Annotated in this window: 48 protein-coding genes and 5 pseudogenes (2 of these 53 running past the window's edge); 30 read left to right on the forward strand and 23 right to left on the reverse strand. The window is 68.5% G+C overall.

Annotated features, from left to right (window positions below):
* The 3 genes from J7I98_RS41045 to J7I98_RS17630 all read left to right on the forward strand — a co-directional run.
* On the forward strand, positions 1-373 hold the 3' end of the coding sequence (locus J7I98_RS41045; RefSeq protein WP_251020815.1) for a discoidin domain-containing protein. The gene continues 875 nt to the left of window position 1, outside the view; the window shows 373 of its 1,248 coding nt (coding positions 876-1,248); its start codon lies beyond the left edge, outside the window; the stop codon is at positions 371-373.
* Positions 374-458: 85 nt separating this feature from the next.
* On the forward strand, positions 459-1,721 hold the full coding sequence (locus J7I98_RS17625; RefSeq protein WP_214921676.1) for an MFS transporter: 1,263 nt from the start codon (positions 459-461) through the stop codon (positions 1,719-1,721).
* Positions 1,718-2,710 (forward strand): PD40 domain-containing protein, encoded by a 993-nt coding sequence (locus J7I98_RS17630; RefSeq protein WP_214921677.1) that lies wholly within the window; start codon positions 1,718-1,720, stop codon positions 2,708-2,710. Before J7I98_RS17625 ends, J7I98_RS17630 begins: the two co-directional genes overlap by 4 nt.
* Before the next feature lie 160 nt (positions 2,711-2,870).
* Here the strand turns inward: J7I98_RS17630 and J7I98_RS17635 are convergent, their stop codons facing one another.
* Positions 2,871-3,335 (reverse strand): SRPBCC family protein, encoded by a 465-nt coding sequence (locus J7I98_RS17635; RefSeq protein WP_214921678.1) that lies wholly within the window; start codon positions 3,333-3,335, stop codon positions 2,871-2,873.
* Between the two features lie 302 nt (positions 3,336-3,637).
* Here J7I98_RS17635 and J7I98_RS17640 point away from each other — a divergent pair, with 302 nt between their 5' ends.
* Together J7I98_RS17640 and J7I98_RS17645 are read left to right on the forward strand one after the other, a co-directional pair.
* Positions 3,638-3,985, forward strand: a complete 348-nt coding sequence (locus tag J7I98_RS17640) for a hypothetical protein (RefSeq protein WP_214921679.1) — start codon at positions 3,638-3,640, stop codon at positions 3,983-3,985.
* A 161-nt stretch (positions 3,986-4,146) separates the two neighbouring features.
* Positions 4,147-4,290: pseudogene (locus tag J7I98_RS17645) on the forward strand (IS5/IS1182 family transposase); the annotation flags it as partial.
* Positions 4,291-4,562: 272 nt separating this feature from the next.
* On the opposite strand, the gene nadE reads toward J7I98_RS17645, so the two are convergent.
* On the reverse strand, positions 4,563-5,393 hold the full coding sequence (gene nadE / locus J7I98_RS17650) for an ammonia-dependent NAD(+) synthetase (protein WP_214921680.1): 831 nt from the start codon (positions 5,391-5,393) through the stop codon (positions 4,563-4,565).
* Positions 5,394-6,056: 663 nt separating this feature from the next.
* On the opposite strand from nadE, the gene J7I98_RS17655 reads away from it, so the two are divergent.
* The 5 genes from J7I98_RS17655 to J7I98_RS17675 all read left to right on the forward strand — a co-directional run bounded on the left by J7I98_RS17655 (position 6,057) and on the right by J7I98_RS17675 (position 10,393).
* The gene (locus tag J7I98_RS17655; RefSeq protein WP_214921681.1) at positions 6,057-6,506 is read left to right on the forward strand and encodes a DUF2867 domain-containing protein; all 450 of its coding nucleotides are present in this window, start codon (positions 6,057-6,059) and stop codon (positions 6,504-6,506) included.
* A 12-nt stretch (positions 6,507-6,518) separates the two neighbouring features.
* Complete coding sequence (locus J7I98_RS17660) at positions 6,519-7,145, forward strand: TetR/AcrR family transcriptional regulator (protein ID WP_214921682.1); 627 nt, start codon at positions 6,519-6,521, stop codon at positions 7,143-7,145.
* A 17-nt stretch (positions 7,146-7,162) separates the two neighbouring features.
* Positions 7,163-7,759 (forward strand): DUF2867 domain-containing protein, encoded by a 597-nt coding sequence (locus J7I98_RS17665; protein WP_214921683.1) that lies wholly within the window; start codon positions 7,163-7,165, stop codon positions 7,757-7,759.
* Positions 7,760-7,930: 171 nt separating this feature from the next.
* Entirely contained in the window at positions 7,931-8,932 is a 1,002-nt protein-coding gene (locus tag J7I98_RS17670) for an alpha/beta fold hydrolase (RefSeq protein WP_251020802.1), read from the forward strand.
* A gap of 567 nt (positions 8,933-9,499) precedes the next feature.
* Positions 9,500-10,393 carry an NAD(P)-dependent oxidoreductase gene (locus tag J7I98_RS17675; protein WP_214921684.1) on the forward strand — a complete coding sequence of 298 codons (894 nt, stop codon included), beginning with the start codon at positions 9,500-9,502 and terminating at the stop codon, positions 10,391-10,393.
* A 91-nt stretch (positions 10,394-10,484) separates the two neighbouring features.
* On the opposite strand, the gene J7I98_RS17680 is transcribed toward J7I98_RS17675, so the two are convergent.
* The gene (locus J7I98_RS17680; RefSeq protein WP_214921685.1) at positions 10,485-11,306 is read right to left on the reverse strand and encodes a YhjD/YihY/BrkB family envelope integrity protein; all 822 of its coding nucleotides are present in this window, start codon (positions 11,304-11,306) and stop codon (positions 10,485-10,487) included.
* 330 nt (positions 11,307-11,636) lie between these two features.
* Positions 11,637-11,921, reverse strand: a pseudogene (locus J7I98_RS42910) (transposase); the annotation flags it as partial.
* A gap of 141 nt (positions 11,922-12,062) precedes the next feature.
* On the opposite strand from J7I98_RS42910, the gene J7I98_RS17685 reads away from it, so the two are divergent.
* Positions 12,063-13,445: a hypothetical protein gene (locus J7I98_RS17685; protein WP_214921686.1), complete on the forward strand. Its 1,383-nt coding sequence runs from the start codon at positions 12,063-12,065 to the stop codon at positions 13,443-13,445.
* 194 nt (positions 13,446-13,639) lie between these two features.
* Here the strand turns inward: J7I98_RS17685 and J7I98_RS17690 are convergent, their stop codons facing one another.
* The 3 genes from J7I98_RS17690 to J7I98_RS17700 all read right to left on the reverse strand — a co-directional run bounded on the left by J7I98_RS17690 (position 13,640) and on the right by J7I98_RS17700 (position 18,437).
* Entirely contained in the window at positions 13,640-15,472 is a 1,833-nt protein-coding gene (locus J7I98_RS17690; protein WP_251020803.1) for a Dyp-type peroxidase, read from the reverse strand.
* A 54-nt stretch (positions 15,473-15,526) separates the two neighbouring features.
* Positions 15,527-17,413, reverse strand: a complete 1,887-nt coding sequence (locus J7I98_RS17695; RefSeq protein WP_214921687.1) for a glyoxal oxidase — start codon at positions 17,411-17,413, stop codon at positions 15,527-15,529.
* Positions 17,414-17,852: 439 nt separating this feature from the next.
* On the reverse strand, positions 17,853-18,437 hold the full coding sequence (locus J7I98_RS17700) for a GNAT family N-acetyltransferase (RefSeq protein ID WP_214921688.1): 585 nt from the start codon (positions 18,435-18,437) through the stop codon (positions 17,853-17,855).
* A gap of 718 nt (positions 18,438-19,155) precedes the next feature.
* On the opposite strand from J7I98_RS17700, the gene J7I98_RS17705 reads away from it, so the two are divergent.
* Together J7I98_RS17705 and J7I98_RS17710 are read left to right on the forward strand one after the other, a co-directional pair.
* Positions 19,156-19,749 (forward strand): carbonic anhydrase, encoded by a 594-nt coding sequence (locus J7I98_RS17705; RefSeq protein ID WP_214921689.1) that lies wholly within the window; start codon positions 19,156-19,158, stop codon positions 19,747-19,749.
* Between the two features lie 116 nt (positions 19,750-19,865).
* Positions 19,866-21,320, forward strand: a complete 1,455-nt coding sequence (locus J7I98_RS17710) for a SulP family inorganic anion transporter (RefSeq protein ID WP_214921831.1) — start codon at positions 19,866-19,868, stop codon at positions 21,318-21,320.
* 87 nt (positions 21,321-21,407) lie between these two features.
* Here the strand turns inward: J7I98_RS17710 and J7I98_RS17715 are convergent, their stop codons facing one another.
* Entirely contained in the window at positions 21,408-23,858 is a 2,451-nt protein-coding gene (locus tag J7I98_RS17715; protein ID WP_214921690.1) for a SpoIIE family protein phosphatase, read from the reverse strand.
* Between the two features lie 111 nt (positions 23,859-23,969).
* Between J7I98_RS17715 and J7I98_RS17720 the strand changes: the two genes are divergently transcribed.
* Both J7I98_RS17720 and J7I98_RS17725 read left to right on the forward strand, forming a co-directional pair.
* The gene (locus tag J7I98_RS17720) at positions 23,970-24,125 is read left to right on the forward strand and encodes a hypothetical protein (RefSeq protein WP_214921691.1); all 156 of its coding nucleotides are present in this window, start codon (positions 23,970-23,972) and stop codon (positions 24,123-24,125) included.
* A gap of 141 nt (positions 24,126-24,266) precedes the next feature.
* Complete coding sequence (locus J7I98_RS17725; RefSeq protein WP_214921692.1) at positions 24,267-24,716, forward strand: nitroreductase family deazaflavin-dependent oxidoreductase; 450 nt, start codon at positions 24,267-24,269, stop codon at positions 24,714-24,716.
* A gap of 4 nt (positions 24,717-24,720) precedes the next feature.
* Here J7I98_RS17725 and J7I98_RS17730 read toward each other — a convergent pair whose 3' ends face one another.
* Positions 24,721-26,454, reverse strand: a complete 1,734-nt coding sequence (locus J7I98_RS17730; RefSeq protein WP_308377839.1) for a PKD domain-containing protein — start codon at positions 26,452-26,454, stop codon at positions 24,721-24,723.
* A gap of 457 nt (positions 26,455-26,911) precedes the next feature.
* Between J7I98_RS17730 and J7I98_RS17735 the strand changes: the two genes are divergently transcribed.
* The 6 genes and pseudogenes from J7I98_RS17735 to J7I98_RS17760 form a co-directional block, all read left to right on the forward strand.
* A complete protein-coding gene (locus tag J7I98_RS17735) occupies positions 26,912-27,859 on the forward strand; it encodes an alpha/beta hydrolase (protein ID WP_214921693.1) in 948 nt (315 codons plus the stop codon).
* Between the two features lie 89 nt (positions 27,860-27,948).
* Positions 27,949-30,684 carry an AfsR/SARP family transcriptional regulator gene (locus tag J7I98_RS17740; RefSeq protein WP_214921694.1) on the forward strand — a complete coding sequence of 912 codons (2,736 nt, stop codon included), beginning with the start codon at positions 27,949-27,951 and terminating at the stop codon, positions 30,682-30,684.
* 243 nt (positions 30,685-30,927) lie between these two features.
* The gene (locus J7I98_RS17745) at positions 30,928-31,665 is read left to right on the forward strand and encodes a DUF4232 domain-containing protein (protein WP_214921695.1); all 738 of its coding nucleotides are present in this window, start codon (positions 30,928-30,930) and stop codon (positions 31,663-31,665) included.
* A 269-nt stretch (positions 31,666-31,934) separates the two neighbouring features.
* On the forward strand, positions 31,935-33,026 hold the full coding sequence (locus J7I98_RS17750; protein ID WP_308377840.1) for a PP2C family protein-serine/threonine phosphatase: 1,092 nt from the start codon (positions 31,935-31,937) through the stop codon (positions 33,024-33,026).
* Positions 33,027-33,170: 144 nt separating this feature from the next.
* Positions 33,171-33,932, forward strand: coding sequence for a MerR family transcriptional regulator (locus J7I98_RS17755; protein ID WP_214921833.1), 762 nt, complete (start codon positions 33,171-33,173; stop codon positions 33,930-33,932).
* A gap of 81 nt (positions 33,933-34,013) precedes the next feature.
* Positions 34,014-34,427: pseudogene (locus J7I98_RS17760) on the forward strand (transposase); the annotation flags it as partial.
* A gap of 8 nt (positions 34,428-34,435) precedes the next feature.
* On the opposite strand, the gene J7I98_RS17765 reads toward J7I98_RS17760, so the two are convergent.
* The 4 genes and pseudogenes from J7I98_RS17765 to J7I98_RS17785 form a co-directional block, all read right to left on the reverse strand.
* On the reverse strand, positions 34,436-34,939 hold the full coding sequence (locus tag J7I98_RS17765; RefSeq protein WP_214921697.1) for a nucleoside deaminase: 504 nt from the start codon (positions 34,937-34,939) through the stop codon (positions 34,436-34,438).
* A 141-nt stretch (positions 34,940-35,080) separates the two neighbouring features.
* Positions 35,081-35,317 (reverse strand): annotated as a pseudogene (locus tag J7I98_RS17770) (hypothetical protein); the annotation flags it as partial.
* A gap of 289 nt (positions 35,318-35,606) precedes the next feature.
* A pseudogene (locus J7I98_RS17780) lies at positions 35,607-35,745 on the reverse strand (FAD binding domain-containing protein); the annotation flags it as partial.
* A gap of 1,096 nt (positions 35,746-36,841) precedes the next feature.
* Positions 36,842-37,327 carry a hypothetical protein gene (locus J7I98_RS17785; RefSeq protein WP_214921698.1) on the reverse strand — a complete coding sequence of 162 codons (486 nt, stop codon included), beginning with the start codon at positions 37,325-37,327 and terminating at the stop codon, positions 36,842-36,844.
* Between the two features lie 379 nt (positions 37,328-37,706).
* Between J7I98_RS17785 and J7I98_RS17790 the strand changes: the two genes are divergently transcribed.
* From J7I98_RS17790 to J7I98_RS17805, 4 genes are all read left to right on the forward strand, one after another.
* Positions 37,707-38,453, forward strand: a complete 747-nt coding sequence (locus J7I98_RS17790) for an alpha/beta hydrolase (RefSeq protein ID WP_308377841.1) — start codon at positions 37,707-37,709, stop codon at positions 38,451-38,453.
* Positions 38,454-38,655: 202 nt separating this feature from the next.
* Positions 38,656-40,329, forward strand: coding sequence for a LuxR C-terminal-related transcriptional regulator (locus tag J7I98_RS42245; protein ID WP_308377842.1), 1,674 nt, complete (start codon positions 38,656-38,658; stop codon positions 40,327-40,329).
* 164 nt (positions 40,330-40,493) lie between these two features.
* Positions 40,494-41,879: an FAD-binding oxidoreductase gene (locus J7I98_RS17800; protein WP_214921699.1), complete on the forward strand. Its 1,386-nt coding sequence runs from the start codon at positions 40,494-40,496 to the stop codon at positions 41,877-41,879.
* Between the two features lie 163 nt (positions 41,880-42,042).
* Positions 42,043-42,453 (forward strand): DUF6281 family protein, encoded by a 411-nt coding sequence (locus tag J7I98_RS17805; protein WP_214921700.1) that lies wholly within the window; start codon positions 42,043-42,045, stop codon positions 42,451-42,453.
* Between the two features lie 249 nt (positions 42,454-42,702).
* On the opposite strand, the gene J7I98_RS17810 is transcribed toward J7I98_RS17805, so the two are convergent.
* The gene (locus tag J7I98_RS17810; RefSeq protein WP_214921701.1) at positions 42,703-43,398 is read right to left on the reverse strand and encodes a response regulator transcription factor; all 696 of its coding nucleotides are present in this window, start codon (positions 43,396-43,398) and stop codon (positions 42,703-42,705) included.
* Positions 43,395-44,627, reverse strand: a complete 1,233-nt coding sequence (locus J7I98_RS17815) for a sensor histidine kinase (protein WP_214921835.1) — start codon at positions 44,625-44,627, stop codon at positions 43,395-43,397. The genes J7I98_RS17810 and J7I98_RS17815 overlap by 4 nt, the downstream gene beginning before the upstream one ends.
* 177 nt (positions 44,628-44,804) lie before the next feature.
* Here J7I98_RS17815 and J7I98_RS17820 point away from each other — a divergent pair, with 177 nt between their 5' ends.
* Complete coding sequence (locus tag J7I98_RS17820) at positions 44,805-45,527, forward strand: DUF998 domain-containing protein (RefSeq protein ID WP_214921702.1); 723 nt, start codon at positions 44,805-44,807, stop codon at positions 45,525-45,527.
* Here J7I98_RS17820 and J7I98_RS17825 read toward each other — a convergent pair.
* From J7I98_RS17825 to J7I98_RS17835, 3 genes are all read right to left on the reverse strand, one after another.
* A complete protein-coding gene (locus J7I98_RS17825; RefSeq protein ID WP_214921703.1) occupies positions 45,487-47,130 on the reverse strand; it encodes an acyl-CoA dehydrogenase family protein in 1,644 nt (547 codons plus the stop codon). The genes J7I98_RS17820 and J7I98_RS17825 overlap by 41 nt on opposite strands.
* On the reverse strand, positions 47,114-47,725 hold the full coding sequence (locus J7I98_RS17830) for a TetR/AcrR family transcriptional regulator (protein WP_214921704.1): 612 nt from the start codon (positions 47,723-47,725) through the stop codon (positions 47,114-47,116). The genes J7I98_RS17825 and J7I98_RS17830 overlap by 17 nt, the downstream gene beginning before the upstream one ends.
* Positions 47,726-47,812: 87 nt before the next feature.
* Positions 47,813-49,447 (reverse strand): DHA2 family efflux MFS transporter permease subunit, encoded by a 1,635-nt coding sequence (locus tag J7I98_RS17835; protein ID WP_214921705.1) that lies wholly within the window; start codon positions 49,445-49,447, stop codon positions 47,813-47,815.
* Positions 49,448-49,571: 124 nt separating this feature from the next.
* Here J7I98_RS17835 and J7I98_RS17840 point away from each other — a divergent pair, with 124 nt between their 5' ends.
* Positions 49,572-50,102 carry a MarR family winged helix-turn-helix transcriptional regulator gene (locus J7I98_RS17840; RefSeq protein ID WP_214921706.1) on the forward strand — a complete coding sequence of 177 codons (531 nt, stop codon included), beginning with the start codon at positions 49,572-49,574 and terminating at the stop codon, positions 50,100-50,102.
* 20 nt (positions 50,103-50,122) lie between these two features.
* On the opposite strand, the gene J7I98_RS17845 is transcribed toward J7I98_RS17840, so the two are convergent.
* Entirely contained in the window at positions 50,123-51,613 is a 1,491-nt protein-coding gene (locus J7I98_RS17845) for an FG-GAP-like repeat-containing protein (RefSeq protein WP_214921707.1), read from the reverse strand.
* A 217-nt stretch (positions 51,614-51,830) separates the two neighbouring features.
* Here J7I98_RS17845 and J7I98_RS17850 point away from each other — a divergent pair, with 217 nt between their 5' ends.
* Positions 51,831-52,754 (forward strand): SMI1/KNR4 family protein, encoded by a 924-nt coding sequence (locus J7I98_RS17850; RefSeq protein ID WP_214921708.1) that lies wholly within the window; start codon positions 51,831-51,833, stop codon positions 52,752-52,754.
* Here the strand turns inward: J7I98_RS17850 and map are convergent.
* Complete coding sequence (map, locus tag J7I98_RS17855) at positions 52,738-53,505, reverse strand: type I methionyl aminopeptidase (protein WP_214921709.1); 768 nt, start codon at positions 53,503-53,505, stop codon at positions 52,738-52,740. The genes J7I98_RS17850 and map overlap by 17 nt on opposite strands.
* A gap of 60 nt (positions 53,506-53,565) precedes the next feature.
* On the opposite strand from map, the gene J7I98_RS17860 reads away from it, so the two are divergent.
* Positions 53,566-53,841, forward strand: coding sequence for a helix-turn-helix domain-containing protein (locus J7I98_RS17860; protein ID WP_214921710.1), 276 nt, complete (start codon positions 53,566-53,568; stop codon positions 53,839-53,841).
* 79 nt (positions 53,842-53,920) lie between these two features.
* On the opposite strand, the gene rsgA is transcribed toward J7I98_RS17860, so the two are convergent.
* Positions 53,921-54,955, reverse strand: a complete 1,035-nt coding sequence (gene rsgA / locus J7I98_RS17865) for a ribosome small subunit-dependent GTPase A (RefSeq protein ID WP_214921711.1) — start codon at positions 54,953-54,955, stop codon at positions 53,921-53,923.
* Positions 54,956-55,186: 231 nt separating this feature from the next.
* On the opposite strand from rsgA, the gene J7I98_RS17870 reads away from it, so the two are divergent.
* Positions 55,187-55,396: a hypothetical protein gene (locus J7I98_RS17870; protein WP_214921712.1), complete on the forward strand. Its 210-nt coding sequence runs from the start codon at positions 55,187-55,189 to the stop codon at positions 55,394-55,396.
* Between the two features lie 250 nt (positions 55,397-55,646).
* Here J7I98_RS17870 and J7I98_RS17875 read toward each other — a convergent pair whose 3' ends face one another.
* A complete protein-coding gene (locus tag J7I98_RS17875; RefSeq protein WP_214921713.1) occupies positions 55,647-56,471 on the reverse strand; it encodes a MerR family transcriptional regulator in 825 nt (274 codons plus the stop codon).
* 21 nt (positions 56,472-56,492) lie between these two features.
* Positions 56,493-56,880, reverse strand: the 3' portion of a protein-coding gene (locus J7I98_RS17880; protein WP_214921714.1) for a germacradienol/geosmin synthase. Its footprint extends 1,865 nt past the window's final position; only the last 388 of its 2,253 coding nucleotides appear in the window; its start codon lies off the right edge, out of view; it ends in the stop codon at positions 56,493-56,495.

Here is a 56,880-nt window from a genome sequence, read left to right on the forward strand (position 1 = left end):
CGCTTACTGGCACGAGCCACTGTTCAGCTCGGGCAGCCACGGCAACGTCCCGGTCAGCAAACCCGTCTGGAAGCTCCTCGAAGGCGCCGACGCAGAGCTGGTGCTCAGCGGACACGACCACCACTACGAGCGGTTCGCACCGCAGACAAGTGACGGTGCGGCCGATCCGAACGGCATCGTCCAGATCCTCGGCGGGGCGGGCGGCAAGGACCTCTACGGCGAGGGCGACACGATCCAGGAGAACAGCGCGAAGCGGATCTGGGACAAGTTCGGTGTGGTGAAGCTCGACTTCACCGACACCGGATTCAGGTCGCAGTTCGTCGAGACCGACGGAACCGTCCTCGACACCAGCCCCACCTACTCCTGCCACTGATCCGCAGCCACCAGCATCCGCCGGTGTGTCCGCGTCCTGCCACGGGCGCAGTGGGCACACCGGTGGACGCGCACCAGGAGCACCCATGTACCTCTCCGCCGGCAGGGGCAGCCCACCTCGGACGCCTGCGTCCCGCGCCTCCGAACGATCCTCCCGCCGTGCGCGCGTGTCCTCCACGGTCATCGCGCTCGGTGCGGTCAGCCTGGTCACCGACGTCTCCTCCGAGATGGTCACCGCCGTCCTTCCGCTCTACCTCGTTCTCGGCCTGGGGCTCAGCCCACTCCAGTTCGGCTTCCTCGACGGGCTCTACAACGGCGTCACCGCGTTCGTGCGGCTCGCGGGCGGGCACGCCGCGGACCGCTGGCGGCGCCACAAGCTGGTCGCCGGATCGGGCTACGCGCTGTCCGCCGTCTGCAAGTTGGGCCTGCTGCTCGCGGGCAGTTCCACCCCGGCCCTGTCCGCCGCGCTGGCCGCCGACCGCATGGGCAAGGGCGTGAGGACGGCCCCTCGTGATGCGCTGATCTCCACCAGCTGCGACGAGCGCGATCTCGGCCGCGCCTTCGGCGTGCACCGCGCGATGGACACAACAGGCGCCTTGCTCGGTCCGCTCGTGGCGTTCGCCCTGCTGTGGGTGACGGCGGACGCGTACGACGCCGTCTTCGTCGTCAGCTTCTGCTTCGGCGTGCTCGGCGTCCTGCTTCTGTTCGCGTTCGTGCCGGGCCGTGAGTCCCGACCGGCCCCGGCGGGCAGGACGGCCACCCTGAGGTCGACCCTTCGCCTGCTGGCCGCCCCAGCCTTTCGCCGCATCCTGACCGCGGCCACCCTTCTCGGCCTGGTGTCCGTCGGTGACGGCTTCCTCTACCTCGTCCTGCAGAAACGACTCGACCTGGACACCGGCTACTTCCCCCTCCTCCCGCTGGGCAGTGCGGCCGTCTATCTACTGCTCGCCGTACCGCTCGGCCGGGCCGCCGACCGAATCGGCCGGCGCGTCCCGTACCTGCTGGGGCATCTGGCATTGCTGGGCACGTATCTCATGCTGTTCTCCTCAGCCGCCGGCTGGACGCTGGTCCTTTCCGTACTGATCCTGCACGGCACGTTCTATGCGGCAACGGACGGCGTACTCATGGCACTTGGCGGTCCGGTGATTCCCGAGGAGCAGCGTGCGGGCGGGCTGGCGCTACTGCAGTCCGGTCAGGCCATCGGCCGCCTGCTCGCCTCCGTCCTGTTCGGCGCCGCATGGACGGTGTGGAGCATGCACGCCGCCCTTGCGCTGGCCTGCGCCGCCCTGGCCGCCGCCCTGTTGATCACCTTCCTGCTGCTGACCGCCACCCTCCCGGAGCCCCGATGAGTCCCGCCCTGTCCCTGCATGCCCGTGTCACAGCCGTGGCCGTCACCGCCGCCCTGCTGGCTACGATCGCCGTGGTGTACACCGTCCGCGCCGCCGACCGGAACGAGTCCGCAGCACCCAAATCCTCGACCATCACCCTCGACAACACTCCCGGCCTGTACCTGCGTACGACCAAGGGCACGATCGGCGCGCAGAGTGAGGAGGGACGCAAGGTAACCGGCCTGTCGTGCCGACGCTTCTACGCCAGTGGCAGCAGCGCCGTCTGCCTCGCCACCAAACCAGGCATCCCGCCCAGGACGCAGGCAGTGATCCTCGACCGCTCACTGCAGCCGAAGCGGACGGTCACCTTCGGCGGAACCCCCAACCGGGCCCGGGTCTCCCCCTCCGGACGGATGATCTCCTGGACGGTCTTCGTCAGCGGCGACTCGTACGCCGGCTCTTCGTTCTCCACGCGCAGCGGCATCCTCGACACCAGGACCGGCTACCTGATCAAGAACATGGAGACCATCCAGCTCTCGATGGACAAGAAGCGCTACAGCGCACCCGATGTCAACTACTGGGGCATCACCTTCGGCCGAGACGACAACCGCTTCTACGCGACCGTGTCGACCCGCGGCAAGACCTACCTGGTCGAGGGCGACATGAAGAAGTGGACGGCCCGCACCTTGCGCGAGAACGTCGAGTGCCCCTCCCTCTCACCCGACGGCACCCGCATCGCCTACAAGAAACGCGTCCGTGCGGGCGCCCAGAATCCCTGGCAGCTGCATGTCCTCGACTTGAAGACGATGCGCGACACCCCGCTGACCGAGACGCGCAGCGTCGACGACCAGGCCGCGTGGCTGGACGACACGACGGTCGCCTACGCTCTTCCGGCCGCTGCGAAGGGTTCCTCGGACGTCTGGTCCGTTCCGGCTGACGGCACGGGCGAGCCGGATCTCGCCGCCCGCGGCGCGTCCTCGCCCAGCCTGGTCCCGACCGGCACTCGATGAGGCGGCGCAGCCGTCTCTGCGACCTGCTTCACGGAACGGCCTGGCGAAACACCGCCAAGCCGTTGCCCGCCACTGCCACTACCAACGGGTGTCATCCCGGCGGCCCGCTCGACGTTCAAGGCCGTGGTCCGCCTCACGGTGGCGCGAGATCGTGACCGGTTCAGTGTGCGGAGTACTCCACGGCGGCAGCGACATCGCTGAGGTCCTTCGCCACGGCCTTGGCCACCGCCTTGGCTCCGAGGGGGCCAAGGAGCTTGGCGAGCAGACCGGCGAAGCCTCCGGGTGGTACTGCGGCAAAGGTCATCCGCACGCTGGTGGCATCCGGCCCGCCGGGGGACAGAGCGAACTCCGAGACGTAGTGAGTACCCTGCGAATCGGCCTCGACCACGTATCGGGAGGGCGGTTCGCACGCCGTGACGCGCATCTCCTCGGTCGCTTCCTTGCCGAACATCCGTCGGGTCTCGCGCCAGCGGGTGCCCACGGCGAACGGGCCCTCGGTGAGGACCTCGACCCGGTCCACACCACTGAGCACCGACGGCATGCCGTCGAGATCGGTGAGTGCCTCCCACACCCGCTCGGCAGACGCGGCGATCCGCCGCTCGACGACGATTTTCGTATCACCCATGGCGACCTCCTGCTCTCTATAAGAGCAGGAACCTCCGACATCCGAGTTGCAACCGCCACGACGCGCCCAGATATCGATGCCCGGCAGCATCAGGTGAGGCCACCGCCCGGCATCGTCTCGACGCAAATTCCCTCCGCGCAGAATGAGAACCACCTCTATTGGGTGACGTATGGCCGTGCCGAGATGGGGTGGAATTGTCTGCGGTAACGATGCGTGCGCGACCGATAATTTTGGTGGCCCCAGGTCCTCTTGGTCCGTGCCCCTGACAGGCGCGGTTCAGAACGGCCCGGCTTCGTTATGCGATGGCTCTGGCCGGCGGCAACAGAAAGACGCTGGGTTTCTCTTACTCAACTACCTGGGAGGTACATGTGCCGGTCCTCATCCTCTTTCGGTGGAAGGGCGATCCTGACCAGCTGATCGCTGCGTATGACAAGGAGCTCCGGCATCCCAGCCCCAGAGAGCAGCCGCGCCGGATCTCGCACACATGCGCAAAGACCCGCGATGGCATGGTGGTCGTCGACGTGTGGGAATCCGAGGAAGACTTCCGCGCGATGATGGAAAATCCCGCGTTCCAACAGAACCTCCGCGAGGCTGGGACACCGAAGCCCGACAGTGTTGAAGTTCTGCCCGTTCATGCGTCGATTCCGTGAGGAACGCTCCCAGGCGTCGGCGACCAGGTCCCGCTGCCGCGTCGAACCGGTAGGAGTCGTTACCGCTCTCGACGAGTGTGCAGCGGTAGGCGATCCGGTCGGTGATGGCCGTGCAGAGCCGGGGGGGGCGGCGAAGGTCTTGTCCCACTCGGCGAACGGTAAGTGCAGCCGACCGGATCACCGGCGACCTCGACCCGCACCTGGCGCTGCAGCCGCGGCGACGGGACCGGCGGGACACCGTGCTGATCGTGGACGGCACCATGATTCCCACCCGGGACCACATCCTCGCCGAGCAGTCCAAGAACTGCTGCGAGTCCGGCGCGAAAGCAGCGGTCGGAAACTACCGACTGCGGGCCCGGCACCGGCTGCAGGAGCCGCAGGGCGACGTCACCGGGTCTCGGATGAAAGCTGCCCTCGGCACACGATCGCGCGAAGGCCGCCTACACCGCCGGTGAACAGCTAAGACCCGCCCCAAGTCCGACCCTCGTTCGAAGCTCGAAGACAAGCAACAAGCTCATCATCGGTGCCACCGGACTCACCTGCGCCAAGCCCCGCGAAGAACTCCTGAAGCTCAAGCTCAGGGTGCGACGGGCAGCTGGCGCTTGTGCTCGGTGAGGCGATAGCGGCGGACGATCGACTGAAAGGCCGGCTCGCCCACGGGCTTGCCCTCCAGGAAGTCGTCGATCTCGTCGTACGTCACCCCGAGGGCGTCCTCGTCGGGCTTGCCGGGATCGAGCGTCTCCAGGTCCGCCGTCGGGGTCTTCCACACCAGCTTGGCCGGGGCACCCAGCGTCTGCGCCACGGCCCGCACCCGGCGCTTGGTCAGCCCCGTCAGCGGTACGACATCGGCCGCGCCGTCTCCGTACTTCGTGAAGAACCCCGAGACCGCCTCGGCCGCGTGGTCGGTGCCCACGACCAGACCGTCGTGCGCGCCCGCGACCGCGTACTGCGCGATCATCCGCTGCCGGGCCTTGATGTTGCCCTGCACGAAGTCCTGATGGTGCGCGTCCCGGAAGGTCACCCCACCGGCCAGCGAAGCAGCCAGCGAGGCATCGCTCGCGGACTTCACGTCCACGGTCAGGACCCGATCGGCGTTGATGAAGCCCAAGGCGAGCTGAGCGTCCTTCTCGTCCGCCTGGACCCCGTACGGCAGACGCATGGCATAGAAGGTCGCGTCGTGCCCGGCGGTACGGGCCCGCTCCACCGCGAGCTGGCACAGCCGCCCCGCGGTCGTGGAATCCACACCACCGCTGATACCGAGAACCAGCGACCGCAGCCCCGTCGAGGTCAGCCGCTCGGCGAGGAAGGCCACCCGGCGCTCGATCTCCAGTTCCGGGTCGAAACTCTCGGACACCTGGAGATCGCGGGCGATCTCCTGCTGCAGGGTGCTGGACGCCGGGTCGGTCACGGCTGCTCCTTGTGGTCGGTCGTGGTGACAAGAGCGGAGGGCAGAGGGACTCCGCGCTCCCGACTCTATGCCGCGCGACGACCAGGCCCGCGGACAGGGGTGGGCCGGACGATGCACCTTCCCGAATGATCAACAGACCGGAAGGCGTCGGGCAGTCCCGAGCTGCAGCTGGGACCAGGAGGCACGCCCGTACAGCCGCCAGCCGGCTCCGACGGTTCCCTCACCACGGGACGGCTGGACCTGCTCCCGCCACGTCGAGCACGCCGAGGAGATCGCGACAGTAATCTCCGACCCTGAGCTGCACACCTTCCCCGCGGCACTCCGGACACGCCGCAAGCCCTGGGCTCGCAATACCAGCGGATGACCGCGGGCACAGCTCGTTGAGAATGCGGGCCCAGGTGCCGTCAATCTGCCAGTGCCGGAAGACCGAGTACGCGGTCCCCACGGCCCGTACCGCTCGGGCGCGTCGCGCCACAGTGACCCCGGGTCCGGGGCCGCCCCCCAGATCCCGTCGAAGACCTGCCGACGGACCCAGGGCCGTCCGCCCATCCTCGGCACCGCGATCCGCTCGCCTGAGGCAGGAGGGCCCCGTCCCCCAATCACATACGTACATGCATGCACGTATGTATGATGCGAAGAAGTGGACCCAGAGGGAGGAACGCCATGGCGCAACAGGTACGTCAAGTCGAAGTGACCGACCCGATCGCCACCGCTCAGCGGTACGACTACGCCGATGCCTTCGAACTTCGCCTGTCCGAACCGGACCCGCACTCGCCCGAAACCTGGGTCCGGGCCGGGTTGGACTCCACCCCGAAGTGGGTGGACCGGGTCGCGGAGCTGCTGGGAATGCGCAGCGCGCCGGCGGAGTCGGCGGACCGGGTGGGCGATTTCCGGGTCATCGACTCCGGCCCCGATGTGGTCCATCTCCAGACGTCCCTGCCACTGATGCGCGTAGTCCTCGTGGGGCGTCGGGTCGAGCCGACTCGCAGAATGTTCACCAGCGTTCTCCACTACCGGCGGCCGGTGCTTGCTCGACTCATCTGGGCGGTCGTCGGCATCGGTCATCGGCGGGCGGCACGGCAGTTGATCACCAGCAAGATCTCGGCCAAGTGATCGGAGCAAGGCATGGGTGACGAGACACGGGAGAGGTTGACCCAGGCCAATCGCAGCCTGCGCACCCGCACCGCGCTGCTCGAGTCGGCCGCGCGGGGCTTGTCCCGCTACGGCTACGGCAACCTCGTGCTCGAGCAGGTGGCCAAGGACGCCGGGTACACGCGCGGCGCGCTTTATCACCAGTTCAAGGACAAACAGGACTTGACCCTGGCCGTGACCGAGTGGGTCTACGAGACCTGGGACCAGGAGGTGGGCCGGTTCGTCGAGCAGGAGCAAGATCCCGTCGCGGCGCTGCTCACCCTTGCCCGCGGTCACGCCGTCTTCTGCCGGCGCGACATCGCGCGGGTGGCGATCGCGCTGAGGCTTGAGTTCTCCGGTCAGGACCATCCGGTGGGGCGCTCGGTGGAGGAGGGCTACGCAACGCTCATCACGCTCTGCGAGCATCTGGTCAAAGCCGGGCGCAAGGCTGCAACGATCCCGTCCGGCCCGCCGGCCAGAACTGTCGCACTCGCCTTCGTCGGCGCACTCGAGGGGACCGTGATCGCGCTGGCAGGGCAGGTACGGCATGACGAGCTGCTCGCGGCCCGTACCGTCGCCGGCGTACTCGGACTCGATCCCCTTGCTGTCACACGTCATTGACCACGGAGGACCACGACATGAAACTCCCGGCCACCGCACACACCTGCCAGCCCTGGCGCATCCACGAGATCACGCACGACTTCCGACTCGAGGATGTGTGGGCGTTGTCGACGCCCGGCGGCCCGGACGACTTCCCGCGGCTGGTGCAACAGTTCGTGTCGGGCGACACGTCGGACAATCCCTCCCTCGTCGCGCGCACACTCTTCGCAATCCGTTGGAAACTCGGGAAACTCCTCGGCTGGGACGCTCCTGACTCCGGCCTCGGCTCCCGGGTACCGACGCTGCGCGACCGGTTGCCGGCGGACCTCCGTGACGCGCCACCGGGAACCGAATTCCGCGGGGGCCCGTTCACCTCGCTCTACCTCACCTACGACGAGTGGGCGGCGGAGGCGGCCAACCGGACCGTGCACGCGTTGATCCACATGGGCTGGGTCCAGGACGAGACCGGCGGCTGCCGCGGCCAGATGGCCGTGCTGGTGAAACCCAACGGCCTGATCGGGAAGGCGTACATGGCCGCGATCGCGCCACTGCGACGCCTGGTCGTGTTCCCGTCGATGCTGCGCGGGATCGAACGGGACTGGCAGGCCGGCACGGCCCGGGCGACGAAGAGGTAGCCCATGCCCGCCTCAGCCTGCTGTCCGTCGTCGCAGCAGGCCAACGCCCAGCCACGAATCAACGGCCGGTCAAAGAGGCACGCCTCATCGCGCCTCGGCTCTGGAGGCTGACCGAGAAGGACTGGACAAAATCAGCCGATCATGTGTGCGCCCACTTCTAGAGTCGGACGTATGAGTGACATGAGCGGCAGGAGCGAAACGAGTGACATCGTCGGCGCCGGCAGGCAGTCGCGGCGCGGCGTGCTGAAAGCGGCCGTGGCCGGGGCGGGGGCGGTCGCCGCGGTGGGGGCGGGAGCCTCCGTCGCGCACGCGGACGGGCGGCGGCGCGGCTCGCCCACCTTCGTCCTCGTCCACGGCTCCGGGAGCAACTCCTACGCCTGGTCTGCGGTCTTGGGCGAGCTGGGCCGCGGGCACCGGGCGATCGCGGTCGACCTGCCCGGGCACGGGCCCGGCGCATACTTCCCGGTCTCCTACCAGGCCCCTCAGGACCTGGAACGGCTGCGCACCGAGCCGTCGCCGATCGCCAAGGTGACGCCGGCGGACTTCGCGGCGCATGTCGTGGGCGTCGTGCGCGCCGTGTACCGCAACGGCCCTGTGATCCTGGTCGGCCAAAGCCTGGGCGGGGCGACGGTGAACGCGGTCGCCAACCAAGTGCCCGAGCTGATTTCCCACTTGGTGTACGCCTCCGCGTTCTGCCCGACGCAGCACGCCTCGGTGCTGCAGCTGATGACGACCCCGGAGGCGTCCTCCAGCGCCCTGTACTGGATACCCAGTGTCAAGACGCCGCCGGAACTCGGTGTCAGCCGGGTCAACTGGCGCTCCGGTGACCCCGCCTTCTTCGCGGCGGCGAAGGAAGCGCTGGCCAGTGACTGGCCGGACGCCGAGGTGCGAGCGCTCCTCAACATTCTGGAGCCGGACGAGTCTGCGGCGATCGGGGCCGGCGACGCCCGGGGGCTGCCGGACAAGTGGGGGCGGGTGCCGCGTACATATCTGCGGTTCACCAAAGACCGCTCGATCTCGCCGGCGCTGCAGGACCTGATGATCCGCGAGGCGGACGAGACGACGCCGCGCAACCGCTTCCGCGTACGGTCGCTGGCCGCGCCGCACATTGGTCCGCGGGATGTGGCCGTATGGGCGGACGAACTGGAGCTCGTGGCGCGGATGTGCCGCTGAGCGTTCCAGGTATTTCCGCACGCCTGATGGGCCACACTCTCAGCGATCCCGACCCCGCCGTACTCGCGCATGTGGTCTTCGCCCTGTGTGTCGAAGCCACCGGCCATCAGGGGCGGCGGCCAACTCCCCTGGACATGCTGGTGCGGCGAGGACGAGGAAACCGCGATCCGCGCCGAGTTGACGGGCCGGCGGGCCCACCACGCGCCCGCCCGCCTGCCCCCCCCCCGCTCAGATGCGGGTGTATCTCCGCGCCCTCCCACTGGGTGGGTTGTCTGCCGTCGACCTGCTCGGCGAACGTCCGTCGGGAGCAGAACTCGCGGCCACAGAAGAACTACCGGATCCCCAGCCGGACAACGACCGTCCGCACGCCCGACGGCCGCTCGACAGCTTCCCGGCGATCTCGTCATACATGCGGATCGACCCAGCCTCCCGTGGCCGCGACCAAGGGGCTTCCAGAGGTCTCCCTTGACCTCAATTGCGGTTCAGGTTCTAGCGTGACGTTGCGCGCATCACCCGTGGCGGCCCGGACGGGCTGGGACCACTGCAACCTGGGAGAGAACGACTTCAATGAACACTGCCTCAGAACGAACCGATGCCCAGCCGGCCGTGACCGTGATCGGTTTGGGCGAGATGGGCTTCGCACTCGCCGGCGCCTTCCTGGATGGCCGGCACCCGACCACGGTCTGGAACCGTACTCCGGAGAAAGCCGACTCCCTGGTCGCCAGGGGGGCCGAGCGGGCCGCAACCGTCCGTGACGCCGTTGCCGCAAGTCCTCTTGTGGTCGTCAGCGTGAAGGGCAATGCCATTGCCCGCGAGGTTCTGGAATCATCGGGTGACACACTTTCCGGCCGCGCCGTGCTCAACCTCACGGACGGGACATCAACAGAGGCCAGGGCCGTGGCCGAGTGGGTCAAGGACCAGGGCGCGCAGTACCTCCACGGGCAGATCATGACGATCGCTCCGGGCATCGGGGGCGCGGAGACGGTGATCTTCTACGGCGGCTCCGACGCCGTGTACGACGACTATCGGCCGGCGCTCCAGCTCATCGGTGGCCGGGGAACCCTGATCTCGGCCGACGCCGGCGTACCGACCCTGTACGGGATGGCCGTGCACGGCACCATGTGGGGCACGCTCAACGGATTCCTGCACGCAGCCGCTCTGCTGTCCAGCGAGGGCATCGAGGTGAAGCGATTCTTGGACGACGCCGGCCCGTCCGTTGCCGCACTCCTGGCATCCTTCCCGATGATCGCCGACGAAGTCGACCGCAGTGAGTACGCAACGCAGTACGGAGCGCTCCAGCACCACCGGCCCTCGGTCGAGGACCTGGTCCGCGAGAGCAGGGCACGGAACATCGACGCCGAATTCCCCGGCTACACACTCGGCCTCGTAAACAAGGCCGTGGAAGACGGCCATGCCAAGGACAGCTACTCGCGTCTGATCGAGCACTTCAGGAAGCAGTGAGCGCGGGCGGACGACGCTGTCTGCTGAACGAAGGTGCTGCCGGCCCAACTGAAGACATAGGGGCTGAGCGTGCCGTCTTCGGGGCCGCAACTCATCCTCGCCGTCTCATCGCTTGTGCCAGGCGTGGGAGCTCCTCGTGCAGCAGACGGCCGACCAGCGCACCGCCGAAGACGACAACTCCCACGCCGACCAGCCAGGACTGGAGGACCAGGACGGTGCCGAAGGAACCGTAGGTGACCGCGTTGGATGCGATCAACGGCGAGAAGACGAGCTGGGAGAAGACCCTGAGACCGAGCAGCCCGATCACGGTGGCCACCGCGCCGGGCAACAGGGCGCGCCAGCTGACCCGCCCACCGAGCAGCATGCGCTGCGACCACCAGAAGAACAGGACGGCGCTCAGCGATGCTGCGAAGGCGCCCGCCGGGGACTCGCGCCGCAGCGTGGTGGTCGCGGAGACGAAGAGGTAGCCGGTGAGCACGACGAGCCACACCACATGCCGCCACCTGGCCCACCAGCGCCCCGGGGGAAGATCCCAGACCATCTCGTAGCCTGTCTGCACTGCTGCCCCAAAGGTCAGGCCGAAGACGGCAAGCGCGACAATGCCGAACGCGGTCGTGGTCCGCAAGGCCTGGCCGGGCGGGGTGAACAGCTGCTCCACCTGTTCTCTGGCAGCCGTCGACACGCCGAGCCCCTCCCCCAGCCACTGCGCGAAGCCCCGCCCATGCTCCGGGTCGGCCGAGGAGACAATGATCAGCAGGGGCACCAGCGTCAGGATCCCGAGCGCGGCGAAGCCCAGCGAACGCTGCCACAGGTCGAGATCGCTGCTCCGCCTCCATCCGCGTCCGACTGGTGAACGGCTGATCACACGGCGTAGCCGTGCGAAGAGAGAAGACGGGCCTGCGGCACTGGTCATTCGCATGTCTGTCGACTACCACGGTCGATACGTCACCGCGCGAGGGCGCGACGCAGAGGTCCCCCAATATCCTGAAAGGGCAAAGGGCAAAGGATCTGGCGAAGGCCGCCCTCATGTCCGCTGAACTGCACGAAACGTGGGTCAAGTTCGAAGCGCCGTTCGACCCCAGACGTAAACGAAGAGCTCAGCTTGTTACTTGAGGTCCGTCCGTCTCCGGAAGCTCGGGTCTGACAGGACGCTGAATAGGGTCGTGCCATGACCAGCACAAAGGGCCGGTGGCCGAAGGTGGGCCTCTCCCTGCCCTTCTGAGCGGTCACGTGGGCCGGACAGTCAGCCCATACGCCGTGGCTTCGCGCCCACTTCGTGATGGTGGGGCGGCTGAATGCCTGGCCCGTCGCGAGGACTCGTCTCACGTCATCACGAGCTGCCGGGTATCGGTCTTTCGAGCCGGGGCCGTCCAGGGCCTGGAAGGGAAGGTTTTGGTGCACTGGCTGGGGATGCGGCCGTCGTGCGCAGGTTCCGAAACCCACGCCGGACCCGCGCGGGAGTGAGTCTGTTCGGTGGCGCCGGCTTCTCCCATGGCCGCCGGAGGACGGCCGCCGGCGGACGGGCGAGGCCGGGACGACGGCGTGGCGGAGGGACCGAGTGGCGGTGCCCGTGATGCATGTGGGATCGTACGGCCGGTTGTTACTCGTTGGTATCCGCGAGTCCCATCCCTGTTGTGCGTATCCCCCACCACGCTCCGAGGATTCCCACGTGCGTAAGTTCTCTGCCAGAAACGCTCTGTTAGCGACTCTGGCCTCCATTTCCCTGCTCTCCACGGGCTGTTCGGCCGGGCCCCAGGCGTCGCCGTCCCCGGCGGCCGACAGTGCACAAGCACCGCATCCCACCAGCGTCCCGCATCCGGACCCCAGCCCCTCGCGGCAGCTCCCCGTGGCAGGGGCACCCGACGAACAGCCGACCGCCGTCGCTCGGGTTGCCGGGGACGGAGAGGCGCAGAAGTCGCCGCTGAAGGTGGCGTCTTACGATCCGGGCAGTCGACGAGCAGTCATATCCGGGACCAAGAAGCCGACTTCGGCAACCGGTCCTGACGAGAACACCCCAGCCGTCGGTGACGTCATCGCCAGCGGGCCCGCGCCCGGGGCACCCGACGGTTTGCTCGCCAAGGTCACCGAGGTGGCCGGCAAGACCGAGAAGGGCACCGAGGTCCGCACCGAAGCGGCGACGCTCGGCGCGCTGCTCGGTGACGACAAGGCCAACGGCACGGTCCCGGTCGATCCGGCGAGCTTCGACGTCGAGCCGCTGGTCCAGGGAGTGAAGGTCTCCTGGGCCAAGGCAGGAAACGTGCATGTGGGCCCCGAGGGCGCGAAGGTGCCCCTCGGAAGCCTGCGGATCGACGTCGGGGCGTCGGCCCCGCTCCCGGTCACGGAGGGTGCCCCGTTGTCGGGGGCGGCGGCGGTCGCGGGCCATGTGCAGTTGGCCCCCAAGGTCGAGTTCTCCTACGACGGTTCCTCCGTCATCGCTCCGGACAGCGCATTCCTCGGGCTCACCGGTGACTGGTCGTCGCAGTGGTCGCTGAAGGGCAAGGCCGTCGCGGGCGGCAAGCCGGTGCGGATTCCCTTCGCCAAGCTGCACGCCGATCCCGTGATCCAGGTCGGGCCGGTGCCGGTCGTGGTGAACCTCGACCTCACGGCGTACGTCCAGGTGGAGGCGGACGGCACGGTCACCGTCGACGTCAAGCAGGACCTCAAGGGCGGCTTCCGGATCGGCGGCAGCTACACAAAGGCGGGCGGCTGGAAGCCGGTCAGCACCTCCGACATCACCAGCACCCCGGTACAGGCGAAGGTGACCGCGGCCGGCAAGGTGAAGGCCGCCCTCGGTGCGGAGGCCAGTGTCGGGCTGTACGGTGCGGTCGGCGTCACCGGCGTTGTGGCCCCGTACCTACGAGGGGAAGCCACCGCCGTCGCCACACCCGGATCCGCCGTCGGGGCGTGGAAGCTCTACGGCGGCGTGGATCTGACGGGATGGCTTCAACTCCAACTGTCCATCTTCGGCACCCCCATCCTCCAGCACCGCATCCCCCTGGGCGCCCTGCACCGCGAGTGGCTGCTGGCACAGGGTGACGGCGCCGTCACCTGAAACCCCCCGCTGCAGATCTTGATCAGGCCTACTACTCACTGAAGTTGACAGCCAGTTAGTGCCGAAGCGGTCCGTACACATGTCGAAGTCGTCGGCCCACACCTGCTTTTCCAGAACGGGCACGCCGCTTCGGCAGCGCGGAACAGCCCGCCGGTCCTCCGGCGGGCTGTTCTGTTCGGGTGAGCAGTGCCCTGTCAGTGCTGGGTCTTGGTGTTCCAGATGGGGGTGCCATTGCGGTCGTAGATCACCACGTTGCCGTCGGCCTGGACCGCGAGCTTGGCGCCCGGGTGGCCATGGGTCACCGAGGCCCACACCGGCTGGTTGTCCGGCGTGTAGATCACAAGGTTGCCGTCCTCCTGGAAGACGGCACGAGCGCCCTTCGTGGCGGGGTTCTTCGAGGCCCAGCGGGGGTCCTCGTTCTCGTCGAAGACGACGAGCCTGCCGTCGTCCTGGAGCGTCAGCTTCGCCTTGCCCGCATCGACGACGTCACCGATGCAGAAAGTGGAGACGGCGGAGATCTCGTGGTTGCCGTTCGCCGTGACAGTGCTTTTGATCCTCGGCGCGTCGCCCGACAGCTTGCCGTCGGCCAGAAGGTCCAGGGTCGACAGCGACGGCGTGAAGGCGTACACGGCTCCTTCGGTCCGTACGAACTGCTCGAAGCGCACCTGCTTGCCCACGAAGGTGACATCGGTCGTCACACCGATCATGGGGTCCGCACCGACCTTGGGCCGGCGCTCCGGGAAGTTCGTATCGTTGACCCAGTCCTTCTGGATGAACTCGAATTGACTGACCAGGTCGGCCTGGTAACTGACGAAGACCAGACCGCGAGCGGCGTCGGGCCCGTGGCCGGCCGCTCCCGCAGGGTCGAAGGGCAGGCCGTACGGGATGCCGCGACGCATGATGCGCCGGGCGTCGAGCTTGCCGTTCTCCGGGACGGGTGTGTCGCCCTTCTTCAGCGCGAGGCCGTCGCGGGGGTTGGTCTGGCGGAGGTGGGAGAACAGCGGGGTGATCTCCCCTTCCAGGTCGTTCGCGAAGCTGATGTTGTTGTCGTTCGCCGATTCCGGGTCGGAGGACATGTCGGCGTGCGGACACTTCGCCACGGGCGTGCCGGAACGCCAGCGCCCGACCATACGGGCTGCCAGCCATTCCGTGGTGGCCTCCGGGGGCACGGCCTTCGCGTTCTTCAGCTCCTTCAGCCGCGCCCCGATCTGTGCCCACCAGCCCGGAACATCCTGGCCGAGCCGGCGCACGACATGGAACGAGCCGTTCTTCGCCCAGTCCGGAAGACCGGAGGGCGTGCCGCAGACCGTCTCCTCACCGATGACGAATTCGCCGGCCGGGACGATCCGGGTGCCCGGGCTGCCCCTCTTCCACTCGGGGCGCTCAGGGTCGGGCGGGTCGAATCCCTTCACGGCCGGCTCGCTGATGCCGTCCTTGAAGCCGAAGTGCTCCTTGCCCCGCCGGTCTCCCGCGAGGGTCCCTCCGTCCTGCTCGAAGATGATCACCACCTTGTGGATGGAGGCTTCCTGCCGCTCCTGGGCGAGGGCCGACCGCAGCTCCTCAACCTTGTCGGCCGCGATGGTGAGTACCGCGTGGACGGGCTGCGCGTTGCTGTCGCCGAAGAGCCAGTTCTCCGGGGAGCTTTCCCCGGTGTCCCCGAGCATTCCCGCCCGCACGGCGGAACCCTGCTTGAACGCGTGCTGTGTCGTGCCGTCCGAGGTCTCGGGGAAGGGCTCCTTGCCCGTCAGCGTCCGCATGCCGCCGTAAGTGAAGCTGACGCTGCGCCATACGGCGGTGAGAGCCCTGGGGTCGTCACCCCCGGTGTTTCTGCGCGCCTCGCTGAAGGCGGCGTTGAACGCCGCGACCTGCCTGGTCGTGGCGATACGCGGCTTCAGGCGCCGCAGCCAGGTGCGCGCCCGCATCGCGTCGTCGAACTTCAGGAACAGCAGCTGTACGTGGTCTTTCTTGAAGCCGGCGAGCACATCACCCTGAATTTCCGTGCTCTTCCGCAGTGCCAGGTCCGTCATTCTGCCTCCGGTTCCTCGGGATGTGATTCCTGTGTCGAGCTCCGACCCCGGTTGTCACGTGGCATTGGGCGGACCGAAGGACACGAACTTGGCCGTGCTGGGCACGCCCTCCTCGTTGAGGAGGAAGAGCATGTAGTAGCCCGGAGGCGCAGCTTCCGCCGAGGGCGGCGCCTGCAGTTCGAGTGCTCCGTCGCCGCGGCTCTTGATACGGACTTCGAGATGGCGCTGGCTGAAGTTCACGGAGTGGGTCGCCGTCGTGGGCGCCAGCAGGACGGCTCGCTTGACGTCGTCGGGGGCTGAAGTGAGCACCCTGAACCGGGAGTCGTAGCCGAGTGTGCGCCGGGGTACGGCCGTGAGGTCGGGGCGTTCGCCGTTGTGCAGGTAGGCAGGCTCGTAGATCTCGATGCTGCCGTCCATGTCGTCGCTGATGTCGGGGTCGTTGGCGATCTGCTGGGCCTCGTCGCCGGTGACCATGATGCGGCCGTCGGGCAGGACCACGGCGTTGGAGTGGTAGCCGCGCGGCAGCCGCTGGGCGGGCCCGAGCTTCCAGTCGCCGCCCTCGTCGCGCATCTCGGTCTGCCGGTACTTCAGGTCGGCGTTGGGGTTGTACTGACCGTTGCCGTAGTCGCGGATGTCATAGGAACCGTTGACGGTGAGGAGGTTGCCGTCCGGCAGGATCAGAGTGTCGTCCTGCGTACGGCCGAAGGCCCGTGCCTCCTTCGTCTTCCACTTGCCGCCGGCGAGCTGGTACGTGTTCGGGTCGTCCCGGTTGCCGCCGAGCACCAGGACGGAGTTGGGGCCCTTGAAACCGGCGGGCAGCGGCACCGCGGAGCCGTAGTTGCGCATGAACTTGTCGGGCCGCGCAGCCAGGCTCGTACGGGTCTCCGCGACGGGATCGAACAGCCACTGCTGGTCGTGATCGCGGCCGAGCCCGTAGATCATGCCGTCACGCAGGGAGAACAGATGCGGATAGTCGTGCTTGAACGGGGCGTCCGCCTTGAAGACGTCCACCGGCACGTTCCTGGGAACGTCGGCCTTGGTCGTCGGGACCGGATGGTTCAGCGCCGGGAAACGCTCCACGATGGGCGTGGGCGTTCCCCAGCCGAGCTCCGACTGCCCGGACATGATGAGAATCCGCCCGTCGGGGCCGGTGACGGCGCTGGGATACCAACGTCCCACGGACATCTGCTCGTTGAGCGACCACGATTCGGTCCAGGGGTCGAAGACGAGAGACAGCTTGGCGCCGGAGCCGTGGTTGCCGCCGAGATTGCCGCCGAAGACGCCCAACATCCCATTGGGCAGGAAGGCGTGGCCTGCACAGAAGAACGGCGCGGGCCGCGCTTCGTTCTTGCCGTCCGGCATCATGATGGTGGGTGGCGTGACCTTCTTGAAGGCGTCTTCACCGCTGCCCTTGGCAGGGTCCCAGAGATACGCCCGGCCCGCGTTCGCCTTGCCGATGACTTGGGTGGGGGCGGTCTCCTTCGTCGGGTTGGTCTCGACCCTCTCGAACGAGAACAGCAAGACCTTGCCGGTGGGGAGTTGGGCCACGTGTACGCCGAAGTCGGGGGACGGAAAGTATTCCTTGAAGGCCCCGTACTCCCGCGCGCTGAACTTGGCGTTGTGCGACGCCTGCGATTTGGTGAGTGACTCCAGACGCCCCGTCCGCATGGGCTGCGGGTAGTCGCCGAGGTCCTCGGCCCGCATACGAGCCTGGGCGTGCGTCTCGGCGTGCTCCTGGCCGAGGACAGCGGCCTCGGCCTTGTCCACCGTGACTTTGCCGGTGTCGGGCTCCTTCTCCCGGGAGACGGAATGACTTCCTGACGCGCTGTGTCCTGAACCGCTGTCGTGGGCAGCGGCGGGGAGGGAGATGGTGAGGGGGGCGGTCAGGGCGGAGATGACGGCGCATGCCGAAATCAGCCTGGACAGTCGTGGTCGTGACATGGGACTCCTCATGGCCTGACGGCCTCCGCATGCACGACCGTTCCGCGGTTCCGGCGGGGGCTGTATGCAAGCGGAAATGGCCATACATGACTGAATGCGAAAAATAGGCACAGCGATGCGATCTGCCACACGCCGTGAATCAGCGCGCGGCGATCGAACTGGCATGGGCTGCCAGGTCGGATGCAGAGGGGGACGCCATCAACGTAGAGGCGACACCGGTACCGCTCGCAACAGTCGCTTCGCCGAACCACCCTTGCGATTGAAAGAAAATCAATTCTGCGGTGCGATGTGGTTTGACCTGCGGCGGAGAGCGGATCCTGGCCGGGAGCGCGCCTCTATGGCTTGCGTCGTCCGGGCCCAAGTACCGTGCTTGCGGCACCTCGACCACTACAGGCGTGCGAGGGAGGCGCGTCCGTTTCGTGAGCCCGTCGCGCCGTGCTCAGTGACCTGCTCGGCCTGTGGCCCCTTGCGTGGGCGCCTGATTGTGCAGAACCCGCTGGAAGAGCTTGTGGTCGCGCCACTCGCCGTTGATGTGGAGGTAGCTCGGCGCGATCCCGATCTCTTCGAATCCGCATTTGACGAGTACGCGTTGGGATGCGGCGTTGGCGAGGACGGTGCCCGCTTCGGGGCGGTGCAGGCCGAGGTCGTCACGCGCGGCCCGGCACACCTCCTCGACGGCTGCGGTGGCGAGACCGCGGCCGGTACGGGTTACGTCGATCCAGTAGCCGAGGTTGGCGCTGCGGAACGGGCCCAGTGCGATGTTGGAGAGGGTAAGGCCGCCGACGATTTCATCCCCGTCCGCGAGGAGCCAGGGCACGACCCGTCCCGCCGCCGGCTCCGCCAACCGCTCGGCAAGCCGGGCAGCCTGCCCCTCCGCCGTATAAAACGCGTCCGGCCGATCGGGCTCCCAGGGCCGCATGTACGCCCGACTGCGAACCAGCGCAGCGGCAAGCGCCCCGGCGTCGGAAACAACCGCAGGACGAAGAACGATGCCGTCCACGACAGGCCGGGGTTCAGAAATCATCCCCGTACGTTAAACGCCCGCGCACGCACTCCCGTGCGCACCACAGGCGTCGTGGGTGGCCGAGGCCCTTCCCGTCGCATCCGTCACGGGCCCGAGGTGCGGCAGTCGCGCGGGCGCGGAGCGTGCGCGGTTCAGAGGCTGCGGGAATGCCGGACGCGATCAGCGCCTCAGCTGGGGTGACCCGCGGTATCTCCGCCATGTGGCGACTGTCAAGAGGTGTGACGCTCACGAATGTTTAACGAATCACTGACTTTTACGCCGTCGTGGTGTCACAGTGACTCAAGAGGCTGGAGTTACTGGCCAGTTGGACCAATCCTCTATGGCCAAGTCGGGAGGGACCGTGGCACAGCGAAACGCAGCACCGGGCGCACTTGCCCCACTGTGGAGCCTGTCGATCGCGGTCCTGCTGCTCTGCGGGACGATCAGGATCCTGCGGACCAGCTGCCCCCTCGTAATGGCGGCCGGCCCAACAGCCCGCCGACCGCCCAGGCCCCGCCCACAGGCGATCGGCCTTCCCCCGGCCCCGGCAGGTGACGGCGGCGCTGCCGCCTCCCCGGTGCACGGGGCAACGGCTCCCGGTCCCACCGGACAGCGCCCCGCAGCACGGCCGCCGTACTGCAGACGCTCCGTCTCTGATCGATCCGTCCACTCCCCCCACCTCTGATCCGACATGACGGCTCCCCACCTCGCGCCCTGGGCGCGCTGGAGGAACACCCCCATGCACATGCTCATGAAGAATGCCCGCGCCTTCCGGCACCGGGCCGCCGCGCGCGCCGAGGAGTTCGGCCGCCTCGCGGACGGCCAGTCCCCCCAAGCGCTGTTCATCACCTGCTCCGATTCGCGGGTGATCCCCTCCCTGATCACCGGCGCCCGTCCCGGCGAGCTCTTCGAACTCCGCACGGCGGGCAGCATCATCCCCGAACACGACCCCGGCCGGCACTCGAGCGAGGCGGCCACCATCGAGTACGCCGTCGAGGTGCTCGGCGTCGCCGACATCGTCGTCTGCGGCCACTCCCACTGCGGTGCCGTCGGCGCGATGGTGCGCCGCGAAGACCTCTCCGCCGTACCCGCGGTCCGCGGCTGGCTGGAGAGTGCGTCTCCCCCGCCCCTCTTCACCGACCCCTCGTGCCCCGCCATCGCGGAGGCCGTCCAGCACCATGTGCTGCGCCAGCTCCAGCGGTTGCGCGACTACCCGTGCGTCGCCCGCCGGGCCGCGCAAGGACGACTGAGCCTGCACGGCTGGTTCTACGAGATACACACCGGCTCCGTGCTCGTCCACCGGGCGCACGACGACGCGTTTCTTCCGCTGTGAGCGCCGCCGACACCCGCGAACGCGGGAACCACGAACCCGGGAACTCCGAACGCGCGAACCGTGGACGCCACCGACGAGCGGCGCCACCGCGCACCGAACGGCCTTCCGCCTCGACACTGCGATCCGATCTCACCGCGTCCGTCGTCGTCTTCCTGGTCGCCCTGCCGCTGTGCGTCGGCGTGGCCGTGGCCTCCGGCGTCCCGGCCGAACTGGGCCTGGTCACCGGCATCGTCGGCGGGCTCCTCACCGGGTTGCTCCCCGGCAGCAGCCTCCAGGTCAGCGGACCCGCCGCGGGGCTGACCGTCCTGGTCCTCGAAGCCGTCACCGAATTCGGACTCGGGGCCCTGGGCGTCTTCGTCCTGACGGCGGGCGTGCTCCAGCTCGCCATGGGTGCGCTGCGGCTGGGCCGCTGGTTCCGCGCCATCTCCATCGCTGTCGTGGAAGGGATGCTGGCCGGAATCGGCCTCGTACTGATCGCCGGTCAGCTCTACGCCATGGCTGACTCGAAGGCGCCCGGCTCGGGCCCGGCCAACCTGTTGGGGCTGCCCGATCTGCTCATCCGTACGGCCCGCTCCCCCGAGGCGCTGACCGCATTCGCTCTCGGCGCGGTCACCGTCGTACTGATGGCCCTGTGGAAACATCTGCCGCCGAAGGTCCGGCTGGTCCCCGCACCGCTGGCCGCCGTGGCTCTGACCACCTCCGTCGTGGCGCTGTTCGCACTGCCCGTGAAGCGGGTCGACGTACAGGGACTGTTGGGCGCGATCCGGCCACCGTCCCTCGACGACCTCGGCAGGATCACGGATGTCGGAGTGGTCGGGGCGATCGGCACGGTCGTCGCCATCACGCTCATCGCGTCGGCGGAGAGTCTGTTCAGCGCCGCCGCCGTCGACCGGCTGCACAGCGGTCCCGGCACCGACTACGACAAGGAGCTGATGGCGCAGGGCGCGGGCAACGCCTTGTGCGGGGCCCTCGGGGCACTGCCGATGACCGCGGTCATCGTGCGCAGCGCGGCCAATGTGCAAGCGGGTGCCCGGACCAAGGCGTCACGGGTGCTGCACGGCGTATGGCTGCTGCTCTTCGCGGCGTTGGTGCCCGCTGCGCTCGGCCTCATACCGGTCGCCTCGCTCGCCGGGATTCTGGTCTTCTCCGGCTGGAAGCTCATCCCACTGAAGGAGCTCGGGCCACTGTGGCGCGAGCACCGCGGGGAGGCATTGATCCTGGTGGCGACGGCGGTCGCCATTGTCGCGACGAACATGTTCGAGGGCGTGCTGGCCGGGCTGCTGCTCGCTGTCGCGAAGACGGCGTGGGAGACGTCGCACGTCCACGTGCAGGTGCATGAAGGCTCTGACCGGAACGGACCCCTGCGTGTGGTCCTCTCCGGCAACGCGACTTTCCTCCGCCTGCCCCGGATCCTCGACACCCTCGAAGGACTGCCGAAGGACCGGCACATCGAGCTCGACCTGCTCGACCTGCGGCACCTCGATCACGCGTGCAGTACGGCGCTCGCCAACTGGGCCGACCGGCACAACAAGGAGGAAGGGGCCACCCGCGTGCTGATGCCCGCGGCCTGACAGCAACCAGTACAGCCCGGGCCGTACGGCATCCTTGACCGGCCGCCGTACGGCCCGGGCCGAGCCGGGCGTGTTCGTACCTGTGGCCTACGAGCCCTGAGGACGCGCTGAACCCAGTGCCTGCTCCGTCCAGACCGTTTTACCGTCACGCGTATAGCGGGTGCCCCACCGCTCGGTGAACTGGGCCACCAAGAACAGGCCGCGCCCGCCCTCGTCGGTACTGCGGGCTCGGCGCAGATGCGGGGACGTGCTGCTCGAGTCGGAGACCTCGCAAATCAGGTTCCCGTCATGGATGAGCCGCAACAACACCGGTCCGCCCGCGTACCGGTAGGCGTTGGTGACCAGCTCACTGACGATCAACTCCGTGGTGAACGTCAGTTCCTCAAGTCCCCACTCCGTCAGCTTGGCCCTGGCCAGCGCCCTCGCCCGGGCGGCCGCAGTGGGTTCCACCTGCAGCTGCCACGACGCGACCCTCTCCGGTGGCAGTACGCGAGTACGGGCGATGAGCAGCGCGACGTCATCAGTGGGGTGGCCGGTCAGCACCGAGTCCAACACCGCCTGGCACGTCCGCTCCAATGCGTCCGCGGGGTGGGTGAGGGTTGCGCGCAGACGGGCCAGGCGTTCGTCGATGTCGACGTGCGGCGCCTGGATGAGCCCATTGGTGTAGAGAGCCAGGAGGCTGCCCTCGGCGAGTTCGAATTCGTACGCCTCGAAGGGCAGGCCGCCGAGACCGAGCGGCGGGCCGACCGGCAGGTCGAGAAGGCTTACCTGTCCCTCCGGGGTCGCCACCGCCGGCGGGGGATGGCTGGCACACGCCACGGAGCAGCGCCGGGAGATCGGGTCGTACACCGCGTACAGGCAGGTCGCGCCGACGATCTGCTCGGTCGGCTGCAGGTCTCCGTCGGTGGCTTCCTGCTCTGCGGCAAGGAGGTTGACCAAGTCGTCCAGGCGGGAGAGGACCTCGTCCGGTTCGAGGTCGAGGCTGGCGAGGGTGTGCACGGCGGTGCGCAGCCGGCCCATCGTGGCGGCGGCGTGGATTCCGTGGCCCACGACGTCGCCCACGACGAGGGCGACACGGGTCCCGGAGAGTGGGATCACGTCGAACCAGTCGCCTCCGAGCCCTGACGCGACACTGGCCGGCAGATAGCGGTGGGCCACCTCGATGGCCGGGTGTTCGGGTACGTCACCCGGAAGCAGGCTGCGTTGCAGAGTGAGCGCGGCCTGTTGCTGCTGGGTGTAGCGGCGGGCGTTGTCGATGGAGACGGCGGCGCGGGAGGCGAACTCCTGGGCCAGTACGAGGTCGTCCTCCTCGAACGGTTCCGGGCGCCGCGACCGCCACAGACTGACCACGCCCAGCACGAGGCCACGTGCCACGAGCGGTACCACCATCAGTGAATGGACACCTGAGCCTATGGCGCCTTCGGCGGTTCGAGGTTCCATCGCGTACCACGCGGAGGAGATTCCCGCGGCCGGTTCGAGCACCGGTCGCCGCTCGGCCAGGCACACGGCTTGCGGTGTCTCCGGACGGAGGTGGATCAGTTCGCCGGACGGATGCATCAGCTGGGCTTCTCGCGTCGGCACACTGCGTACGGCCATCCGGGAAACAGGCCCCGTCGTCTCCTGCTGCGGGTCCTCTCCTCGGGACACCGGCTCCAGCAGGTCCACCGACACACGGTCGGCGAGGCCGGGCACGGCCACGTCGGCCAGCTCGCGAGCGGTCTGCCCCACGTCCAGCGTCGTCCCGATGCGGGCACTGGCTTCGTTCAGCAGAGCCAGCCGGCTTCGGGCGCGATGGCGGTCGGTGACGTCCTCGACCAGCTCGGTGACCCCGATGACCTGCCCGGAGGAGTCCTCCATCCGGAACGCCGAGACGGACACGAACCGCTCGCGGTGGGGGTCCCGGCGCAGTCGGGAGGACTGCTCGGTGAAGACCTCCGGCTTTCCGGTCTCCAGGACCCGTCGCAAGCGGCTGTCCTCCACTCGGGCATCCTCGCCGACGAGCAACTCCCCGCTATGAAGGCCCACATGCTGCTCGGCCGGGAGCTCACTCACCCGTTCGATCGCGCGGTTGACCCGCAAGATCCTCAGGTCCGGACTGTGGACGACGAGACCGATCGGGGACCGGCGGAACATCCCGTCCAGGACCGCCCGGTCCAGCTCCCACTGAGTCACCTCCCCTGCGGGCGCGCCGACCAGGAACCACTCCTGGACGGAGTCGGCCCTCGTGACCACGCGCGACCTCACCCCGAGTTCCACCCGGTGCCCGCCGCGGTGCCGGACCGGCAGCACCCCGAACCAACCCCGGGCCCTCGTGCACTCCGCCACGACGTCTCTGACGGCGGGCCGGTCGCGGGGATCCACCATGAACTCGAATGCCGGCCGGCCGATCACCTCCCGGCCCGAGTAGCCGAGCAACTGCTCGGCCCGCTCGCTCCAGCCGACGACCCTCCCACGGTCGTCCAGCACCACGGACGCCGCCCGGCGCAGAGCGAACGGGTCCTCCGGGCTCTCGCTGAACATCGTCACGGGCGTGTCCATCACCGCAGCCCTCGTGGTCGGTGCCGATCTCGTACCCCGGTCGCGGCCTCTTCGCCCGCCTTCGGGGAGTGGTGCAGGTCTGTGGACATGATCGGTCACTCACCTGCTGAAGTGTTCGACGCCACGCGGCTCGGGCCGGAATCCGTCGTTGGCGGCCATTACGGGATACGGGCCGACCTCGTCCATTTCGTCGTCGCGCCGTCGGGCGCACCCACCGTCTTCAGGAAGGCCCCCGGCAGCCGCTCACCGCCCTCCGCCTCGGGGTAACCCACCACTCGCCGTTCTTCTGCGAGGTGCCGGGGAGCCGCGCCCGGAACTGGGAAACCGTCGCCCCCGTACGCCCGGGGATGATTCCGTGCCCCCGAGGCGTTGAGCAGGCAGCGCCATCCATCGACGACGGGAGATGTCATGCCTCTTGAGGGTGAGTACGAGCCGAGCCCGGAAAAGTGGGTGCGCGACCAGGTCGCGCTGTTCGAGGGTTCCGGTGGCACCAAGGGAACGACGCTGCGGGGCATGCCCGTCATCATCCTGACCACCCGAGGCGCCAAGAGCGGAAAGATCCGCAAGAGCCCGCTCATGAGGGTGGCGCACAACGGCACGTACGCCATAGTCGCGTCGCTCGGCGGCGCCCCCCGGCATCCCGTCTGGTACCACAACGTTGTGGCCGACCCCCGGGTGGAGCTGCAGGACGGCCCGGAGCGCCAGGACATGACAGCCCGTGAGGTGACCGGTGAAGAGAAGGCGCTCTGGTGGGAGCGCGCGGTCGAGGCGTACCCCGACTACGCCGGCTACCAGAAGAAGACGGAGCGCGAGATCCCCGTCTTCGTCCTGGAACCGGCGGCCGGAGGCCACCACTGAGCCGTCAGTTCACGGTGACGGTCTCCGTGGCCTCGGTCAGCACCTTCCGGCCGTCCGCGCCGACCAGCACCAGCCGGGGAAGGTAGGGCCCTTCCCGGTCGTAGGCGTGTGTGGTGGTCGCTTCGCCGGTCTCCTGCCGTGTGCCGTCGCCGAAGTACCAGTGGTAGCGGTATCCGGCGGGGGGCTGCGCGCCGTCCACCGTCGCCGTCAGGCGTACCTCGCTGCCGACATTGGCGTCCTTGGGCGCGGCCAGCGCCAACCGCGGCCCGCCGGGTGCGAGGTGGAACCACTGGCGCAGGCGCGGGTTGAGGAGAAAGGCGTCGGCGTACTGCCGGGCGCCGGCGATGTCGGGATGGCCGATGGCCGCGGAGAGGCACTGGACCGGGGTGGAGCTCAGCTCCGGGCAGGCCCTCTTGCGCAGCGGGTACATCGGGTCGGAGAACGGATTGCCCCAGACCGTGGAGTGCGGGGCGTAGACGGCACTGTCCAGGGTGAACAGCCCGTCGGCCGCGACCGCGTACGGGCCGTCCGACGAGGCGTTGTTGGCCGCCTCGGCCGCCTCGCGGTAGGCGTCGTTGGCCAGTTGGGAGTACTGCTCGTAGCGCCCGGTCGCCTTGCCGAGCGCGCCAAGGCAGGTGGTGAACCGAGCTCCCGCAAGTCCAGGTGCGGTGCAGTGCTTCACCGGGATGGGGGAGCTGTCACGGCTGAGGGCGTAGTAGAAGTCCGCCACGACGACCTTAGGCCGGCCGGGCAGAGAATGTGCCTTCTCGATCGCTGCCCGCATGCCGCGGCCGCCGTATCCGACCTTGGCGCCACTGAAGTAGGGCACGTTCTTCGCCGGGTTCTCCGGTGCCGCGCCGATGCCGGAACACTCGCGCCGGACCGCCTCGGGCAGGTTCTTCGAGCCGGGGGTGATGCCCACGGCGATGCCGAAGAACGGGTCGAGGTCGTTGATGCATCCGTTGATCACGACCAGGTCGAGACCGTATCCGCCCGCACGCGCCTGTGCGCCCGCCTTCTCCAACTGGCAGAAGACGTCCGGTGTCTGCTGCGTGACCTCGCCGAACTCCATTTCGCCGTCGCCGTCGGGGTCCTGCTTCTCCTGCGTCTGGAGGCAGGCCGAGTCGTCGTTGCCCGCGGGAAGCTCGGGTGCATCGAGCACCGCGCCGGAGATCGCGTAATCCATGTGCTGATGGCCCCGCCCGGTCGCGCGCCCGAGCAATTGGCCCGTCAGGTAGGGGAACTTCTGGTCATGGTCCAGGCCCTGCCCCCAGACGACCGAGTCCCCGACGGAGGCCACACGCACCGGATCGCAGCCCCGCCTGATGGTGTCCCGCCAGACCTTGCCGTACGGACCGGGCTCCTCACCGGCGGACGAGGGGACCACGCGGGCGTCGAACTGCAAGGCCGTCTCGGCCGTCGGCACACGGTCGAACGGAATGCTGAACCCGGCTCCGGACACGGCCGCCCCCATGGCGACCCGCCCGCCGGCCAGCTGCTCCCCACCGGCGCGCACCCGCCACTCGACCGTGGCCCCGGCCCTCGCCGCGGCGGGGTCGTACAGCTGCACACGACCTTGCACCGGTCCGCTGCAGACCGGATTGGGGGTGAGGTCCACATCGAGGACGAGGGGGTACGCGGATGCCGCGGAGGCCTCTGCCCCGGCTGCCGCGGGGATTCCGGTGAGCAACTGGCCCAGCAGAGCCGCGGCCGACGCCGGAAGGACGAGCCTGGCCACGGATATGCGGCGGTGGGATAACTCCCCTCTGCGGGGAGTGGGACCCCCGCCGCCGCTCTCACGCCGTCGTGCCACCCACCGAGACCACGTACTGCTCACGCCAATACCCCTGCTTCTGCTGTGAATTGGGTTGATGCGGAGTCAACCGAACGCCGCGCCAATGGTGATCATGGCAGGAGCGGGCAGGGGCGAAACGCGAGGCGAAGGCATTGCGGAGTGAGGCTGATCACTTACCTACAGTTACCTGCGGCTTTCTGGCCTTGCTCCCCCTGCCGCTTCCGGGCCCCTTCTTTCGCCCAAGTACGCTGACTGGCAATGAGACCGGCGCGGACGCCCTCACCGGGAGATGGAACAGTGCCGCGCGACATCGATGCACACCGACGGCCGGATCGCCCATAGCCAGAGGGGCCGAATGCACCCCTGGGCCGCGACCGGACCGGCCCGGACCGGAGGCACCATGACATTTGACCCGCAGTTCCAGGACCTGTACGAGCAGCGTGGCGCCCAAGGCGCCCGACCCCTGTACGAGATGACACTGGACGAAGCCAGGGCAGCCGACCTGGCCGCTGTACGAGCCGACGCGGGAACGCCTGAGCCCGTACTGCAAGTACTCGACGAGTCGATACCAGGACCCGCCGGAACACTGCCTGTCCGCATCTACCGGCCCGACGCCGGCCAGGGCCCGCTCCCTGTCCTCGTCTACTTCTTCGGCGGCGGCTGGACACTCGGGAGCATCGAGACGAGCGACGCGATCTGCCGGAGCCTGGCCAACGCCGCCGGCTGCCTCACCATCGCCGTGGGCTACCGCCTGGCGCCGGAGAACAAATTCCCGGCCGCGCTCCAGGACTGTTTCGCCGCTTTGCGCTGGACCACCGAGCACGCCGCACGCCTTGGCGCCGACGCCTCGCGCATCGCTGTCGGCGGCGACAGCGCCGGTGGCAACCTCGCCGCCGCCATTACGCTCATGGCGCGGGATGCGGGCGGCCCCTCCATCCTGGCCCAGCTGCTCGTCTACCCCAACACGGACTATCGTGCGGACACTCCGTCCCGCCGGGAGAACACCGACCCGCTGCTCTTCAACGACAAGTCCGTGCAGTGGTACTGGGACAACTACCTGACGTCCCCCGAGGACGGCAGGAACCCGCTCGTATCCCCGTTGCGCGCCACCTCCCATGCCGGCCTGCCGCAGGCGCTGGTGATCACCGCCGAGTACGACCCGCTGCGCGACGAGGGCGAGCAGTACGCCCAACGCCTGCGCGACAGCGGCGTCCCCGTGGAGTCGACCCGCTACCCGGGCGTGGCCCACGGCTTCTTCGCCATGGCAGGAGTCCTCGACGCGGGCAGCCGTGCCCTGGAGCAGGCAGCCGCATACCTGCGCACTGCCTTCGGCGGCGCCGGACTGTAAAACACCACCGGTGATCACGTACGCACCAGGGACACGCTCGACAACGCCTCCGGTAATCTGGCTCTTTTCGCCCAGGAGGAGTTGTTCCAGTGGAGTTCCGGCTGCTCGGAGCGGTCTCAGTCGCCACCGAGGCCGGTGAACTCCCACTCGGTCCCGCCAAGCGGCGCAGCCTTCTCGCCGCTCTGCTGCTGAGGCCCAACCGCCCCGTGTCGGTGGACCAGCTGACGGCCACGCTGTGGGACGACGAACCGCCGCCGCGTGCCCGCAGTGTCATCCAGGGCCACGTGTCGCGCCTGAGGGTTTTGCTCGCCGCTACAGACGCCGAGATGTTCGGTGTCGAACTGGTCACTCAGGGGACGGCGTACGTCCTGCGGATGCCGGAGACGCTGTTGGACGCCCACCGCTTCGAAGAGCTGGTGACGTTGGCCCGCAGCCAGCGTGCGCCGGCCGACGCCGTGGCGATGTATCAGGAGGCGCTGTCGCTGTGGCAGGGCCCCGCGCTGACCGGCGCGTATCCGAGTCCCCCTCTGCAGGCCGCCGCGCACGCGCTGGAGGAACTGCGGCTGGCCTCCGTGGAGTCGCTGGCCGCGGCCTACGGGCGGCTGGGTGAGCACGCCCGGGCCGCGGCCGTGCTGCGCGCGGAGGCCGGTGCCCATCCGTTGCGCGAATCGCTGTCCGCCGCGCTCATGAGGGCACTTCAGAGTGCGGGGCGCCGCTCGGAGGCGCTCGACTGGTTCCACCGCACCCGGCGGCTGCTCGCCGACGAACTGGGGGTCGACCCGGGCCGGGAGCTGGCGGACGCCTACGCGGTGGCACTGCGTGGCGAGGGTGACGATGCGGAGGAAGCCCCGGCTCCGGGCCCGCCCACCGCGCCGGTCACCACACATCAGCCGTCGGCCTCCCCGCCCACAGAAACGGTTGACCTGCTGCCGCGCATGCCGCGCGGCTTCCACGGGCGCGCCGCCGAACTCACCGCACTGTCACGCGCCGCCGCCGGCGAAGCACCGGTGTGCCTGGTCACCGGGCCGGCAGGAGTGGGCAAGACGGCGCTCGCGGTGCACTGGGCACACCGCAACCGCGCCGGGTTTCCCGGCGGTCTGCTCTACGCCGACCTGCGCGGCTTCAGCGATACGGGCGAGCCGACCCACCTGGAGACACTGCGCGAGTTCCTGCTGGCGCTGGGGGTCGCGCCGCGCCGGATCCCGGAGTCGGCGAACGGTGCGTCCGCGCTGTTCCGGTCCCTTTCCGCCGACCGTCAGCTCCTCGTCGTACTCGACAATGCGCGCGGTTCCGAGCAGGTCAGAGAGCTGCTGCCGGGTGGCGCCCGATGCGTCACCGTGGTCACCAGCCGGTACCGGCTGCGCGGCCTGATCGCCTCTGATGCCGCCCGTCCCGTACCCGTGGACGTACTCGAACCGAAGGACAGCACGGCCCTGCTTGCCGCGGTGCTCGGCAAGGAGCGCGTACTCGCGGAGGCCGTGGCCGCCCAACGCCTTGCCGACTTGTGCGGCGGGCTGCCCCTCGCGCTACGGGTGGCCGCCGCCAGGCTGGCGGATCAGCCGGACTGGTCCCTGAGCGCGATGAGCGCCGAACTGTCCGACGAGTCACGCCGCCTGAGCCTCCTGGACGTGGAGGACACGGGCGTACAGGCAGCGCTGAGGCTCACGGTGCGTCGGCTGCCTGACGAAGTCGCGGACCACTTCGCGCATCTCGGCCGCCACCCGGGCACGCACGTCGACCGGTACACGGCGGCGGCCCTGGCCGGTACGGACCCGGTCACGGCCGAGGCCGCGCTGGACAAGCTGACCGCAGCGCACCTCCTCATCCGGACGGCGCCGGGGCGCTGGACGATGCACGATCTCGTACGGCTGTACGCGCGCGGCCTGGACGCAGGGCCCGACGTACTCGTCCGGGTACTCGACCACAGTGTGGTCACCGCCCTGGCGGCGGCGCACGCGGCCGAGCCCGGCGACGAGTCGTGCTTCGCACTACCCGCGGACTTTCGTTCGCCGCAGGCGGTACGGGAGTTCGCGGACCGTGAGCAGGCCATGGCCTGGTACGCGGCCGAACGTGACGACCTGACCCTCGCGGCGGCCGCAGCGCACGCCGCAGGACTGCACAGCAGGACATGGCGGATCGTCCTGGCGCTGTGGCCGCAGATCGTGTGGCGGGTCCTCGACGGGTGGACTCCCTTGCTGGAGAGGGCCCTTGAGGCGGCGCGGGCCGATACCGATGCCCGCGCCGAGTCGCGTGTCCTTGCCCTGCTCGGATGGGTGCTGACCGAAGAGGGCCGCACGGATGAGGCGCTGGTCCACCTGGAGGCCGCCTCCGCGCTCGCCGCCCGGGCCGGCGATCTGCGCGGCGAGGCGACCGCCCGGGTCAATCTCTCGCTCGTCCAAGCGGCGCTCGGCAGCCCGGAGGAGGCGGCCGAGGGATGCGCCCAGGCTGCCGAACTGGCTCGCAGGGCCGGCGACCGGCACACCGAGCGGCTGGCTCTGTACCACCTCGCCCGGCATCAACTGGACACCAGGCAGTGGCAGTCGGCCCTCGACACGTCCACCGCCGCATTCGCCCTCGACGGTACGTCGGACACATCGGCAGCGTCCCGGGTGCTGTTGCTCACGGCGGCCGGGGAGGCACTGCTGGGGATGGGTGACGAGACCGAAGGCATCCGGCGCCTCGAGGACGCGGCGCGCGAGGCGGAGTCGTCCGGCTATGACGAGGGTGTGGTGCGGGCCCTCGGCGCGCTGCTGCGGGTGTCGTCGGATCTGGAGCTGCGAGCACGGTACGACACGGCGATGGTGCGGCTCATGGCCCAGACGTGAACGTGCGCCGCGGACTGCGGCGTCAGCGGGTCACCAAACACGCCCCGGCGGGCTGTTTCTTGTTTCGGAGGCGGAGAGGTACGCGGAGGGGCGCCCGCCGCGTGCGAGCTGCTCAGGGGAGCAACAGAGACGCGTCAGCGGTACGTCAGCGGAACGACAGGGCAGGCACCGATGCTGTGAGCAGACCGGTTGGCCACACATGGCATCGACCGCACCGACCGCATCACATACGGGGAGCTCCACATGCGTACTTCCATCCACCGCCCTGCCGTACTCGCCGCGACCGCCGTCGCCGCACTCAGCCTGACGCTCACTGCCTGCGGCGGCGGCGACGCGAAGGGCGAGGGGGCGGCGGCCGAGTCCGCCTCGACCCCGAAGGCGGCCGACGTCGGCTCCGGCTCCGGCTCCGGCTCCGAGAAGGACACGGCCGCCGACAGCGAGGCCACGCAGGGTGGAACGGGCACGGGCACCTCCGGTTCTGACACCGCGGGCTCGGACTCGACCGGCACCGCCGCGCAGGCCGGTTCCAAGAGGAAGAGCAGCGGCAAGACCCCCGCCTGCACCGTCAACGACGTGAAGATCTCCGCGGCCAAGCAGGACGGCGTACCCACCACGCACATCACGCTGACCGCGACGAACGTCTCGGGCCACGCCTGCACGCTGCTCCAGTACCCGCTGATCGCGTTCGGCGACATCCAGACCGCCAAGGACGTTCCGGCCGTCGCCAAGAGCAAGCCGGCCGCTCCCGTCGTGCTGAACGCCGACGCCCCGGCCTACGCTGCGGTACGCATCAACGAGGGCGGCGTCGACGAAGGCAACCGCGTCGTCACCTCCTTCAACGTGAACCTCTTCGCCGCCGAGGGCCCCGCCGAGGGCAGCACGGTCGTCACCGCGCCCGAGGGCGGCATAGCGGTCGACGACGCGGTCGCGAAGACTGGCTACTGGACGCCGCAGCTGCGCAACGGCGCCGACGAATTCTGAGGCTCGCCCAGGGCACTGACCCGAGCGCGTGCAAGTGAGGCCCCGACCCCGGTCGGGGCCTTCCCTGTGGGCCCCGTGGGCAAGGCGCAAAGGCGTCGGACGAGTCGGCCGAAGATCGGTCAGGGGTCACCGAATGGGCCGGAGGCCACGCAAGCCGAGTGGAACATTGAGCTGCCGCGAGGCAGGCTGTAGCCATGCGGTCGCTCCTTCGCTCTCTCCGGCCAGAGGCGGGCGGCCATAGCCGGGTCGCCCTCACGCTTGCGCAGTGTGTGCCTTTCGCGATCGCACTGGCCGTGGTGGTTATCGAGCTCACGCCTTTGCACTTTCTGTATACGGGCCCCATGCTCACCGCGACGCCGGCACTGGCCGCGGTGACGATGGGCCCCAAAGGCACCATCTCGGCAGCGGCTTTCGCTCTGGCCGTCAGCGTGACCACCGCGACCTACAACGAGGCGTGGGGCAGCCAGATGGTCTACACCAATTTCCTGGCTGTTTTCGTGGTGTCCGTGGCCGCTGTCATGGGAAGTAGTGCCGTTCGCACTCTCAGGGAGAAAGAACTCCACCAGGTCCGACGAATCGCTGTCGCAGCCCAGGAGGTCCTGCTGCACCCTGTGCCACCTCGGCTGGGCCCGGTGCGGGCGGCCAGCATGTACCTCGCGGCTGAGACGGGAGCGCAGATCGGCGGCGATCTGTACGAGGCTGTGCAGACCCGGTACGGGGTCCGCATGATCGTGGGGGACGTCCGGGGCAAGGGACTGCCTGCCGTGCGCGCGGCCGCAGCCGTGCTGGGCGCGTTCCGGGAATCCGTGCACTACGAGGACGACCTCGTGGAGGTCATCAACCATTGCGCGGCTGCGCTGCGACGGGGGGACGCCGTGCCCGGTGCGGTCGATCAGGACGTTCTGCTGGAGGGTTTCGTCACCGCGGTGGTGGCCCAGGTGCCCGACACACACGAGGTCCAATTGGTCAACCGCGGCCATCCCCCTCCGCTGGTGCTGCGCCAAGGCACGGTTCAGGCCCTGATGCCCACCTCACCGTTCCCGCCACTCGGCCTGGAAGACCTCATCATCGGTCCCCCTGGCAAGACGGACAGCTATCCGTTCGCACCCGGCGACCGTCTGCTGCTGCACACCGACGGCGTGATCGAAGCACGCAATCGCGACAACGAGTTTTTCCCCCTGCCCGAGGCCATGGAGGAGCTGCACACTCGTACTCCGCACGAGTTCCTGGAACAACTGCACCAAGGACTGATCCGCCACACCGATGGCCGCCTGGCGGACGATGTGGCGATGATCCTCGTTGACCGGCTCGCCGAAGAAGCCGGCGCAGCTGCCGCCCCCTCGGGTGACAGACGGCACTGACCACCTCCCCCCGCCAGCGATCGACGCTGATTCTGCGACACGGCGCGATCCGGACGCCGGTTCCGGCTTGCGGTTTCCGCTGCGTCAACTCGTACGGTCGTCTGTGTGGCCGGAGCGACCGGCCCGGCGATGGGAGGCATGGCCATGGCCTGGTCGATCTCGGATGTGGCCCGGATGTCCGGGGTGACGTCCCGGACGCTGCGGCATTACGACGAGATCGGTCTGCTGCCGCCCGCGTGGATCGGAAGTAACGGGCACCGCTACTACGAAGAGGCCGATCTGCTGCGGCTGCAGCAGATCCTGCTGATGCGGGAGTTGGACCTGGGACTGCGCGAGATCCAGGCGGTTCTGGACAGCCATGTCGATCAGGTGACTGTGCTGCGCGAGCACCACCGGCGGCTGCTCAGGGAGCGCGACCGGCTGGAGACACTCGTCCGCACAGTCGGGCGGACCATCGCCGAACTGGAGGAAGGCAAGGACAACAACGACATGGCAAAGATCAACAGGCCGGAGAACCTGTTCGAGGGATTCGAGCACTCCCCCGCCGATGCCGAGGTGCGCGAGCGGTGGCCGAAGGCGTGGGAGCAGTCCCGGCAGGCCATCGAGACGATGACTGCCGAGGACCAGGAGCAGTGGCAGCGTGAGGTGACGGCACAGATGATCCGTATTGCGGAGTTCATGGTGGCCGGCACACCGGTTGCCGATCCTGCGGTGCAGGCCGAACTGGACGCCCACTACCAGGGCGTCTGCCGGTTCTGGACCCCGAACGCGGCCGCGTACAGGGGACTGGGCCAGACCTACGTCGACGACCCGCAGATCCGTGCGAACTACGACAAGATTACCGACGGGCTGGCCGTCTACCAGCGCGACGCGATGGTCCTCTACGCCGATGCCCGGCTGAGCTGACCGACGGCTCACACCGCCGGGGGGCTGCAGACCCCCGGCGACAACCAACTCTCCCCCACTTCCAGAAGGCTCGACCCACTTCGCGAGCACAGGGACGCAGAGGTGATCGCGAGCATGCCCGGCATCGGGTCACTGCTCGGTGCCGAGTTTCTCGCGTCCACTGGTGGCGACATGGTCGTGTTCGGCACCTCCGACCGTCTGGCCGGATTCGCCGGTGTGGCCCCAGCCCCACGCGACTCGGGCCGGATCAGCGGCAACCTGCACCGGCCCAAGCGATACAGCAGAGGTCTCCAACGCGTCTTCTACACCTCCGCGTTGATCAGCATCCGATTCTGCGACGAGTCCCGCCGCTTCTACGACCGCAAACGCGCCGAAGGGAAACGACACACCCAGGCCGTGCTCGCTCTCGCCCGCCGACGAGTCAACGTTCTGTGGGCCCTGCTCCGTGACGGGCGGTGCTACGAACCGGCACCACCCGTCACAACAGCGGCTTGACAACGAGATTAGTAATCGGTGCGGTCCGATTTGGCCAGCCACGCGTCGAACGGCGCCGTACGGTTCGGCAGGTCCAGCCGCTCGACCGGCATCGGCCACATCGACTGGGGCTTCTTCTCGAACAGGTCGTAGAACTTGCGGTCGTCGAAACCGGCCACCGCGGCATCGTGCCGATCGGCGGCGTAGACGATCCGGTCGACTCGCGCCCACAGTGCGGAGGAAAGGCACATCGGACACGGCTCACACGAGGTGACCAGGACGCAGCCCTCGAGCGAGAAGGTGTCCAGTTTCTTGCAGGCGGCACGCATCGCGCTCACTTCAGCGTGCGCCGTCGGGTCCAGGGTCGCGGTGACCTGGTTGTTCCCGATCGCGACAACCTCGCCGTCCTTGGCGACCAGTGCGCCGAACGGACCGCCGCCGTTCGTCACGCTGTTGGTGGCCAACCTGATCGCCTCTTCCATCCAGGCTCGCTCGAACTCCTGGACGCTCGTTTCTTGGGTGTGCGCGGTCATGGTCACTCCTATTTCGAAGACGGTGGGGACTTCCCGGATGCTCTGCCCATGCGGACACCGCACCCGGGGCAACACATGGCACCCCTCGGGTGCCGCCTTGAGATCAGCGCTGCCAGCGGCATCCGCGGGAGATCATCGCGACTAGACGCCGACAATGTGCTCCGGCTTGACCGGGGTGTGGGTCAGGTTCAGCCCGGTCGCATTGCGGATGGCGTTCACGACCGCCGGGGTGGCGGAGATGGTGGGCGGTTCGCCGACACCACGCACGCCGTACGGAGCGTTCGGGTCGCCCTTTTCGATCACATCCACCGCCATCGGCGGCGTGTCCAAAATGGTCGGGATCAGGTAGTCGGTGAACGACGGATTGCGGATCTTGCCGAAAACCGTCCCGTCGGGCGCCTCGCGTCGATCAAACCGGTGAGACGCGGGCAGATGCAGCAGCGAGGGGATCGGTGCCACGTGGTACAGGTGGTGTCCCGCCACCAGCGCGTGTCCCTGCAGACTCTGGTAGGGCAACGCCTCCCACAGCGCATCGGCCAGCACAGCGTTGCGATCGTCGAGTTCCGCGGTAACGGTGATACCCAGATCAGGCCAGGCGACCTCAACATGCCGACCGGTTAACGTCTCAGTCACGGCTTTCTCCTTCGTTCGGCATGATGTCAGGAGGATCGAGCAGAGTGGTCGACCGACGGTGGTCCATGTTGATCTCGACCACCACGCCGGTACCGCCCGCGATCGGCTTCGCGTCCGGATGCTGGGCCTTTGCGGCCAGCGCTTCCCCCTGTGGCAGGTCGGAGCAAGTCCACGGCACTCATCCCTTGCTTTGCCGCAACTTGCCTTGCCTCGTTGCAACTTGTTGAGGAGTACACAGCCGCCCGAGTGGAGTCAGCTAGGAGTGGAAGACATGAAAGCGTCTGCAAGCTCTTCGTAGACTCCTACAAGAGTGGGTCAGACCTGCGGCGTTAGCCAACTCCTGGTACTCCAGCCGTAGTTCGTGATCAGGCTGGCGGGGGTCGGTGCAGGGACGGCTGCGGCCACCGATGATCACCGTGTGGTGTGAGGACAAGCGAAGATCAAGCGGTGGCCGCGTGCTTCCCGGTGAACGATCACCGCCGTGCGATGGTCCACATGAACGCCGCCACTCTGCGTCGCGGCATCGGATGCCCGGAAGCCCGAAGGCGTGACGGTCCAGCGGACACGGCGAACACCGGACCACCTGCCGCTCTACCCAGAGGCATCAAGGGAGCCAACCACACAGAGCCCGTAACCGGTTCGCCGGTCGGGTCGCGTGGCAGTCCCCCGCCAGCGGACGACCTCTGCTCCCCGAAACGCCGCAAGGCGGCCCCAGCGACCCCGGATGAGACACGCCCCAGGCGTGATCACGCCGGAGAGCCCGGCCGCCACCCGGCTGCGACCCGCAGCTCACCCCCCTGGTGAATTGTGGAACAAGCCTTGGCATTCCCGAGGATCCCGCCAGTCGGTCACACCATTGACCCACAGGTGGCATACGCCCTGACCTGCAGCAAGCGCGTCCAACGGTGCGCAGAAATCCGCCGAGTACGAGTACGTCGAGTGTGAGCGGCCCGTCGTCGACTCCGGTCATCGTGACCAGCTGGTCCCGGCCCCTGTCCCTCTGACGGGGCCGGACCAGGCAACTCGTCCTGGTCCGCCGACTGCGCGACCACCGCGCTTCGCGCGAACCAACCGAACAACGACCGAAGGCACACGTCAGACGACAGCGAGCTCCTGGCGACTACCTTCGACGAAGGCAAACAGGGCCTCCCGCAACTGCCCCTCCACGCGAGCGTCCACCCCGGTCAACTCGTCATCCAGGGTTGCCGCCGCCGACCGCGCCCTGTGGTGAGCTACGTGCTTTTGAACTCGACTACGCGGCGAAGAAGCTCACCCGTCAGACGTAACCGTCCTCCCGTGGTTGCCGCGGGAGCTGGAACGCAGCGCAATGGCGCACCATATGGCCGCAGCCGTCAGTGCAGCCGCAGCCGTCGCACCCAGCACCAGTGCCTCCGGCCGCCAGCCCAGCGAGAGCCGGGTGCCCAGGGCGGTGAGCACGGCTGCGATCCGCCCTGGGGCGTAGACCGGCACCCTGGCGGCGGCAGCCCGCAGTGCGGCTGCCACCGCCAGGCCGGTCGCCGTCCAGGCGACCAAATACGGCCAGACTGCCCCCGGAGCGGCGGACCGCAGCCCGTATTCCTCGGGGCCGATACGGAACAAGGCGCTCGCCCAACCCAGGCCCACCCCGAGGACGGTGATGCCGGCCACCCACAAGGCATGACGCCACAGCGGTCCGGGCCGCACGGCCTCTTCGTATTCGCCAGGGCCGGAGGGGTCGAGGTCGTCAGGGCTGGAAGGGTCGATGAGTTCGATCATGCTCAGAAGGACGCGCCCTGGCGGCAGGACGTTCCGCACGAGGTAGGGGCGAGTTCCGAGTGACGGTCCACCAGCCAGCAGCCAAGCGAGTCGACAGTCAGCCCTTGCACCTTCCGCCGGTCACTTCTCAGGCTGTACTGAAAGCCGACTCGCGGCGACCAGCTCCACAAACACCAAATGCCGTGATCACCCCCAATGAGGGGCCGAGCGCAACCTGCTGGCAACGGGGAAGGTGGATGGCGCCGTCCGCTCCACCACCGCCCAGCACGAGACAGTCCGCAACACGGAGGCCGATGCGAACCGTGCGTGGCGCGTTGACCTGCCCGCCGATCGCCACGAGAGTTGATCGCTGATGATTCCTCCCGATCAAAGGTGAATTGTGACACCGCAGGTCATTCCGCACGACGTGCAGGGCTCCGGCCCGGAACGAGCCCTCATGCTTCACCACTGGCTTGCGGACCGGTCGAGCTTCGACGGGATGCGAACGCATCTCGCTGGGGACGCGTACAGCTACGCGTTCCTGGACTGCCGTGGGTACGGCGAGGCGATGGACGCCGATGGTGAGTTCAGCATGGAGGAGGTCGCCGGCGACGCCCTCGCCGTGGCCGACCACTTGGGCTGGGAGACGTTCTCGGTCGTCGGCCACTCCATGGGCGGTATGGCGGCCCAGCTGATGCTGCTGAACGCTCCGTCGCGCGTCCGCTCGATCATCGGCGTATCGCCGGTCCCGGCGTCCGGCCTTCCGCTCGAAGGAGAGACCTGGGAACTGTTCGCGGGGGCCGAGCAGAACCCGGGCAACCGGAAGGCAATCATTCACAACACCACTGGTGAACGGCACAGCGACGCCTGGCTGGACGCCATGGTGAGCCGCTCGCTGGAACGAGCTTCCGCTCCGGCCTTCCGCGCGTATCTGGACTCCTGGTCGCGGACCGACTTCCATGAACTGGTCCAGGGCAACCCCGCCCGGGTATTCCTCATCGCCGGTGCCAACGACCCTGTGATGGGAGCCGAGGCCCTGCGCGGCACGTGGGCTGCGGTGGTATCCGAATGCCGAGCTGGAGGTGCTCGAGGACGCCGGCCATTTCGCGCCCGAGGAGGCCCCGGAGGCCCTTGCCGCGGCCGTTGAGCGAGCCCTCGCCCGTCTGGACTGAGTACCGCCGCGGCCGGGCGGCGCCCGGCTGATCAAGGTCTCGGCCGGAGGAATCCCTGGGGCGGCCGACGGTCTTGATGGAGAGGTTGAGGTGCCGTGCGCTCAGCCCTCCGGAGCCGTCCGCTCCTATCCTGGTGAGGGATGTTCCGGCTCACGGAGAGCGAGAAGAGGAGCCGCGGTGGCTGAGCGGATCACCGGTACCGAAGAGGCGATCGAGCAGGCGAGGGCCGCTGCCGCCCGCGAGGCCTGGGCCGATGCGTACGCCGTCCTGCACGACCTCGACCCCGGCCGTATGGCCCCCGAGGACCTCGCCGTGCTCGCCGATGCCGCTTGGTGGACCAGCCGCGTCGAGGAATCGATCGTCGCGCGGACAAGGGCGTACTCCGGCTACGTGCGCGCGGGCGCCGCCCGGCAGGCAGGGTTCTCCGCCTGGATGCTTTTCTACGAGTACCAGCTGGCAGGACGTACGGCCGCAGCCGCCGGCTGGCTGCGTCGGGCGCGGCAGCACCTCGGCAGCGAGCCCGAGTGCGCCGAGCAGTGTTATCTCGCCTGGGTCGGGGCCGAGGAGGCACAGCAGCTTGGTGCCTTCGACGAGGCGATGGCCTGTGCCCGCCGCATGGCAGGCATCGCGCGGCGTTGCGGCAGCCGGGATCTCCTCGCCATGAGCACCCAGGCGCAGGCGAGTGTGCTGCTGGCCCAGGGGCGGGTCGCCGACGGGCTCGCACTGCTCGACGACGCCATGTGCTCGGCCATGGCGGGTGAACTCAGCTCGTTCTTCACCGGGTGGATCTACTGCCTGGGCCTTCAGCAGTGCATGGCTTCCGCCGACCTGGAACGAGCCGTCGAGTGGACCGAAGCCGCCATGACCTGGTGTGCGTCGATGCCCGAGGAGAACAACTTCCGGGGGCTGTGCCGGGTGCACCGCGTCGAGGTGCTCGAGCTGAGCGGTGACTGGCCCCGGGCCGAGACGGAGGCCGCCCTGACCTGCCGGGAGCTGCTGCCCTACGAGGCCAGGATGGCTGCGGAGGCGATCTACCTGATCGCAGGCATTCAGCGGCGGCGCGGCGACCTGGCCGCGGCCGAGGCATCGTACGACCGCGCGCACGAGCTCGGCCGCGACCCGCAGCCAGGCCTCGCGCTGCTGCGCCTGGCCCAGGGCAAGGCCGACTCCTCCGCTGCCGCCCTGCGGCTCGCACTGGCGGGCGAGGACGGCGGCGGTGGGCCCGGCCGCCTCGGGCGCTGCCGGCTGCTCGCGGCCCAGGTCGAGGTCTCGCTCGCCCTCGGACAGCTCGACCAGGCCCGTACGGCGGCGGACGAACTGGAAGCGACCGCGCGCGAGTGGCAGCAGCGGCGCGAGTCCGAGACCACCGTGCTGCATGCGACCGCCGCGGCGGCGGCCGGTGCCGTGGCCTTCGCCGACCGTGACCTCGAGCGTGCGCTGCGCCTGCTGCACCGGGCGCTGTCGCTGTGGCTCGAACTGGGAGTCCCGTACGAGGCGGCGCAGGTCCGTATGACCCTCGCTGCCGCCGACCGGGCCGCGGGGGACGACGAAGGCGCACGGCTGGAACTGCGCGCCGCGCATGCGGCCTTCGAACGGCTGGGCGCGGTGCCCGACGCGCGGCGGGCGGCGGCTCTGCTCAGCACGGTGCACCATCGGCGCGGCGAGCTCACCGAGCGTGAGGCGCAAGTTCTGCGCCTTGTCGCGGCGGGCCGGACCAACCGGTCCATCGCCTCCGAGCTGGTGATCAGCGAGCACACTGTCGCCCGTCACCTGAACAACATCTTCGCCAAGCTGGATGTGTCCTCCAGGGCCGCTGCCACGGCGTACGCGTACACGCACGGCCTCGCGTGATCCCACGTACGTGATCCGGTGGCGCATGGGCTGTTCTGCCCATGCCCGCCTCGGCGAAATGGGCGGTTCCTGCGATGAGCGTCGCCCGGCCCCGTGCCTATAAAGGTGCTGTCCCCAATCACCGATTGCCGATTCCCCGAAGACGCAGAAAGCCGGTGGCGGCCATGACCACCTACACACCAGCCCTCGACCACAAGCTGTTGGAGCGGCTCCAGGGAGCCGTACGAGGCGACATCGTCCAGCCCGGCGACCCCGACTACGACGAGGCCCGCAAGGTCTACAACGCGATGCACGACAAGCGGCCGGCGATCATCGTCCGGGCCGTCGACGTGGGCGACATCATCGCCACCGTCGACTTCGCCCGGGACCAGAATCTGCTGCTGGCGGTGCGCGGCGGCAGCCACAGCGTCCCCGGCTACGGCACGTGTGACGGCGGCGTCGTGCTCGACCTCGGGCGGATGCGCGGGATCCGGGTCGACCCCGAGGCGCGTACGGCCCGGGCCGAGGGCGGCTGCACCTGGGCCGATCTCAACCACGCCACGCATGCCTTCGGCCTGGCCACCACGGGCGGGGTCGTGTCCAGTACCGGTATCGGTGGGCTGACGACCGGAGGAGGCATGGGCTATCTGGCCCGCCGCTGTGGGCTGGCCTGCGACAACCTGATCTCGGCCGACCTGATCACGGCGGACGGGTCCTTCCGGACCTGCACGAAAGAGCAGGACGCCGACCTGCTGTGGGCGGTGCGCGGCGGAGGCGGGAACTTCGGCGTCGTCGCATCCTTCGAGTACCGGCTGCACCCCGTGGCCGACATTCTCGGGGGGCCGACGTTCTACCCGCTCGACGGCGACGTAATGCGGCGATACCGGGACCTGATCGCCGATTCCGACGAGAAGCTCGGCGCCCTGCTCGTCGTCGCGCTCGGCCCGCCCGTACCGTTCCTGCCCGAACGCTGGCACGGGCGGCCGCTCTGCGGAGTGATCACCTGCTGGACCGGCAGCGAGGACGAGGACGACCAGATCCGTGCCCGGCTCGCCGAACTCGGGCCGGTCGTGGGGCAGTACGTCGAGCGCATACCGTATCCGGTGATCAACACGCTGTTCGACGAACTGCTCCCTGCGGGCCTCTTCCACTACTGGAAGGGCACCTTCAGCCGGGGCCTGCCCGACGGGGCGATCGACGCGTACGTCGAGTACGGCGCCACGACGCCCAGCATCCAGAGCGCGACGGTCGTGTTCCCCATCGACGGCGCGTGCCACCGGGTGGCGCCCGAGGACACCGCATTCACCTACCGGGACGCCGACTTCTCGACCGCACTCAGCCCGACCCTCCTGACCCGAGCCGATTGTGAGGCCAATGTCGGCTGGGCACACGCCTTCTTCTCGGCACTCCAGCCCTACTCCGCAGAGGGCGGCTATGTGAACTTCATGGACCACGACGACCAGGACCGCGTCCGGGACAACTACCGTCAGAACTACGACCGTCTGGCGGCGATCAAGCGGCGCTACGACCCGGGCAATCTGTTCCGCTTGAACCACAACATCACGCCGTGAGAAGGCGGTGAGTGTGAACTATTCGCTGTGACGTGGCGAGGGCATCGGTACGGTTCATGCACGGCAAGCCACGAAGGCCAGGACGCTGCCCGCAAGGGCGGCGTCCTCGGTTTCCGGAGCATTTACTGAGCCGGACCTATTCCGAGAGGGAAGGAACGAACCGATGCGCGCTGCGTTCCCAGTGGGCCGAGGCCGATCCGTACGGATGCTGCTGGTGACGGCCGCCGCCGTGGCGTTGGCCGTCGGCTGTACTTCGCCGGGCGGCGGCAGCGGTAACTCGGCGTCCTGCGCGTACCGGGTGACGTACGAAGACCGTACCTACCAGGACGTCGCCAACGTCGACTTCACCATCGGGGAAACGCTCGGCGCCGTCAGCTCCGCGCCCTGCGACGACACGCCGGGGCAGAACGAGGGCGCGGAGTCCGCAGCCGCATCGACCGCCTACGCGGTCGAGGGGCTCGACACCGACATCGCCATCGCGGTGGGGGACACGCCCGGTGAGGCCGTCTTCTTCGCCGTCGACTCCGGCAAGAAGCTTCCCGCAGAGGTCAGGAAACTGATCGACGGCTCCTGATGCCGCTTCCGCCTGGCGATGTGTCACAACAACGCGGCCTGTGGTCGGCGATGCTACGGGTCATTCCCGAGGGTGCCCACGTTCGGCAAAGTGGTGCTGGAGATCGATGTGGCGGAATTGGTATACCGCTCCTGACTGTCGAAGAACCCCACGTTGCAGCGAATCGCTACGCCGAATCGGCCTCCCGCGCTGCTGTCGAGCACCCAGTACGCGGGACCCGTAGCAAGCCAACTCGCCTTGTAATCAACTTCAGTGGTCAGCCTCGTCGAGGCTGACCAGGCCCGCTTCGTAGGCCAGGATGACCGCCTGGGTGCGGTTGTTGGCGTGCAGTTTGGCCAGTACGTTGCCCACGTGTGTCTTGACGGTCTCCAGGCTCACTCGCAGCTCCTTTGCCGTCTCCTGGTTGGACAGCCCTTTCGCCATGAGCTGCAGCGTCTGGGTCTCGCGGTCGGTGAGCGTGGCCGTCCTGCCGGTGTGGGTCCGTTGTACGGGGCGGCCGGTTGCCAGTCGGCGTACGGCGTCCGGGAACAGCACGGAGTCACCGGTCGCCACCAGCCGGATCGCGTGAGCGATCTGCTGGGTCGGTGCCCGTTTGCGGATGAACCCGCTGGCGCCGGCGCGCAGGGCGTCGTAGACATGTTCGTCGTTCTCGAATGTGGTGATCACGATGACCTTCGGCGGGTCGGTCAGCTCAGCCCGCAGCCGCCGGGTCGCCTCGATGCCGTCCATCTGCGGCATGCGAACGTCCATCAGTACGACGTCGGGGCGTAGCCGCTCGACCGCGGGAAGCACATCGGCTCCGTCGGCGGCCTCGCCGACGACGTCCAGGTCGGGTTTGGCCGACAGCAGGGCCCGCAACCCCGTGCGTGTGAGTTCGTCGTCGTCGACGATCAGGACGGTAACCGGCGGTTCGGGAGCAGGCGTTGGCGAGGTGGAGGGGTTCATGGCGCCGACCGTAGTGGTATCCGTGCGGCCAGCCGCCAGTGCGTGCCACCGGGGTCGTCCGTGGGTCCCGCGGACACTTCGCCGCGCAGCAGCCGCACCCGTTCGGCGATTCCGGTCAGCCCGTGCCCCGGCTCCCTGCCGGGGCGCGAGTGTGTTGTGGTGTCGACAGGGTTGATGAGTTCTACTTCCAGCACGTCGTGGCGTGCGGTGATGTGCAGGCTGATACCGGTCATGTTGCTGTGCCGCAGTGCGTTGGTCAGGCCTTCCTGGATGATCCGGTACGCCTCCCGTGAGACGGTGGCCGGTACGTGGGCCAGGTCGCCGGCGGTCTCCACGTGCAGGCCGGCGCCGGTCTGCCGGACCCGCTCCATCAAGGGGCCAAGGTCGGCGAGGGTACGTTGCGGCGTCGTGGGCGCATGCCCTTCCCGTAGGACACCGAGGACGTGGTCGAGGTCGTCCATCGCGGCGCGGGAGGTCTCCTCGATGCTGTTCATAGCGCGTCTGGCGGCCTCCGGATCGCGGTCCATGAGCTCGCCTGCTACGGCGGCCTGGATCGTAGATGCCGTCAGGGTGTGCCCGATCGAGTCGTGCAACTCCTGGGCCAGCCTGTTGCGTTGGGCCAGCTGGTTCATCCGCTGCTCCACGGCGGCCAGTCGTTCGGCGGCCCGGTGGCCGAGGAGTGCCGACGCGAGCAGACGCAGCGCCGCCGCCCCGCCGACGGTGACGTATCCGGCGAGCGCCAGGCACCCGGCGCAGGCTGCCAGGGTCCACAGGCCCCGCCACCCTTGCTCCACCCGGACGGTCAGGCCGAAGCTCGCCACTGGGCCACCACCGCTCAGCCAGACCGAAACGAACACGACGGCCATGAAGGCCAGCAGGCATGTCACCGCGATCACCGCTGACCCGATCGCCATATGTGCGACCAGGTATACGGACGTCCGGAGCCGGTCCGCCCAGGGGGATGTCGGCGTACCCGGCGGAGCGGGAAGGTCTGCACCCAGAATCCGGTCGGCCAGCCGCACACTCCCCCGGCGGGCCGCACGGGGAGAGCCCATGGCCACGAGCATCGCGCACAAGGCCACTACGAATCCCACGAAGCGAAGCTCCGCCGGCCACTTCGGCGGCGCCGCGACGAGCGCAAGCAACAGCGGCGGCAGACTCATGGCCGCGCCGAGGAATGCGTATATCCAGCCCCGGTACGCATCCGTGCTGAGGAGCGGGCGAATCATTGTTCTCACGGCCCGCACAGTACCTTCGGGCCGCGTGACGCACCTCCCCCGAAAGAGCCAGCACAGGCTCCCCCGACAGGGGCGCTGTTCTCCCCCGTAGCAGCGATGCGCCGACGCAGCGTCGAGTGACAGCGTTGCGCGAGGAAATGACCAGTCGGGGACCAGAAGGCAGCAGTCATGAAATCCACATCCGCATCGCGCTCCGAAAACCGCACCGTCCTGGCCACGAGGATCGGTGCCGCCGCATGGATAGCCGCCACCGCACAATTCTTCATCGGCCAGCTGGTTGTGGAGGCCGCCTGGCGCACCCCCTACAGCTGGGTGAGCAACAACATCAGTGACCTGGGCAACGTCCACTGCCAGACCTGGGACGTCTCCCGTCCTCGGTACGTGTGTTCACCGCTGCATGACGTCATGAACACCTCGTTCGTCGTCCACGGCGTACTCCTGCTCGTCGGCACACTGTTGACCGGCGCCTGCTGGGGCCAGGGATGGCTGTCGAGAACCGCTCGTCTTCTCTTTGTCATCAATGCCGGTGGGTGGGTACTGGTGGGCCTCGTTCCCGCGGACATCAACGAGGACCTTCATGTACTGGGTGCGCTCCTCATCATGGGCCTGGGAAACATCGGACTGATCTGCGCCGGATTCGTTCCGCGAGATTCCCTGTTCGGTCAACTCCGCTTTCTGACCCTCTTCTTCGCAGCCGCCGCTGTCGCCGCGGCATGGATGTTCTTCAGCCAGCAGGATCCCGGCACAGGACTCGGGAGCCTGGAACGAATAGCGGCCTTCGCCCTGAGTATGTGGACACTTGTCATGGGCCTCGCCATATTCCGCGGCTCTGGTTTCGGTGCGGATCGGGTTACTGACGGTCGGCTCCGGTGGGGCGGGCTCGGTCGATGATGGTTGTGGTGTCCACCCCGAGGGGCAGGGTGCCAAAGGAAATGCCCCAGTCGTTGTCGAGTCGGGAAGCGCAGAAAGCGTCCGCGACGGACGGGTGGCCGTGGCGGTGCAGCAGGGAGCCCTGAAGGACGAGGGCCATCGTTTCGACGATCCGGCGGGCCCGGTACTGGATGTCGTCGAGGTGTGCCAGATCCTTGCGCAGACGTGCAGTCGCGGCGTCCAGCCTTCGATCGGCGCCCGCCGCCTGTTCGACCTCGCCGAAGAACGCGTCGACCGTTTCGGGTTGCCGGGCCATGGCCCGAAGCGCGTCCAGGGCCGCGACGTTGCCCGAGCCTTCCCAGATGGAGGGCAGCGGCGACTCACGGTAGAGCCGCGGCATCCCCGACTCCTCCACGTACCCGTTGCCGCCCAGGCATTCCAATGCCTCGGCGGCATGGGCGGGCGCCCTCTTGCACACCCAGTACTTGGTGACGGCCAGCCCTATGCGGCGTAGCAGCTCCTCATCCCGGTCACCGGCGGCGGCTCGGTCGACGGCTCCCGCAAGCCGCATCCCTGCCACGGTCGCAGCCTCGGCCTCGATGGCGAGATCAGCCAGCACATTGGTCATGAGCGGCTGGTCGACGAGCAGGTGGCCGAACGCCCGGCGGTGTGTGGCATGGTGCACCGCCTGGACGACGCCGTGCCGCATACCCGCGGCTGATCCGACCGCGCAGTCGAGCCGTGTCATGTTCACCATGCGGATGATGGTGGCGACGCCGCGTCCTTCCTCCCCGACGAGTCGGCCCAGCGCACCTTCGTACTCGATCTCCGAGGAGGCGTTCGAGCGGTTGCCGAGCTTGTCCTTGAGCCGTTGCAGACGGATCGCGTTGCGGGTGCCGTCCGGCAGTACGCGGGGCACCAGAAAGCAGGAGAGGCCTCCGGGCGCCTGCGCGAGGGTGAGGAACACGTCCGACATCGGGGCGGACGTGAACCACTTGTGCCCCGTGAGGGCGTAGTGCCCGTCACCGGTGGGAACGGCCCGGGTCGTGTTGGCGCGTACGTCCGAGCCGCCCTGCTTTTCCGTCATCGACATGCCCGCTATCAGGCCGCGCTTGCCGCTGGGCTCGCGGAGTCCGAAATCGTAGACGGACGAGGCCAGCAGCGGCTCGTACAGCCGTGCCAGCTCCGGCTCGGCCCTCAGCGCGGGCACCGCGGCGTACGTCATCGATACGGGGCACAGGTGTCCCGGATCGGTCTGGCCCCATACGAACATCTTCGCTGCCCGGGTGACGTGGGCGCCGACACGCTCGTCCCGCCACGGCGCACCGTGCAGTCCGTTCGCCACGGCCACCTTCATCAGGTCGTGCCAGTGGGGGTGGAACTCGACCTCGTCCACGCGGTGCCCGTACCGGTCGTGGGTGCGTAGCACCGGAGGGTTCTGTTCGGCCAACCGGGCCCATTCCTGGGCCTGTTCGCTGCCCGCCAAGGACCCGAGTGCGTGCAGCTCGTCCTCCGCCCACGCCGCTCCTTCACGACGCAGGCCCTCCAGCAGGGCCGGATACGCCGCGACGTCGTAACCGGTCAGCAGCGGGGCCTGGTTGGTGACTTCATGCGTTGGTGCCATCGTCTGCTCCCAGAGCTCGAAGGGTGAACCTCACCAGAGAAGGGACGGTCCCGGGGCCGACCGTTCCCTCGGACAGCGGGCCGATCAGCGCCTCGGCGCCCGCCCCGACCAGCGCGGCCGCCGTCAACTGCGGGTCCTGCGCCGGCAGCACACCCAGCCGCACAGCCTCGGTGATCCGATCGGCGAACACGTCGCGGAACGCCCGCCGGAACACCAGCCGTTCGGCGTCCACCGCGGGATCGACCGGTTCCGCCAGCAGTGCGTACGCCAGCCGGGGGGACTTCAGCGCCCGCCCGGCGAAGGTTTCCACTACCGCCACGATGTCCTGCACCAGCCCGGCCCGGCGTCCGGCCGCCTCCGACACCGCTGCCACCTCGCGTGACACCACTGTGCGGAACAACTCGACGACGAGATCGGCTTTGCTGGGGAAGTGCCGGTACACACTGCCGGTCGCGATACCCGCTCGCGCGGCGACGGCCGACATCGAGCAACCGGCATAGCCTTCCTCGGCCAGCAGCCCGACGGCCGCAGCCAGAACCGCCTCTCGCTGTGCCTCAATGCGCGCTTGTACAGCCGGAGTTCGTCGGTAGGGCATGGAAAGACTGAAGCACTGATTCATTGCTTCAACAAGGGGCGCGACAGATATCGCTCCACCAGGATTCGGGCGGAGGCGGCCCAGGTGTCAGTGCGGGCTCTGTTCCCGCGAGGGCTCGCGCTCCGCGGAGGTGGCGGTGCCGGTCGTCATCCTGGTCCTGGGAGCGACGAACAGCGTGGCCGCAAGCGCCAGCACCAGCAGCCCGGCGCAGACGTAGCTGGAGACTTCGAGCCCGGTGGTCATCGCCTCGCGCGCAGCGTCCGCGGCCGCTGCCGTCTGCGGGTCGGCCGAGAGTGAGGGGATCACGGATCCGGCGCTCTCCGTCACAACTCCGCTGAGCTGTTCGGCGTCCTGGCCCGAGAGCCCGGTGTTACGGAGGCGGTCGCCCAGGCTGGAGGTGAGGGTGCTGAAGTAGACCGTAGTGAGTACGGCGATACCGAGCGCGGAGCCCAGTTCGCGTGCCGCGCTCTGGATGCCCGAGCCCTGGCCGGCGCTCTCGGCGCGTACGTCCATGAGGACGATGTTGGTGACCTGCGCTGTGGCGAACCCGACGCCGATGCCGTAGATGAACAGTGCGATCGCGATCAGCCACCAGGCGCTGTCGGTGGTGGCGATCAGTCCCAGCATCACCAGGCCTGCGGCCTCCAGGATCAGGCCGATCCGCACCTGTGCCGGCGCCGGGACCGAAGCGGCCATCGAGAAGCTCGCACCGCTCGCGACGAAGCTGCCGACGGCGAGAGCGACGAGCGCGAGCCCCGCTTGGAACGCGCTGTAGTCCAGAGCGAACTGCAACCAGAGCGGCAGCACCGCGATGATGCCGAACTCGCCGAGGCCGACGACCAGCGTCACGACATTGCCGTTGCGGAACGAGGGGATGGAGAACAGCCGCACGTCCATCAGCGGGTCGCCATTTGTGCGGCTGAGCGCTGCCTGACGGCGCCAGAACGCGAGCAGGACCAGAGCCGACGCGACGAATGCGACGAGAACCGGAGAGGGACCGCCGCTCCACGAGAACCCGCCGATGGTCAGCGACTCGGTGGTGATGAACCAGCCGTAGGTACGTCCTTCAATCAGCGCGAACGCCAGAAAGCCGAGCCCGATCGCCGACAGGACGCCGCCGAGGCCGTCGACACGCCCCTGACGGCGAGGCGACGCGGGCAGGTAGAGCAGTACACCTGCCGCGATCACGGCCACGAGCGGGATGTTGATGCCGAAGGCCCAGCGCCAGGAGAGGTCCGCGAGCCAGCCGCCCAGCAACGGGCCGACGGCCGCGGCAGCCCCGATGGTCGACCCCCAGACGGCGAACGCCTGACCCCGGGCCTTGCCCGTGAACGTCGCGTTCACCAGGGCCAACGACGTCGGCAGGATCATGGCCCCGCCGATGCCCTGAAGAGACCGCGCCAGGATCAGCAGGCCACCGTTCGGCGCGACCGCGGCCACCACGCTCGTCACGCCGAACACGACGAGGCCGATGAGGAAGATCTTGCGGGCGCCGTGCAGGTCGGAGAGCCGTCCGGTGAGAAGGAGCAGCGCGGCGAAGACGATCGCGTAGGACTCCTGGATCCACTGGGCCTCGACCGAGTTGATCGAGAGGTCCTCGATGACCGGGGCGAGGATCACGTTGACGATCGTCATGTCTACGACGATCAGGGCCACTCCCAGAGATACGGCGACGAGGCCTAACCACCGGCGCGTGAGAGCGGATGCTGCTGTGTCGTCCATGCCTGACTCCACTCGGATATACCTTTGCCATAAAGGTAGTTAACTTTGCGGCAAAGGTAGTTTGGTCAAGGTAGGTTGTCAACCGAGCGGTAGGGCATCACCGGCACAGATCGGAACGTGGAGCATGACCAAGGAGAACCCGGCGTCCGGCGGCCTTGAGGTTCAGCGCGACCGCCTCATGGACGGACTGCGAGCGTTCGGCGCCAACTACACCGAGTTCACCCAACGCTTCGCGACCTGGCTGGGACTGCACTCCACCGACGCCGCAGCCCTGGCCGAGATCCTGTACGCGGAGGACAAGGGCTCTCCCCTGTCCCCCGCCCGGCTGAGCGAGCGCATCTCGCTGTCGTCCGGCGCGACGACCATCTTGTTGAACCGCCTCGAAGTAGCCGGGCACGTCGTCCGCACCCGAGAGCACACCGACCGCAGGATCGTGACGCTGCGCAGCAGCCCCGACATCAGGCCGCGTGCCGAGGAGTTCTTCGGCCCCTACGCCGAGCGCATGGCCGCGGAGATGTCGCAGTACACCCCCGCGCAGCTACAGCAGTTCGAGGACTTCATCAACCACCTCCGCAGGACCATGGATTCACTGCTCACGAACGAGTACCAAGAACACCGCCCGGGCACCCGCCCCTCGCCGGGCAGCAAGACCTGACATTGGGTGTGCGGCGCCGGTCACTCGGCGAGGGATGCGCCGAACCGTGCCGCCGTCGAGGGAGCGCCCAGCGTGGCCCCGCCGAAGGAGAAGGAGCCGGTGGTGGTGATCCCCGTGGAGTTCGCGGCGAAGACCCACACCGCGCCCTTGCCCGCGTTCTCGTCCGGGTCACCGACGACCAGGCCGTACTTCTTGTCGCCGTCGCCGTCGGCAAGGGCGGTCTCCGAAGCGAACCGGTCCTGTGACTCGGCCGTCCCCGGCACGCCACTCGTCCGCTGGCTGAAGACCTTCGCCCCGCTGCCGGTCAGGCCGGAGGCGCCCCCCTTCAGCACCAGCACGCTGCCCGCGTTGAGCACCGAGTCCAGGTCCTCACCGGGCAGACCGGTGGCCACGTCGGGATAGCCGTCGCCGTTGGTGTCGCCGATGGACATCGCGCTCCCCATGCCGTCGCCCCGCTCCGCCGTACCCGGCACACCCGTCGTGGCCTGGTTGATCCACACCGGCTTGCGGGTGGTGGACAGTCCGCCGGGGCCGCCGTACACGGCCGCCACGGCTCCGCCCTTGGTGGGCAGCCAGGCGTCGCTTTCGTAGTGGTCGATGGAGTGTCCGACGACGATGTCCTCGTAACCGTCCTTGTCGAGGTCGCCGATCTCGATGTCCTCGCCGCCGATGACATTGCCCTGGGCATCCTTCAGCGCGGATCTCTCCGTCAGGCCCGCGGAGCCGCCGGTGAGCAGGGTGACGCCGCGCGGGTCCCGCTCGCCCGGGAGCTGCGTGCCCATGGCGAGATCGTCCACGCCGTCGCCGTTGACGTCGCCTGCGGCCGCCGGGCCGATGACGGCGACGTCGGCGCCCAGCTCGGACGTCGAGATCCTTGCCGGCTTCTCGTCGCGGCTGAACGGCCCATGCATGATGGTGACATCGTGCCGTTCCGTCTCGTCGCCCGTGCCGATGACGTCGAGCAGCGCCAGGTCGGGGTGCCCGTCGCCGTCGAGGTCACCGACGGTGGCTCCCTTGAACTGGAAGACGTCGTTCCAGCTGCCCGGCGGCAGATACGGGATTCTCTCCGGCTCGGCCGACAGTCCCTGCGGCCCGCCCCAGGTGATCGCCATGCGCCAGCCCGACTCCATGCCGACGGATGAGTAGTGGACCGGCGAGATGAGATCGGCGTACCCGTCACCGTCGACGTCGGCGCTCTGCAAGGCCGTGCCGAACGCGGTCGTCCGCGTGTCCGACCCCTCCGGGTCCGGCAGCGCCACAACCTGCTTGCGCTGGGTGGAGAACCCTCCGGCGGACCCGTGGAGCACGCTGACCGCGCCCCCGCCGTTGTTCGACTTGGGCGCGCCGATCGCCAGGTCGGCGTATCCGTCGCCGTTGAAGTCGTCGTGCAGGGCGGCGCCTGCGGTAGGGACCGCCACGGCAGCCGATGCTGCCAGGATCAGGCCCGTACCGGCACAGGCCAGCACGACGGCAATCGCAACGGACGTATTGCGGAAACTGCGGGAGGACAAACCAACCCCCATGTTGTGGCCGACTGTTGCCTGAGACGAATCACAAGATCCGTAGCCAACAAGACCCGCACCAAGCGCAAACGGTTGTACGCCCTTCCGCCACCTGTCGTTCACCACAGGGGGAGCCGTCGAGGGCCGGCTCGGCACGCCGGACTGGTAGCCCGGACCGGGGCTACGCTCCCAGTTCGAACTCGCTTCGGCATGAGAAGAAGAACCGATGGACGCCAGGATCGCCCGGATCCGAGCCAAGCTCACCGCACTGCCGATCACGGAGAAGGCCACTCTTGGCCCCGTGCTCACCGAGGCCCAGGTCTCGGACTTCGAGGGCACCCATGGTGTCCGACTGCCCAAGGAGTACCGCGAGTTCCTCACCCGTCTCGGCCACGGCGGATACGGTCCCGCTTACGGGCTGCTGACGATCGACCGGTGGGTATCCGGCGAGGGGAGGCGCAGCGGCCGGCTCGCCGAATCGTTCCCCATCGTGCCCGACCTGGACATCCCCACCGGGCACGACGACCGGGGCGACCTCACGGGCCTCTTCCCCGGCACTATCACGGTCGTCCACCGGGGCTGCAGCGACTTCACACTGCTTGTCGTCACAGGACCGGGCCGTGGGCGCTTGGTCGAGGTCAACACCGAGGGATTCTTCGCTCCCCGATTCTACGTCGATTCCAACTTCCTCTCCTGGTACGAGCGGTGGCTCGACTTCGTACTGACCGGACACCGGGACCTCACCTGGTTCGCCGACCAGATGGCCGGCGACGAGGACCAACTCGTGGCCACGCTCCTGGACGACAATCTCGCAACAAGGCGGCGGGCGGCCGCATACACGTTCATCACCTACCCGGATCCGAGCGTCTCCTTGCCCGGCACTCTGCTGCAGGCACTGGTCGCGGAGACGCATCCAGCCGTGAGAGGAACAATCCTCCGAGCCCTGGCCGCGCAAGGCGAGCACGGTCGCGACCTGCTGGCCATGGCGCTCACAGATCCGAGCCCCGATGTCCGGTCCCTCGCGGTCATCCTCATGACGCCGGAAGGGGGCGAGGGCGCGGTGACCGGTGTTGCCACCGACGTCTGCGAGGCAGAGACGCCGGCGGTCGGCAGCGCGAGAAGCATCCCCTCGGTCAGGGCAGGGTCATGATCCGGGGCCCTTCTTCGGTGACGGCGATGGTGTGCTCGATGTGGGCTGCTCGGCTGCCGTCGATGGTGTGCAGGGTCCAGCCGTCGCCGCCGGTGCGGTAGTCGTCGCGGCCGCCGGCCATGAGCATCGGTTCGATGGCGAGGGTCAGGCCGTGGCGGAGGGGGAAGCCGCGGCCGGGGCGTCCTTGATTGGGAACGTGCGGGTCTTCGTGCATGCGACGGCCGATGCCATGGCCGCCGAAGTCGGCAGACATGCCGCAGCGTGCCGAGCGGGCGGTGGTGCCGATGGCGTGGGAGATGTCACCCATACGGTTGCCCGGGGTGGCCGCAGCGATGCCGGCGTCGAGGGCCCGCTGCGTGGCGTCGATCAGAGCCAGATCGGCTGGACGAGGGATTCCGACGGTGAAGCTGATGGCGGCGTCGCCGGTCCAGCCGTCGAGTTCCGCGCCGCAGTCGATGCTGACCAGGTCACCGTCGCGCAGGCGGTAACCGGTGGGGATGCCGTGCACGATGGCGTCGTTCACCGAGGTGCAGATCACCGCGGGGAAGGGGGTGGGAGCGAAGGAGGGCTGGTAGCCCAGAAAGGGCGAGCGTGCGCCTGCCTTCGTAAGGACGGCGCGGGCCGCTTCGTCCAGTTCATGCAGGGACACCCCGACGCCGGCTGCTTCCCTTACGGCGGCGAGCGCGTGGGCCACGACGCGCCCGGCTTCCCGCATCGCTTCCAGTGCCGCGGCGTTCTTGATCTCCACCATGTTCTGCGACTCCCCAGCCAACGTGTGGACCAATTCTTATACCGGTATTAGTATCACGGCATGGTGAGAACTCCATTGACTCCTTGGGAGCGACAGCGCGGGGAGCAGTTCGGTGTGTTGCTGCGTCAGGCTCGCGGCGACCGCAGCATGGTGGAAGTCGCTGCGGCGGCCGGGGTGTCCCCGGAGACGCTGCGCAAGATCGAGACGGGGCGGGCGCCCACGCCCGCGTTCTTCACCGTGGCGGCCCTTGCCGCAGTGCTGGAGGTGTCCCTGGACGAACTGGCTGCCGCCTGCGCTCAGGACGGCGACTGGGATGAGCAGGCGCTGTCGGCGTGAGCCGGCCGAGAACGTAACGCGGCCTGAGCCGATCCTTGCTCTGCGCACATGTCTCCACGTGCGCAGAGCAAAGGGGGGCCTACGGGCGGTTTCTACCGCGCATGGACTTGTAAATGATCTTCCATTCGCGGTTCTTCTCCGCCCTCAACCGGGCGTCGGAGCGTGAAGCGATCCAGACAGCCTCGCGCTGGAGTTTGCGCCAGGAGGCCAGCCGCCGTTCGGGCAGCTCACCCTCATCGACGGCAGCCAGTACCGCGCAGCCCGGCTCCGCCTCGTGGGCGCAGTCGTGGAACCGGCACTGGGCGGCCAGCTGCTCGATCTCCGAGAACACCTGGGTCAGGCCCTCTTCGGCATCGTAGAGACCGACGCTGCGCAGCCCTGGTGTGTCGATGATCAGGCCGCCGTCCGGCAGGAGCAGCAACTCCCGGTGGACGGTGGTGTGTCGGCCGCGGCCATCGCCGGCCCGGATCTCCCGGGTCGCCATCAGGTCGGCACCGGCGAGCGCGTTGACCAAGGTCGATTTTCCCGCACCGGACTTGCCCAGCAGGACGGCCGTCCGGCCGGGCTGGAGCCGCACACCTTCCAGCCCTTCACCGGTCATCGAGGACACCGCCAAAACCGTCGCGCCGGGCGCGGCGGCCTCCACCTCGGCGATGTCCACCACTGCGAGATCAGCCTTGGTGATCAGGACCACCGGCTGAGCACCGCTCTCCCAGGCCAGAGCCAGGAATCGCTCGATCCGCCCGAGATCAATCTTGGGTACAGCCGGTTCCACGATGTAGACGACTTCTACGTTGGCGGCCAGCACCTGGCCGTGTGACACGCCCGGAGTGACACCGGCCCGCACGATCGCGGTACGGCGCGGCAGGACCTCCTGGATTTCGCCCTCGATCGCGACCCAGTCACCCACGCAGGGCAACTCGACCGGATCGACGGCTGCGGCCCGCTTGAGCGCGCCACTGTAGGCCGCGCGCAGCTCACCGCCGTCAGTGACAACGTCGCACGCGCCACGGTCGACGCGCGTGACCCGCGCGGGAAGGTGCTGGGGCTTCAAAGACGCGGCGAAACCGTCATCCCAGCCAAGGAGGGAAAGGTTGTAGGAAACAGAAGCCAACGGAGTGGCGCCCTTCGAAAAGGCGGGCGGCCCCGGAGCAGTAGCTCAGGCGGACACCCGGAGAGACAGGACCGGTGACAGGCCCGCCACAGCGACGTTCTTCATTTGGCCCTCCACAGTTGTCTCTCCGCGCATCTCACGGCTCTCCGCGAGGCTATCCGAGATGTCTCTGCGCGGCGAAGCATTTACCGACCGGTACCCGCGTCGAGCAGCACCGTCGGCCCCGGCTCCTTGGGGCTGACCAACCATCCGGCCGTCGGCCTGGAGGAGGACGCGACGTACGGCATGCGCAACGTCCGCGTCGACCCGGCGGCGCTCTCCGGCGCCTGTGACCCGGTGCTGGAACGGCTGGACGACTACCTCGACTCCGCACTGCCCTCGCAGTGGAGACATGTGCGGCGGAGTACGGACAGAGCGCTGATGCAGCGGCGTACTACCTGATGCTGCTGGCGCTGCCCGACCCGACCGACCGACACGTCAAGGAGTGGACCGGCTGGAAGCCCGCGCGCTTCAAGGCCGCCCAAGCGGAGCTGGAAACCTCAGGTCGGGTCATCAGGGCCGACGGGTCCCGCGCCGGGCGCGCTCTGTTCGTGGCCCGCACCTGGCTGGAGCGCAAGGCCCCTTGCCTTCCGCTGGAAGAGGCCAAGCGGCGGACGGTCGGACCGGTGGCCGCTGACCACCGGGACCGGGGTCAGCGCGAGGTGATCGGCTCCTGGATCTCGGTTACCCATTGGCCGGGATCGTCGGGGCATTCGAGGTAGAGCTCCCGCGGGTAACCGGCAGAGCGGTAGCCATTGCTGTCGATCCAGCGGGCCAGGTTCTGGGCAGTGGGCATGATGTTGTCCATGGAGCCGCGATGCACGATGGTGGCGGAGTTCTCGATCGCAGGGAGGTCCACGACGGAGAAGTCGTGGCCGTCCTTCGCGCTCGTCGCGACCGGTAGTGCGGCATGTACGAGGATCGCGTCGCCGCCGTCCAGGGAGTCCTCGTAGTAGGCGATGCCCGGCCCCACCGGCGCCACGCCCACCTGGTTCAGCCTTCGGCACAGCTCGTCGAAGAGCGGCCCGATGACCGGGCCGATGTGTTCCGGCTCGTAGCCGGCGGCAGTGCCGGTGAGCTCGGCGACCCGGACAGCTGGAATGCGCTTGACCACCACGTCATGGGTACTCATACGTCCCTCACTCTCAATTGTCCGGAGCCTCGCCTCGACTTGGGTCAGCCGTGCCGCTGCGGCTGCCACAGCCTCTTCGAGCTCTGCCCGTCGCAGCCGCAGCATCCCGCGCAACTGCTCAGGGCTTACCTGCTCATCCAGGATCATCTGCACCTGCTGGAGTGTGAATCCGAGATTCTTCAGGGCGATGACACGGTTGAGCCGGGCGAGCTGGCCCGCTTCGTAGAAGCGATAGCCGCTGACTGGGTCGACGTGGGCAGGACGCAGGAGCCCGATGGCGTCGTAGTGACGCAGCATGCGGACGGACACGCGGCCGTGCCGGGCGAAGTCTCCGATGGTGAACATGACGTCCCTCAGTGCATGGCCTCACACGGTGTCATGGTCAAGTATCGGTGCCAGGACCACACATTGCCCGTCAGGGCAGCCAACGCTCCTCGCTGTGAACCCAGGATGATCGGCGATCCTGGCGGCGGAGGTACCGGGGCCGGTGGGGCCGTGGAGGAGGCGCTCCATGGGCCGTCGGGTGTAGCGGCCCGTCTGGCGGTACCACTGGTTGTCGCCGGCCATCCACTCCTGGAGCGTCCTGACGTACGCGAGGACGTTCTCGGATACGTCCGGGCTCAGTTCCGCAAGGAGTTGGGGCAGGTCGGTGGCGGCGGTCTCCTCGAACTCGCGGATTCGGGCGGTGAACAGGTCGTACGCGATGTCCACAGCCTGCTGCAGACCGCAGTCGAGGAACCGCTGGATGGTCAGG

Origin of the sequence: Streptomyces sp. ISL-98, assembly GCF_018614055.1 — a bacterium.
Lineage (GTDB): Bacteria > Actinomycetota > Actinomycetes > Streptomycetales > Streptomycetaceae > Streptomyces > Streptomyces spiramyceticus.

Excerpts from the sequence above, each read along its gene's own strand:
- J7I98_RS17625 (WP_214921676.1), top strand. The coding sequence starts at position 459 with ATGTACCTCTCCGCCGGCAGGGGCAGCCCACCTCGGACGCCTGCGTCC.
- J7I98_RS17630 (WP_214921677.1), top strand. The coding sequence starts at position 1,718 with ATGAGTCCCGCCCTGTCCCTGCATGCCCGTGTCACAGCCGTGGCCGTC.
- J7I98_RS17635 (WP_214921678.1), bottom strand. The coding sequence starts at position 3,335 with ATGGGTGATACGAAAATCGTCGTCGAGCGGCGGATCGCCGCGTCTGCC.
- J7I98_RS17640 (WP_214921679.1), top strand. The coding sequence starts at position 3,638 with ATGGCTCTGGCCGGCGGCAACAGAAAGACGCTGGGTTTCTCTTACTCA.
- J7I98_RS17655 (WP_214921681.1), top strand. The coding sequence starts at position 6,057 with ATGGCGCAACAGGTACGTCAAGTCGAAGTGACCGACCCGATCGCCACC.
- J7I98_RS17660 (WP_214921682.1), top strand. The coding sequence starts at position 6,519 with ATGGGTGACGAGACACGGGAGAGGTTGACCCAGGCCAATCGCAGCCTG.
- J7I98_RS17665 (WP_214921683.1), top strand. The coding sequence starts at position 7,163 with ATGAAACTCCCGGCCACCGCACACACCTGCCAGCCCTGGCGCATCCAC.
- J7I98_RS17670 (WP_251020802.1), top strand. The coding sequence starts at position 7,931 with ATGAGTGACATGAGCGGCAGGAGCGAAACGAGTGACATCGTCGGCGCC.
- J7I98_RS17675 (WP_214921684.1), top strand. The coding sequence starts at position 9,500 with ATGAACACTGCCTCAGAACGAACCGATGCCCAGCCGGCCGTGACCGTG.
- J7I98_RS17680 (WP_214921685.1), bottom strand. The coding sequence starts at position 11,306 with ATGACCAGTGCCGCAGGCCCGTCTTCTCTCTTCGCACGGCTACGCCGT.
- J7I98_RS17690 (WP_251020803.1), bottom strand. The coding sequence starts at position 15,472 with ATGACGGACCTGGCACTGCGGAAGAGCACGGAAATTCAGGGTGATGTG.
- J7I98_RS17695 (WP_214921687.1), bottom strand. The coding sequence starts at position 17,413 with ATGTCACGACCACGACTGTCCAGGCTGATTTCGGCATGCGCCGTCATC.
- J7I98_RS17700 (WP_214921688.1), bottom strand. The coding sequence starts at position 18,437 with ATGATTTCTGAACCCCGGCCTGTCGTGGACGGCATCGTTCTTCGTCCT.
- J7I98_RS17705 (WP_214921689.1), top strand. The coding sequence starts at position 19,156 with ATGCACATGCTCATGAAGAATGCCCGCGCCTTCCGGCACCGGGCCGCC.
- J7I98_RS17715 (WP_214921690.1), bottom strand. The coding sequence starts at position 23,858 with ATGGACACGCCCGTGACGATGTTCAGCGAGAGCCCGGAGGACCCGTTC.
- J7I98_RS17725 (WP_214921692.1), top strand. The coding sequence starts at position 24,267 with ATGCCTCTTGAGGGTGAGTACGAGCCGAGCCCGGAAAAGTGGGTGCGC.
- J7I98_RS17735 (WP_214921693.1), top strand. The coding sequence starts at position 26,912 with ATGACATTTGACCCGCAGTTCCAGGACCTGTACGAGCAGCGTGGCGCC.
- J7I98_RS17745 (WP_214921695.1), top strand. The coding sequence starts at position 30,928 with ATGCGTACTTCCATCCACCGCCCTGCCGTACTCGCCGCGACCGCCGTC.
- J7I98_RS17755 (WP_214921833.1), top strand. The coding sequence starts at position 33,171 with ATGGCCTGGTCGATCTCGGATGTGGCCCGGATGTCCGGGGTGACGTCC.
- J7I98_RS17765 (WP_214921697.1), bottom strand. The coding sequence starts at position 34,939 with ATGACCGCGCACACCCAAGAAACGAGCGTCCAGGAGTTCGAGCGAGCC.
- J7I98_RS17785 (WP_214921698.1), bottom strand. The coding sequence starts at position 37,327 with ATGATCGAACTCATCGACCCTTCCAGCCCTGACGACCTCGACCCCTCC.
- J7I98_RS17800 (WP_214921699.1), top strand. The coding sequence starts at position 40,494 with ATGACCACCTACACACCAGCCCTCGACCACAAGCTGTTGGAGCGGCTC.
- J7I98_RS17805 (WP_214921700.1), top strand. The coding sequence starts at position 42,043 with ATGCGCGCTGCGTTCCCAGTGGGCCGAGGCCGATCCGTACGGATGCTG.
- J7I98_RS17810 (WP_214921701.1), bottom strand. The coding sequence starts at position 43,398 with ATGAACCCCTCCACCTCGCCAACGCCTGCTCCCGAACCGCCGGTTACC.
- J7I98_RS17815 (WP_214921835.1), bottom strand. The coding sequence starts at position 44,627 with ATGATTCGCCCGCTCCTCAGCACGGATGCGTACCGGGGCTGGATATAC.
- J7I98_RS17820 (WP_214921702.1), top strand. The coding sequence starts at position 44,805 with ATGAAATCCACATCCGCATCGCGCTCCGAAAACCGCACCGTCCTGGCC.
- J7I98_RS17825 (WP_214921703.1), bottom strand. The coding sequence starts at position 47,130 with ATGGCACCAACGCATGAAGTCACCAACCAGGCCCCGCTGCTGACCGGT.
- J7I98_RS17830 (WP_214921704.1), bottom strand. The coding sequence starts at position 47,725 with ATGCCCTACCGACGAACTCCGGCTGTACAAGCGCGCATTGAGGCACAG.
- J7I98_RS17835 (WP_214921705.1), bottom strand. The coding sequence starts at position 49,447 with ATGGACGACACAGCAGCATCCGCTCTCACGCGCCGGTGGTTAGGCCTC.
- J7I98_RS17840 (WP_214921706.1), top strand. The coding sequence starts at position 49,572 with ATGACCAAGGAGAACCCGGCGTCCGGCGGCCTTGAGGTTCAGCGCGAC.
- J7I98_RS17850 (WP_214921708.1), top strand. The coding sequence starts at position 51,831 with ATGGACGCCAGGATCGCCCGGATCCGAGCCAAGCTCACCGCACTGCCG.
- map (WP_214921709.1), bottom strand. The coding sequence starts at position 53,505 with ATGGTGGAGATCAAGAACGCCGCGGCACTGGAAGCGATGCGGGAAGCC.
- J7I98_RS17860 (WP_214921710.1), top strand. The coding sequence starts at position 53,566 with ATGGTGAGAACTCCATTGACTCCTTGGGAGCGACAGCGCGGGGAGCAG.
- J7I98_RS17875 (WP_214921713.1), bottom strand. The coding sequence starts at position 56,471 with ATGTTCACCATCGGAGACTTCGCCCGGCACGGCCGCGTGTCCGTCCGC.